Genomic DNA, 55,264 nt, shown 5'->3' on the forward strand with positions numbered 1-55,264 from the left:
GGACACGGGCTGACCGCGTCGGTCGGGTTCGCCTGCGGCGAACCCGACATCCCGCCGTCGTCGCGGCCTCGAACCTGTTGGGTTCGCGTGCCGCGAACCCAACCTGCGAAATCCGGTACCTTTTCGCCTCTCCCGCCCCGCGGGAGGGGCCGGAGGCGCTCGGCACCTCCGGGGAAAGCCGGGACCTGGGGGTCAAGAGCTGATTTGATCGCCGCGGACAACGAACCGGACAATTGCGGTCCGATAGGCCACCGCGCCGGCCGAAGACCGGCGTCGGCGGGCCGCATCTCACATCGGCGGCATCTTCTCGAATTGCGGCAGGGACTCGTCGATGCGGTCCCAGGCGTGGCCGCGGATGCGGTAGGTCACCACCTGCGGCCTGAACCGGGCCGGATCGTCGAGGCTGGCGGCGTGCACGGTGAAGACGTCGGGCTTGGCCGCGGAGGTCAGGTAGACCGGCGATCCGCAGACGGGGCAGAAGGCGTGGCTCTTCACGTTGCCGTTGTCGGCGACGATGGCCCAGCGCGTGGCCTCGCCCTGGAGCTTCTTCACCCCCGCGCTCGGGAAGGTCAGGTAGGAGCCGTGGCCGGTGCCGCTCCGCTGCTGGCAGTCGCGGCACTGGCAGTCGTTCATGAACACCGGCTCGGCCGTGATCTCATAGCGGATCGCGCCGCAGGCACATCCGCCGGTCCAGGGTTCGCTCATTCCTTCTCTCCTCGTGCGGTCAGCCTCAGCCAGGGCGCCGCGTGAAAGACGCTCATCAGCAGGTACATCGGCACCATCCCGCCCAGCGGCGACAGGCCCGCGGCCGAGCAGAGGACATCCGCCTCGCCGCCGGACAGGCCCGTGACCAGTGCCATGAAGGCGAAGGTCGGTGTGGCCGCGAGGTGCAGCCAGCCGGCTGCGCCGGGCGGGCGGCGGGGCATCGCGAGGTCAGCCATCGTTCCACTCTCCATTGGTGTCCGGTGGGTTAGACTGGCGCCGGAGGCCGGGCGTCGGGGAGTGACAAGTGTGACGGGATTCCGATGGACTCGCTGATCACGGCGGCGGGGCGGGCGTTGGCGGCGGGTGATCCGCTCGGCGCCTTGAACCGGGTGGCGCTGCGCGACGACGCCCCGGCGCTGGCGCTGCGCGGCATCGCCATGGCGCAGCTGGGCGACTTCGCCCGGGCCAAGACCCTGCTGCGCCGCGCGGCCCGCGCCTTCGGGGCGAAGGAGGCCGTGTCCCGCGCCCGCTGCATCGTCGCCGAGGCCGAGGTCGCACTGGCCTCGCGCGACCTGGGCTGGCCGCCCAAGGCGCTCGACGCGGCGCGCGCGACGCTGGAAGCGCATGGCGACCGGCTGAACGCCGCCCATGCGCGCACCCTGGCGATCCGCCGCCTGGTGCTGATCGGGCGGCTCGACGAGGCCGAGCAGGCGTTGTCCGCGCTGGATCCCGCGCCCTTCCCGCCGGCCTGGCGGACCGCGCATGAGCTGGGGGTCGCCGGGATCGCGATGCGGCGCCTGCGGACCGCGCCGGCGCGTGCCGCGCTGGCCCGGGCCGGGCACGCCGTGCGCCTGGCCCGGATCCCGGCGCTGGCGGCGGAGGTCGAGGCCGCGTCCCGCATGCTGGAGACGCCGGCGGCGCGCCTGATCGCGCGCGGCGAGGAACGCCTGCTGCGGCTGGCGGAGGTCGAGACGCTGCTCGCGTCGCCGGCCCTGGTCGTGGATGCCTGCCGCCATGTCGTGCGCGACCCGGGCACAGCGGTGCCGCTGGCCCGGCGCCCCGTGCTGTTCGCGCTGGCCCGCGCGCTGGGCGAGGCCTGGCCCGGCGACGTGCCGCGGGGCACGCTGCTGCAGCGGGCCTTCGGGGCGAAGTTCGCCGACGAGTCGCACCGGGCGCGGCTGCGGGTGGAGATCGGGCGGCTGCGCGCGGCGCTGCGGCCGCTGGCGGGCGGGACCGCGACGGCGCGCGGCTTCGCCCTGGTGCCGCGGCCCGGCCGCGCGGTCGTGGTGCTGGCCCGGCCGGTGGAGGAGCGGCACGCGGCGGGGCTGGCCTTCCTCGCCGACGGCGAATCCTGGGCCAGCTCGGCCCTGGCGCTGGCGCTCGGCGCCAGCCAGCGCACCGTGCAGCGCGCGCTCGACGCGCTGGCGGAGGCGGGCAAGGTGCAGGCGTTCGGCCGGGGCCGGGCGCGCCGCTGGGCGACCCCGCCCCTGCCTGGTTTCACGACGGCCTTGTTACTCCCGGCTCCGCTGCCCGACGGCTAGGCTGGCCCCTATGAAACGATCGAGGAAACGATCCATGGCCGACATCATCCGCGAATACGGGCCCTTCCCGGGCGTCGACGAGGTGGCCGGCGTCACCTATGACGGCGAGCACGTCTGGTTCGCCTCCGGCGACAGGCTCAACGCCCTCGACCCGAAGAGCGGGAAGACGGTGCGCTCGCTCGACGTGGCGGCGCATGCGGGGACGGCCTTCGACGGCCGGCACCTGTTCCAGATCGCCGAGAGCCGCATCCAGAAGATCGACCCGGAGACCGGGCGCGTGCTGGCCACCATCCCGGCGCCCGGCGGCGGCGGTGACTCCGGCCTGGCCTGGGGCGAAGGCACGCTCTGGGTCGGGCAGTACCGGGAGCGCAAGATCCACCAGATCGATCCGGAGACCGGCAAGGTGCTGCGCACCATCGAGTCCAACCGCCACGTCACCGGCGTCAGCTGGGTCGACGGCGAGCTGTGGCACGCCACCTGGGAGGCGGACGAGAGCGAGCTGCGGCGGATCGATCCGCAGTCGGGCGAGGTCCTGGAAAGCGTCGAGATGCCGGCCGGGGTGAACGTCTCAGGCCTCGAATCCGACGGCGGCGACCGGTTCGTCTGCGGCAGCGGCAAGAGCGGGCTGGTGAGGGCCGTCCGCCGGCCCGGCCGGAAGCGCCGCGGCTGCGGCCGGTCAGGGGGCTCAGGGGATCTCGTAGAGCGTCAGCTCGTTGGCGATGCCGCGCAGCGTGTGGCGCTGCGCGACCGGTTCGATGCCGCTGCTCTGCAGCAGCCTCGCGGCGTCGGAATTCCTCACCACCGCCTCCGTCGCGAAGATGGCGCGTGAGTTCACCAGGGTCTGCACGCGGGAGGCGATGTTGACGGTCTGGCCGAAATAGTCCTGGCGCTCGTTCAGCGTGACCGCGAGGCACGGCCCCTCGTGGATCCCGATCTTGAGCACCAGGTCCTCGCTGGCATGCGCGTCGTTCAGGCGGCCCATGGCGTCGCGCATGCGCAGCGCCGCGGCCACGGCACGGTCGGGCGTGGGGAAGGTGGCCATCACGGCGTCGCCGATGGTCTTGACCACGGCGCCCGCCTCGGCCGCGACGATCTCGTGCAGCACGCGGAAATGGGCCCGCACCAGGTCGAAGGCGGCAAGGTCGCCGACCCGCTCGTATAGCGCCGTCGACCCTTTGAGATCGGTGAACAGGAACGTCATGCTCGTGATCTTGAGCCGCTGGTCGATGTCGAGCGTGTCGGTCCGGTAGATGTCGCGGAAGGTCTGGTTGGTGAGCAGGCGCTTGGCGGTCAGGAACGGCTTGCGCCGGCCCAGCAGCTCGTGCAGCGCGTGCCCCGCGATCCAGACCCCGGCCAGCACCCGCCGACGGGTGCGGTTCTCGACCGAAAGGCGCAGAGGGCCGGGCCGCAGCGGGATGGTCTCGTTCGGCCGGTGCACCGGATCGATGATGAAGGACAGCGTCTGGCGGTCGCGCGTGGGCTCGCCCTTCACGTCGAGGAACTGCGTCGCATGGCTGACGGGATCGAAGACGATCAGGAACTCCGCCGGCAGTTGCAGCGACAGGATCGCCTTCTCGCCCGCCGGCAGCTCGACGAAGTCGAGGGTGATGTCCTCGATCAGCCGCTCGAAATCCGGCGGCAGGTCGACGCCGGTGCCCCAGAACACCTGGCGGCAATACTCCACCGGCGGCAGCGTGTCGGGGTCGTGCGCCCCGATCCGGCGCACCCGCGGACTGACGGTGAAGGCCACCTCCACCATCTCGTCGAGCGTGGGCTCGTAGCCCGCGGCGCACAGGGCGCAATGGTATTCGTCGCGGTCCAGCGACCTCAGCGTGGTGCCGGCGTCCAGGACGCCGCCGCAGCCGGGGCAGAGCACGTTCCAGGACAGCTCGAACAGGCCAAGGCGCGCGGCGTGCAGGAACACCGCGATGGCGCGCTCGGCGTCGATCCCGGCCTGGGCCGCGAAGTCGAAGACGTTGACGCGGCAGAGCGCGCGGTCCGGCCCGTCCTGCACCAGCCGCTCCACCGCTGCCGCAGCCTCCCCGTCGGCAGACTGCCGCAGGGCCGCGAACAGGGCCTGGATTTCGCTCATGGCGCGATTTTACGCCGAATTCGAGGAAACGCCAGACGCGGTGCCGGAGCCTCGGCTCAGCCTCCACTTCCGGCGGCGCCGTACTGGTCGTCGGACACATGCTCCAGCCAGTCGACGCTCTTGCCGTCGACCGCCTCCGCGACGGCGACATGGGTCATGGCCGAGGTCGCGGTCGCGCCGTGCCAGTGCTTCTCGCCCGGCGGGATCCAGACCACGTCGCCGGGGCGGATTTCCTCGACCGGGCCGCCCTCGCGCTGCACCCAGCCCTGGCCGGAGGTGACGATCAGCGTCTGGCCCAGCGGATGGGTGTGCCAGGCGGTGCGGGCGCCGGGCTCGAAGCTGACGATGGCGCCGCCGACCCGCGCCGGATCGGCCCGCTGGAAGCGCGAGGCGATCCGGACCGTGCCAGTGAAGTATTCCGCCGGGCCGGGCTGGGCCGGCGTCGAGCCGTGGCGAACGATATCCAATGTCGTGCTCCCTTGCGTCTCGGGGCCGGCGGTCTCGCCCGGCGGCAGCCCGCGCGCCTCGAACACCGATCTGGCGACCGGGACCGCGGACATCGCCCTGGGCCAGCCGGCGTAGAAGGCGAGATGGGTGATGACCTCAGACAACTGGGCCCGGGTCAAGCCGTTGTCGATCCCCCGGCATCGTTCCGCTGCGATGACGGGGTTCGCTCGTCTGGCCCGCTCTACCGCATCCCCCCTGCGATGCGGTCGGCGAGCTCGCCCAGGGCGTCGCTCATGGCCCGAGCCTGGGCGGCGGCGGTGTCGTCCCCCGGGCGGCGGGTGATGCGGGCGGTCTCGGTCCGGGCCCGGCCGCCGGCCTTGCGCCGCACCCGCCACTGCGCCTCCAGCACCACCGTGCCGTCGGGATCCGGGTCGAAGCGGCTGAGCGCCAGCTCGATCGTCATGGCCTCGTCGCCGGACAATGTCCGGCTGGTGGTGACGACCGAGCCGGCCGGCAGGCGCGCCGCCAGGTCGTCGGCCAGCACCCGCTGCACCATGTTGGCCAGCGGCTCGCCCCAGCGCTCGAACTCCTCGACGCCGAGCTCGACCGCGCCGGAGCGGCGGACGATCTGCGGCCGGTCGAGATATTTCGGGATGTCGACCAGCGCCACCGACGCCGTGGTCGGCCGGCCGCCGGCCGCCGCGCCCGGCACCGTCGTCAGGGTGTAGACCTTGGGCGGCGGCGAGGAGCAGGCGGCGAGCGCCGACCCGGCGAGCAGGGCGGCGAGCGCGGCGCGGCGGGACAGGATCATCAGTTCAGCCCCTGTGTCTTGCCCCGGATCAGCGCCTCGGGGTGCTGCTCGAGATAGTCGGTGAGGACGCGGACCGAGCGCAACGTGTCGTCGACCTGGCTCATCAGCCGGGTCAGGTCGCGCTTGAAGGTCGAATCCGCGCCATAGCCCTGGTTGATCGAACCGAGCGTGCCGCTCAGCCGCTGCACTGCCTGCTGCGCCGTGGTGAGGAGCGGCGGCAGCTTCTGCATCACCGGGCCGAGATCGGTGTTGGCCTGGCCCAGCAATTGCTGGGTCGAGGAGAGGGCGCCGGACAGCGAGCGCAGCGAGTCCGTGATCTCCGGCGCGGCCGCGAGGCTTTCGAAGGACTTCAGCGTGGCGTTGGCCTGCTCGATCAGCCGGTCGAGCGGCAGCGCCGAGACCTTGTCCAGGATGCCGTTGATCGAGCGCATGGCGCTGTCGAGCTGCCCCGGCACGCTCGGGATCACCGGATAGCGGTCGCCCGTGCCCAACTCCGCCGGCGGCGCGTCGGGGTCCATGTCGAACGTCACCACCATCGCGCCGGTCAGCAGGTTGCCGGTCTTCAGCTGCGCCCGCAGCCCGCGCCGGACCAGCGCCGCCACATTGGCGCCGCTGCCGAAATTCGGGTCGGCGCCGACCAGCTCGATCCGCTGCGGCTCCACCTCGATCGTGACCGGGATCCGCGCCAGGCCCGCGGCGACATCGTATTGCAGCCGGACATCGGTGACCTGGCCGATCTTGATGCCGTGCCATTCGACCGGCGCGCCCGGCGCCAGGCCGCCGACCGAGCCGTCGAAATACACCAGATAGGGCAGTCGGATGGTGTAGTCCGCGTCCTGGCTGCTGGTGGCGTCCTTGTACAGGGTGAAGACGGTGTCGGTCTTGGCCGGTTCGCCGATGCGGGCGGTGGCCGGGGGGGCGAAGGCGACACCGCCGGCCAGCACCGCCGCCAGGGATTCCAGCTCGAGCTTGAAGCCTTGCGGACCGGTGGTCAGCGAGATGCCGGCGGCGTTCCAGAACCGGGTGCCGTCATGGACGTACCGGTCATACGGCGCCCGCACGAAGGCGTGGATGGTGACCCCGGCTTCGAGATCGCTCGAATCGTAGCCGGTGATCTCGCCGACCTGCACGCCGCGGAAATAGACCGGGGAGCCGGCCCCCACCGAGCCGATCCGCTCCGCCTTCAGCAGATAGGACGTGCCCGGCACCCCGGCCCGCACCACCGGCGGGTCCTCCAGCCCGGTGAAGCTGCGCTCCTCGGCACCCTGGCCGGGGTCGAGCTCGATATAGGAGCCGGAGACGATGGTGGAGAAGCCGGTCAGCCCGCCCGAGGCCGACAGGCGCGGCCGCACCACCCAGAACCGCGTGCCGGCGCGCAGATGCGGCGCCGCCTCCCTGGTCATCTCGGCGGTGACCTCGACATGGCTGAGGGCCTCGGTCAGGGCGATGGTCTTGACCGTGCCGAACACCACCTCCTTGTGCTTGATCAGGGTCTTGCCGGCCTCCAGCCCGTCCGCGGTCTGGAAGCTGATGGTGATGGTCGGCCCCTTCTCGGAGAAGGTGATCCAGGCGAGGTAGAGTCCCACCAGCGCCGCCACGATCGGCAGCAGCCAGATCGGCGACAGACGGCGCTTGCGGTCGATGCGGGGCGTGGGTGCCGCAGGCGGCACCGGCGCGGTCGTGTCGCGCAGCACTTCAGCTTCGCTCATGGTTCTCTCCCGCCGCGTCCCACATCAGGCGCGGATCGAACGTCATCGCCGCGATCATGGTGATGATCACCACGGCGGCGAAGGACACGGCGCCGATTCCGGGCTCGATCGTCGCCAGCTGGCCGAGCTGGACCAGCGCCACCAGGATCGAGATCATGAAGATGTCGATCATCGACCAGCGGCCGACCGCCTCGACGATCCGGTAGATCACGGTGCGGTTGCGCAGCTGCCCCGCCTTGCCGCGCTGGGTCGTGACCAGCAGATAGATCAGCCCGGCCAGCTTCAGCACCGGCACGGTGATCGAGGCGAAGAACACCAGCAGCGCCAGCGGCCACATGCCGGCATCGGCCAGCTCGATCACCCCGCTCATGATCGTGTCCGGCGCGCCGCTGCCCAGCGAGATCACGGTCATCACCGGGAACAGGTTGGCCGGGATGTAGAGGATGATCGCGGTCACCACCAGCGCCCAGGTGCGGGTCAGGCTCTCCGGCCGCCGCCGGTGCAGCGCAGCGCCGCAGCGCGGGCAGTCGCCATGGCTGCCGGGCGGCAGGTTCGAGACCAGGCCGCAGCCATGGCACAGGCAGGTCGGGCGGCGCGGATCGGCCGGCGGCGGGGTCGGCACCAGGCCGCGGCGCTCGAACTCCCGCCACACCGTCTCGGTGTCCAGGCTGGTGCCGGCGGCGATGATCGCCAGCATCAGCCCGCCGACGGAGTAGAGGCCGGGCCCGACCACGATGGTGGCGAGGTCGATCAGCTTCACATAGGCGACGAAGACGCCGAGCATGTAGACCTCGACCATCGCCCAGGGCCCCAGCAGGTCGGCCCAGCGATAGAGCCGGGGCAGCCAGCGCGGCGGCCGCCGGAGGCGCAGGCCCCCCAGCACCACGAACAGCGTGCCCAGCCGCAGCGCCGGCGCGACGAGCATGGTCAAGGCCACCACCGCCGCCAGCTCCCACAGCCCCTGCCGGTAGAGGGCGAAGATACCGGTCACGAGGCTGGCGGCCTGCACCCGGCCGGAGATCTCCAGCGAGATGAAGGGCAGGACATTCGCCATCAGCAGCAGCACCAGCCCGGCGCAGGTATAGGCGAAGGCATGGTCCAGCGAACTGGCGCGAAAGCGGTGCAGGGTGGCGCCGCAGCGGATGCATCGGGCCGCGGTGCCGTCCGGCAGCACCGGCACGGCGTGGTCCAGGCCGCATTCGTGGCATTCCATCAGGCGCGCGGCGCCCGATCGTCCCGCGGCGCTTAGCTCAGATCCACTCGGCGTCAAGCATCTGTCCCGGAAGAAGTCCCCGACTCACCATGCCTGTCCCTTCTTTCAATGTCATCAATGCGTTGCCAAGGGACACTGCGACGAGAACCGGATTTTACCAGAATGAGCTCGACGCTGTTCCGGAATAATTTCCGACCTCATAGTATAATATGAAGAGCTCCGCCGAGCGCGACCTTAAAATTCGTTGAACATCATATATTTTTCTGTCCAGAATGGACGGATCGCAAGTCTTTTTTGAATTTTCAGGCTGAGGGGTGCGCCCCGCCGAGAATTCAGAACACGATATTGAGAGGGGGAAGCAGTTATGGCACTCGGTTCCTTCAGGGCTCATCGCCGGATCGTCCTCGCTGCCGCTCTTCTGGCGCTGGCGGCCTGCGCAAAGCAGGGCGGCGGCGGCACCGGCACCGCCACCGAAACGGTCAAGAACCAGACGCCGTCCGGCACCGTCGAGATGCACCAGATCCAGGCCGCCTTCATCGGCAGCGGCGATACCGGCAGCGGCACCCTCCGGTTCCAGGGAAAATCCTATCCGTTCAACGTCTCGGGGCTGGGAGTCGGCGGCATCGGCGTGTCGACGGTCGAGGCCACCGGCGAAGTCTACGACCTAGCGAAGGTCGACGACTTCGAGGGCGCCTATGTCCAGGGCCGCTACGGCTTCGCCGTCGGCGAGGAGAGCGGCGGCGCCCTCTGGCTGAAGAACGACAAGGGCGTGGTGATGCGCCTCAAGACCAAGCGTACCGGCCTGATGCTGAGCCTCGGCGGCGACGCGGTGGTGATCACCCTCAAATAGATCCCGGACACCGGGCCGGACGGCGGCCATGCCTTAAGGTCGGCGCCCGGCCCCGGCTTGCACCAGCAGCCACTGGCGGAATGCCCGCATCGAGGCGCTTTCCTCGCGCGATTTCAGCCGCGTCAGCCAATAGCCGCCGGCCTGCACCGTCGTGTCGAAGGGCTGGACGATCCGGCCCGCCTCGATCTCCCGCCGGAACATCGCGACCGGGACCAGCGCGACGCCCGCGCCCTGCTCCGCCGCCTGCACGAGCGCCAGCGACGAATCGAACATCCAGCCCCGGAGAGCCGGCGGCTCGAGGCCGGCCGCCCTGAACCAGAGGGACCACTCATCCCTGCGGTAGGACCGCAGCAGCTCCTCCCCCGCCAGATCCGCCGGGGTGCGCAGCCGCCGGGCGACCGCCGGCGCGCAGACCGGGGACAGGGGCGCGTCCATCAGGTGAATGGCGTCCGTCCCGTGCCAGGCGCCGTCGCCGAACCGGATGAACAGGTCCAGGCCGTCGAGCAGGATGTCCGACCGGTTGTTGTTGGTCTTCAGGCGCAGATCGACATGCGGATGCTGGTCCCGGAACGGCGCCAGGCGCGGCAGCAGCCAGCCGATGGCGAAGGTGCCGACCACGCCGATGGTGAGGATCTCGCGGAAATTCCCTTCCTCGAACTGGCTGAGCGCGGTGCTCATCCGGCGGAACGCGTCGGTGAGCACCGGCAGCAGCACATGGCCTTCGTCGGTCAGGGCCAGGCCGCGCGACAGGCGCTTGAACAGGGTGACGCCCAGCACCTCCTCGAGCGCCTTGACCTGATGGCTGATGGCCGTCTGCGTCACCCGCAGCTCCAGCCCCGCCCGGGTGAAGCTGCAATGCCGCGCCGAAGCCTCGAAGGCCCGCAGGGCGTTCAGCGGCAGCTGCGAGATGTCCATGGCCGCGGATGCGCGTCAGGCGTGATGCGCGTAGAGCACGGCGGACTGGTCCAGGTGGCGGACCATCGCCGCCTCGGCCGCATCCGGGTCGTGCCGACGGATGTGCTTCCGTCGGACGATGGGCTCGACCGAATCCCGCACCAGATGACCTCCCGCCCGGCCGCTCCATGCCGCGACCACGATGGCACGATCATCATACCATCATGGCCGGCCGGCATCACCGTCGGCTATGGAGCGGACGGCCGCCAGAAGCCGTCATGGACCCGGGCGGAGTCCTCCGCCAGCAACGGGCCGACCACCTCGATCCGCCGCTGGCCTGCGGCCAGGACCTCGCGGCAGGGCAGATCCATCGTCAGGTTCTCCGGATCGGGGCCGATCAGCGCCTTGAGCGCCCGCTCGCCGAGGCCGTAGACCACCCGGCCGACCCCGGCCCAGTAGACCGAGCCGGCGCACATCGCGCAGGGCTCCGCGCTGGAATACAGGGTGCAGCCGGCGAGGAAGGCGGTGTCGTACCGGGCCGACGCCTCGGTCATCAGGTTGCGCTCGGCATGGCCGGTGCGGTCGCCGCGCGTGCCGCAGGTGTTCATCGCCTCCAGCAGGATATTGCCGTCGGCATCGGCCAGCAGCGCGCCGAAGGGATGGTCGCCGCGCGCCCGCGCCTGTTCGGCCAGCCGGATCGTCCGGCGCAGCAGCTCGACGTCGCGATCCGGGGAGATCGCCATGGCCCCCTCCTCTTCTCTGCTCCCCGCAGTCCTAGCCGGCCCCAGGCGTTGCCACAAGGATCGGGATGAGCAGTCTTCGGGCAAGCGCGGATCTGACCATTGTTTGGGCAGGTTGCCCGAATCCGGATCGCCCCTCGCCTGCAGGAGCACGGGAACCATCGCCGTTTCAGCGGCCTCCGGACTGGCATGCTTCCTGCATCATTCGGAGTGACGAGTAGAAGCGGTCAGGGCCGAGGCCCGGGACATTGCTCGGCAGGATCGACGCTTGGGGCGATGCCATGCCGACTTCTCCGTTCAGCGACACGACAGGCGCAGCACCCGGCCGGCCCGGCATCGGGCGGGAGGACCACGTCTGCGCCGCGAACCAAGGGGGCTTTCCGTGCACGGAACACTCGCGAGGCTGCTCGGCGGGGTCTTCGCCCTGGCCGCTTCCATCCCGGCCGCGCAGGCGGCGGACAAGGTCGTCTACCAGCTGGACTGGCTGCCGGGTGGCGACAAGGCGCCGATCTATGTCTGCGTGCAGAAGGGCTTCTGCGCCGAAGCCGGGCTGGACGTCGCGATCGAGAGCGGGCGCGGCTCGTCCGAGGCGATCACCAAGATCGCGACCGGCAATTCCGACATCGGTTCCGCCGGGCTCGGCGCGCTGATGGAGGCGCGGGCGATCGAGAAGGGGCCGGTCACCGCCGTGATGTCGCTGTTCAACCAGGGCCCGCACGCCTTCTACGCCCTGGCCGGCAGCGGCATCGCCAAGGTGGCGGACGTGAAGGGCAGGTCCGTCGCCACCTCGCCCTTCACCGAGTCCAACATCTATCTGCCGCTGGTGCTGGGCGACGCCGGCCTGTCCGAGGCCGACATCACCCTGACCAAGGCCGATCCCGGCGCACTGGGACCCATGCTGATGACCGGCCGGACCGACGTCATCATCGCCTGGCTGACCGACGTCGCCCGCTACACCGGACAGGCGCGGGAGGCGGGCAAGGAGCTGGTCATCCTGCCCTGGGCGGCGGCGGGGCTGGACCTCTACTCCGCCTCGCTGATCGCCTCGGACCGGTTCCTGAAGGAGCGGCCGGAGGCGGCCCGGCGCTTCGTCGCCGCCTACAGGAAGTCGCTCGAGTTCACCAAGGCACATCCGAAGGAGGCGGCGGAGGCGGTCGCGGCCATGGTGCCGGAGCTGTCGGCAGAGGATGTCGAGGGCTCGGTCAAGGACGCGCTGGTCCTCGCCTTCAACGAGGTGACGGAGAAGGACGGCCTGGGCGTGTTCGAGCCGAGCCGGCTGAAGGCAACCTGGGAGCGGGTGGCCAAGGCGGAGAAGCTGGACCCGGCGGCGCTGAACCCGGAATCCGTCGTCGACCGCAGCTTCCTGCCGGGGATGTGAGAGCATGACGGCCCCGCCCGCCATCCGCTTTTCCGGCGTCGAGCAGGCCTTCCCCACCGAGGCCGGCACGATCCGCGCCCTCGCCGGCGTCGACATGGCGACCGGCCGGCACGAATTCGTCGCCGTCCTCGGCCCGTCGGGCTGCGGCAAGTCGACCCTGCTGCGGCTGGCCGCCGGCCTGCTGCGCCCGACCGCCGGCACGGTCGAAGTGTTCGGCAGGCCGGTGACCGAGCCGCGCGACGACATCGGCATCGTGTTCCAGAAGCCGACGCTGCTGCCCTGGGCAACCGTCGAGGACAATGTCGTCTTCCCGGCCCGGCACAAGACCGGCCGGGTCGGCCCCGGCGACCGGGAGCGCGCCCGCGCCCTGCTGGCCCGGGTCGGCCTGGCCGGCTTCGAGAAGCGGCTGCCGGCGGAGCTGTCGGGCGGCATGCAGCAGCGCGTCGGCATCGCCCGGGCGCTGTTCATGGACCCGGACATCCTCCTGATGGACGAGCCCTTCTCCGCCCTCGACGCCCTGACCCGCGAGGAGATGGGCTTCGAGCTGCTGCGGATCTGGGAGACGCAGCCGAAGACGGTGCTGTTCATCACCCATTCGATCGGCGAGGCGGTGCTGCTGGCCGACCGGGTGGTGGTGCTGAGCGAGCGGCCCGGCCGCGTCGTCGAGGACTTGGCCGTCGGCCTGCCCCGGCCGCGCGGCATCGACACCAGCAACCACAAGGCCCTGCACGACCATGTCGGACATCTCCGCGCCCTCCTCCTCAAGCGTGCGGCCTGAACGCGATGCCGCCGCAGGGCGGCCGCGGGTCGTGCGGCTGGCCCGCATGCCCGGCCTGCTGCCGGCCGCGACCTTCGCGCTGATCCTGGTCGCCTGGGAGGCGTCCTGCCGCCTGCTCGACATCCCCAGCTTCCTGCTGCCGGCGCCGAGCCGGATCCTCGGCGGCTTCGAGGCCGTCGAGACCACGCGCTGGCTGGAGCATGTCTGGGCGACGCTTCGGGTGGCGCTGATCGGCTATTTCGCATCGATCGCGATCTCGCTGCCGATCGCGGTCGGGCTGGCGCGGTCGGAGCTGCTGTCGCGGGCGCTGTACCCGATCCTCGTCGTCGTGCAGTCGGTCCCGGTGGTGGCGGTGGCGCCGATCATCATTGTCGGGCTCGGCTCCGGCGACGCGCCGCGCGTCGTCATCACCGGCCTGATCACCTTCTTCCCGCTGGTGGTCTCGATCACCACCGGGCTGATGGCGACCCCGCCCGAACTGATCGAGCTGTCGCGCAGCCTGCGCGCGCCGGCGATCCGCGAGATCACCCAGATCCGCCTGCCCTTCGCCGTGCCCTATATCTTCTCGGCGCTGAAGATCTCGATCACCCTCGCCGTGATCGGCGCGGTGGTGGCGGAGTTCGTCGCCGCCGAGAAGGGCCTCGGCTACTTCATCCAGTTCTCGACCTCGATGTTCAAGGTGCAGCAGGCCTGGGCCGGGCTGGTCGTGCTGGTGCTGCTGTCGCTGGCGCTGTTCCACCTGGTCACCGCGGCGCAGCGCTTGTGGTTCCCCTGGAGCCTGCCGCGGGGCCGCGCATGACCGACTTCGTGATCACGGGCGCCGTCGGCATCCTGACCGGCCTGCCGGGCGCCGCGGCAAGGGCGTCGGGCGGCATCCGGGTGCGCGGCGGCGTCATCGCCGAGATCGGCGCGCTGCGGCCGGAGCCGGGCGAGCGGGTGGTCGACGCCACTGATGCGGTCGTCACCCCCGGCTTGGTCAACACCCATCACCACCTGTTCCAGAGCGTGCTGAAGGCGGTGCCGGAGGGAATGAACGAGCCGCTGGCCGCCTGGCTGCGCCTCGTCCCCTATGCCTATTGGGACCGGCTGGACGAGGAGGCGATGCGCGTCGCCGCCACGATCGGCCTGGCCGAGCTGGCGCTGTCCGGCGCGACGACGGTCGCCGATCATCATTATGTCTACTCGGAGCGCTACGATTTCGATCCGGACGCAATTCTGTTCGAGATGGCAGAGCGGTTCGGTCTGCGCTTCGTCCTGGCCCGCGGTGGCGCCACCAAGGGCCGCGCCTTCGATTCCGGCCGCAGCGCGCCGCTGCCGACCGAACCGCTGGACCGCATGATCGCCGCGGTGGAGGCCACGGCCCGGCGCTGGCACGACCCCTCCCCCGCCGCGATGCGCCGGGTCGCCTTCGCCCCGACCACGCCGACCTTCTCGCTGGAGCAAGGGGAGCTGCGCGAGGTCGTCGCCGCGGCCCGGGCCATGGGCCTCAGGCTGCATTCGCATCTGTCGGAGACGATCGACTACGTCACCTACACCATGGCGCGCTACGCCCAGCGGCCGGTGGAGTGGCTGGCCGGACATGGCTGGCTGGGGCCCGACGTCTGGTTCGCCCATCTGGTCGAATGCGACGAGGCCGAACTGCGGCTTCTGGCCGAGACCGGCACCGCCATGGCGCATTGCCCGCAGGCCAATGCCAGGCTGGGATCCGGCATCGCGCCGGCCGACCGGCTGCATGCCCTCGGCGGGACGGTGTCGCTGGCGGTCGACGGGGCGGCGGCGAACGAGGCCGCCGACATGGCCTCGGCGCTCTACGCCGCCTTCTCGCTGCACCGGGCGCAGAAGGGCGCGGCCGCGACCACCGCGGAGACCGTGCTGCGCTGGGCCACGGCCGGCGGCGCCCGCGCCCTGGGCTTCGACGCGATTGGCACGATCGAGCCGGGCAGGCAGGCCGATCTCGCGATCTTCGACCTCGGCGCGCCGCGCTATCTCGGCCAGCACGACCGGGCGCTGGGTCCGATCATCTCGGGCGGCGGGGCGCGGGTCCGGCACAGCTTCGTCGGCGGCCGGCCGGTGGTGGAGGACGGACGGCTGCCCTGGCTCGACCTCAGCCAACTGGCCGCCGACGCCGGACGGGTCGTGGCCCGGATCGCCGGAACCTGAGGACCGCATGTCACGGAAGGAGAGTTCGATGACCGACAGCACGCTGGCGGAGCTGCGCCGGGAGGCGACCTATGGCGGCGAAGGGCGGGAGAAGCCGCGCGAGGTGCCGCGCATCGACATGAGCCGCTACGAGGCGCGGAAGGCGGAGATCGCCGACGCGCTTTGGACGGCGGCGACGGAGATCGGCTTCTTCCAGCTGGTCGACCACGGCATCGCGCCGGAGCTGGTGGACGAGGTCTTCGCCATGGCGGAACGCTTCTTCGCCCTGCCGCAGGAGATCAAGGCCAAGTATCCGCTGGTCGGCGGCAGCAATGCGGGCTGGGAGTACAAGACCCAGGTGCGGCCCTCGACTGGCACCGCCGACCAGAAGGAATCCTACCAGATCACCCTGCCGCGCATGGCGCCGCTGTGGCCGGACGGCGAGGAACTGCCGGGCTTCAAGGCGACGATGCTGGCCTTCGAGCGGGCGAACTGGGCGCTCGGCATGAAGGTGCTCGAGTGCTTCCGGCTGAAGCTCGGCTTCCCGCCCGACTTCTTCACCGCGGCGCACGACCCGCAATCGCCGGAATATCAAAGCACGCTGCGCCTGCTGCACTACCTGCCGATGAAGGATGCGCGGCCGGAGGACTTCACCTTCTGGCGGGCCGGGGCGCACACGGATTTCGACTGCCTGACGCTGCTGCATCAGCGGCCCGGCCAGGGCGGGCTGCAGCTGTGCCCCGGCAAGGAGGCCGAGGCGCTGGAATGGACCGATGTCGAGCCGCTGCCCGGCGTCGTCACCTGCAACATCGGCGACATGCTGATGCGCTGGAGCGACGACCGGCTGTTGTCGACCCTGCACCGCGTCCGCATGCCGAAGCCGCAGGAGCCGCAGGGGTCGCGCTACTCCATGGCGTTCTTCTGCCAGGCCAACCGGGACGCGGTGATCCAGGGTCCGGAGCGCCGCTACGACCCTATCACGGCGCATGACTACCTCCAGCAGCGGATCGCGGCCAATTTCGCGAAGGGCTGACATCACCGGCCTTCGAGATCGACCCTCCATCCCCATTCCGTCATCGCGAGGCGCGGCACGCCCCTTTTTAGTTCAGAAGAGGGCCATCCCAGGGGCCGGTGCCGCTGGATGGCCGCGCCCCTTCGGGGCTCGCCATGGTTCGGGGGCATGGGCCTGCTCTCTGGATCAAGTCGGGATCCCAATCGGTCCGGCCGTCGGCATAACTGCGGGCACCGGCCTACACGCGCAGCTCCGTGTCCAGGGTGGCGACGATCTCCTCGCCCCACAATACCCGCGCAGAGAAGACGTAGTGCGACAGGGTGCGCGAGGCCGAAAGGCAGTCGGCGTGGAAGGATAGCGACACGGCGGCGGGGACAAGCCTGAGCGCCGCGACGTCGGTCCGGACCACGGAGTAGTCGACTTCCTTGCCCAGGATGTGGTGCAGGAGGCGGCTCACCACCTGGGCGATGGTCTCGGCGATGATCGCGACCGGCCAGGCCGGATAGCCGGGAAAGTGGCCGGCGCACCGGGCCGGCGCCAGCGGCTGGCTGCGCGCCGTCAGCGACAGCGCCTGCGGCTCGTCGAATTCCAGCGGGATCGGCTCCCGGTAGGGAGACCCTTCCGCGAGAGGGGTCTCTTCGGTCCGGTAGTCCTGGAACAGCCGCTGGAACACCCGTTCCGGCAGGGCCTGATAGTCGCAATGCAGATGGGCGAAAGGCCTGCCGTCCGACACGATCGCCTGCGCTTTCAAGGAACGCCGGTCGTGGCTCACCGTCTCGGCGGTCGCCTCGAAGATCCGCCCTGGCTCCCTCGGCTGGGCGCCATCGAGGGTGCTGAAGCGCGCCCTGGTCGCGAGATAGTAGATTCGTTCCGTCGCCCGGCCGGCCACGGCGGCGCAGGAGCCGAGAATGGCGAGATGCCGCCCGACCTCGGCCGAAGCGACCGGCCCGCGTTCGTAGCCGGTCGTCTGCTCCGAAGCGAAGACGCCTCGGACGGCACCATCCGGAAGGCCCTGCAGCTCGCCGAAGGCGAAATAGGGAGCCTGCACGGCAATGCGATCACAGATCGTCGAGATATCCAACCGCGGCATCAAATCGCCTCCATGGTGAAACCATCGCACAGCCTCGGCCGGGAGCATCGCGGTTACCGATGCCACGGCGATTGGCGATCACCGGCGCGAGCGCCAGTAGTTTTTAGATACATTTTTCCTTTTCATTATCGTTCAGATCGTAATTCATGCATCTCCGGCACATCAATATTTCAGTGTATAGAAAATAAGAATAAAATCTGCACTTATATTGCGACCATCACCTCGCTCGCAAATAGGCCGAAGCACGCTTGCCGCCGGTCGCCACAGCGCTGGCCGGAATGCGTTCATTGGCGCAAGGATGAGACTGTCCACAGCCCTGGAGAGTCGCCCGTGCGTGAATACGCCATCGCAGCCATCCCCGCCGACGGCATCGGCCCCGAGGTGATCGCCGCCGGCATCACGGTGCTGGAGGCGCTGCAGCAGCGGCTCGGCGACGTCCGGTTCGAGGTGACGACCTTCGACTGGGGATCGGACCACTACAAGCGCCACGGCGCCATGATGCCGGCGGACGGGCTGGAGATCCTGAAGCCGTTCGACGCGATCTATTTCGGCGCGGTCGGCGCGCCGGACGTGCCGGACCACATCACCCTTTGGGGCCTGCGGCTGCCGATCTGCCAGGGCTTCGACCAGTACGCCAATGTCCGGCCGACGCGGATCCTGCCCGGCATCACCTCGCCGCTGCGCCATGCCGGCCCCGGCGACCTGGACTGGGTGATCGTGCGCGAGAACTCCGAAGGCGAGTATTCCGGCCATGGCGGCCGGGCCCATCGCGGCCTGCCCGAGGAAGTCGGCACCGAGGTCGCGATCTTCACCCGGGTCGGCGTCACCCGGATCATGCGCTATGCCTTCCGGCTGGCGCAGGCGCGCCCGCGCAAGCTGCTGACCGTGGTCACCAAGTCGAACGCCCAGCGCCACGGCATGGTGATGTGGGACGAGATCGCGGCCGAGGTCGCGGGGGAATTCCCCGATGTCACCTGGGACAAGATGCTGGTCGATGCCATGACGGTGCGGATGACGCTGAAGCCGCGGAGCCTCGACACCATCGTCGCGACCAACCTGCATGCCGACATCCTGTCCGACCTGGCCGGCGCGCTGGCCGGCAGCCTGGGCGTGGCGCCGACCGCCAACATCGATCCGGAGCGGCGCTTCCCGTCGATGTTCGAGCCGATCCACGGCTCGGCCTTCGACATCACCGGCAAGGGCATCGCCAACCCGGTCGCCAGCTTCTGGACCGCGGCCCAGATGCTGGAGCATCTCGGCGAGCGCGAGGCGGCCGAGCGGCTGATGCGCGCGGTCGAGCGGGTGACCGCGGCCGGGATCCTGACCCCGGATGTCGGCGGCACCGCGACGACCAAGGAGGTCACCGACGCTGTGGTCGACGCGATCTACAGCTCGAACGTCTGACCGTTGGCCGAGCCGGCGCGGATCGCTCCGGGCGACCGGCCGATCACCCGCTTGAAGGCCCGGCTGAACGCGGCCTGCGAGCCGTAGCCGAGGCGGTGGGCCGCGGCCTCGATCGGCATCCGGTCGCGGCCGATCCACTGCGCGGCCAGGCGCATCCGCAGGTCGGCGACGTAGCGCAGCGGGGTCAGGCCGGTGACGGCCAGGAAGCGCTCGGCGAAGACCGAGCGCGAGGCGCCCATCTCCGCCGCCAGCTCGGCCACCGTCCAGTCGCGGCCGGGGTCGCGGTGCATGGCGGCGATGACGCGGCCGAGGCGCGGGTCGCGCAGCGCCTCGATCCAGCCCTTGGCCTCGCCGCAGCCGCATTCGACCCAGCCGCGGACGATGGAGGCGGAGACGACATCGGCCAGCCGTGCCAGGATCGCGGCGAAGCCGGCGCGCTCGTCGCAGGCCTCGCGTGCCATGGCTTCGAGCATCGGCAGGATCTCGGGGTAGCGGTTCAGCAGCGTGCCGACCAGCATCACCTCCGGCATCAGCGCCACCAGCGGGTGCATGCCGCCGAGGTCGAACTCCATGCAGCCGCTGAAGATCAGCATGCCCGAGCCCGGGTCGCAGCCCTCCGGACAGGCGCGGATGATGCGGACGCTCTGGCACAGCGTCTCGCCCTCGAAGCTGGAGATGTCGCGGCTGACCTGGTCGGGTGCGGACAGGATCTCGTGCGGCCCGCCGCGCGGCAGCAGCACGGCGTCGCCCGAGTTCAGCGTGTGCGGCGTCCCATCGGCGGTGCGCAGCACCACCGGGCCGCGGGCGACGAAGTGGAACTGGGCCCGGCCGGCGATGGTGCCGAAGCCGATGCCGAAGGGCGGCGCGATCGCGATCCGGCGGTAGTGCACCCCGAACAGGCGCATGCCCAGCAGCAGCTCGCTGACCAAGTCGCCGGCGGGCCGCGGCGGAGGCTGGCGGGGTGTCGGCTGCTCGGATCGCGATTCGGACGGACGATCAAACATTCCGGAGTATCTGACATGGATCGTCCGGAGAGTCCATCCTACCTTCTGCTGCACTGCATCAAAACCTCTCTTTGAAGGATGGTCCCCATGATCGAGGGAGCACAGCGGACGGGCGCGGCGCCGGCGCGGGAGGAGCCGGCCTGGGGCGCGGTGTTTTCGATGACGCTCGGCGTGTTCGGGCTGGTGACGGCGGAGTTCCTGCCGGCCAGCCTGCTGACGCCGATGGCGGCGGATCTCGGCGTCACCGAGGGCCTGGCCGGCCAGGCGGTGACGGCGACTGCGGTGGTGGCGCTGGTGACCAGCCTGCTGGTCTCGGCCGCGACCCGGCGGCTCGACCGGCGCTACGTGCTGCTGGCCTTCTCGATCCTGCTGACGGTGTCGAACCTGCTGGTCGCCTTCGCCCCCGGACTGCCCGCCCTGCTGCTGGCGCGGGTGCTGCTGGGCGTCGCGCTGGGCGGCTTCTGGACCATGGCGGCGGCGACGGTGATGCGGCTGGTGCCCGACGCGCTGATCCCCCGCGCCCTGTCGCTGCTGTTCAGCGGCGTCTCCGCCGCCACGGTCGCCGCCGCCCCGCTGGGCAGCTATTTCGGCGACATCATCGGCTGGCGCGGCGTGTTCCTGATTGCGGCGGCGCTGGGGCTGCTGGCGCTGGCCGTGCAGTTCGCTACGCTGCCGCGCATGGCGCCGAACACGCGGACCAGCCTGCGCACCCTGGTCGAGGTGCTGGCCCGGCCGCAGGTCGGCTTCGGCATGCTGGCCGTGCTGCTGGTGTTCACCGGCCATTTCGCCTTCTTCACCTATATCCGGCCGTTCCTGGAGACCGTGACCGGCGTCGGCATCACCGGCGTCTCGGGCATCCTGCTGGGCTTCGGCATCGCCAATTTCCTGGGCACCTTCCTGGGCGGCTTCCTGCTGGAGCGCAGCATGCGGCTGACCATGATGCTGATGCCGCTGACCATGGGCATCCTGGGCCTCGGCCTGGTGGCGGTGGGCGGCGGCGCGCCGGTGGCGAACACGGCGATGGTGGCGCTGTGGGGCGTGGCCTTCGGCGCGGTGCCGGTGGCTTGGTCGACCTGGCTGACCCGCACCGTGCCCGACGAGGCGGAGAGCGCCGGCGGCCTGCTGGTGGCGGCGGTGCAGCTGGCGATCGCCACCGGCGCCGCGGCCGGCGGCGCCATCTTCGACGTCAGCGGCGCGCTCGGCGTGTTCACCGCCGCCGGCTTCGTGCTGCTGGTGGCCGCGGTCATGATCCTGCTCGGCATCCGGCCGCGGACGGCGGCGGCGGCCGCCTGACGGAAGCTCAGCGGGGCTGATCGGCTACCATCAGGTCGGCCATGCCGATCAGCCCGGCATCGTGACCCAGGGCGGCCGGGCGCAGCGGCAGGCGGAACTGCCGTGGCTCGGCCGCCAGCGCAAGCTCAACCCGGCTGAGGAACCCGTCGGCCAGGCCGACGCCGCCGCCAATCACGGCGAGGTCGAGATCCAGCGCCGCCTTCAGATCGGCCAGCAGCCGGGCGATGGCGGCGGCGGCGCGGTCGATCAGCGCCGAGGCCGTCGGGTCCGTCTCCGCCCGCCGGAACAGGCTCGGCGTGTCCACCTCTTCTCCGAAAGCCTCCGTCGCCGCGGCGGCGAGAGCCCTGCCGGAAGCCACGGCCTCGACGCAGCCGCGCCTTCCGCAGCCGCAGAGCGGCCCGTCCGGCACCGCCACGACATGGCCGAGATGCCCGGCCAAGCCGCCCGGCCCGACCCGCAGCCGCCCGTCCAGCACCAGCCCGCCGCCGACGCCGGTCGAGACGGTCAGGAACACCGTCGAGCCGACGCCCTGCGCGGCACCGTCGCGGAACTCCCCCCAGGCTGCGGCCTGGGCGTCATTCACCGCCCGCACCGTCACCCCGAGCCGGTCCTGCAGCGCCGCGACCAGAGGCGAGTCCGGCGGCACCGGCAGGGTGCCGGGGTTGGTGGCGGAGAGTCGGCCGTCACGCACCAGGCCGGTGGTGGCGACACCGACCGGCCCGTCGGCCCAGCCGGCCACCAGGGCGGCGACGGCCTCGACCAGACTTTCGAACCTTCCGTCGCGCGGCGTCGGCGCTTGGCGCCGCTCCAGCACTTTGGCGCCGGCCACCCGGGCGGCGGCGATCTTGGTCCCGCCGAGATCGACGACGGTGGTCATCGGGGTCCTTCAGCTCCCAGGCAAACCCCTTCCAAACTCCCCTCCCCTTGCGGGAGGGGGTGGAGAGAGGGTTTGCCCGGGGACGAATCCCCGCCTTCTGCTCCAACGGCACGAGCCCCTCCCTTCCCCTCCCGCAAGGGAGGGGGAGAGTAAGAAGGAAGCGTCGGTGCGAAACCGGCTATCCCCATCTCAATACCCACGATCGGCCACGCTCTGCGCGGTGCGGCGGATGGCGTCGCGGGCGCCGGGATCGCGGTCGGCGATGGTCTCGAACAGCATGTCGACGATCACCAGTTGGCTGATCTTCGAGGCCAGCGCCCCGCCGGTCAGCGGCGTCTCCGGCGCCGAGGCCAGCAGCACCACATCGGCCAGGCCGGTCAGCGGGCTCTTGGTGCGGTTGGTGATCGCCGCCAGGAAAGCGCCCGCCTCCTTCGCCAGCGTCGCGGCGCGGACCACGTCGAGGGTGGAGCCGGAGCTGGAGACCGCCAGCGCCACATCACCCTGCCCCAGCGCCGCGGTCGCCATCGCCGCCATATGCGGATCGTCATGCGCCACCGCCTGCAGCCCGATCCGGGCCAGCTTGTACTGGGCGTAGCGCGCGGTGATGGCCGAGGCGCCGACGCCGAACACCAGCACGCGACGCGCGGCCCTGAGGCGGTCGGCCACCGCCTCCACAGCCGCCGGGTCCAGCAGGGCCTCGGTCTGGCGCAGCGCGTCGACGGCCCGGTCGACGATGCGGAACAGTGCGTGCCGCCCCGCCTCTTCCGCCCGCGCCGGCTGGGCTGAGGCCAGTTCCGTCGCCAGCGCCAGCTTGAAGCCCTGGAAGCTGGGGAAGCCCTGCTCGCGGCAGAAGCGGATCACCGAGGCCTCGGAGGAGCCGGAGGCCTCGGCCAGCTCGGTCACGGTCTGCGACAGCACCCGCTCCGGTCCGTCCAGCACGTAGTCGCCGATCCGGCCCAGCGCCGGCGACAGGCCGGGATTGGCCGCCCGCAGGCTGGCCAGCACCTTGCGGCCGATGGTCGGGATCTCGCTCATCGCTACAGTCTACCCCTTTACCGCGCCGGCCAGCATCGCCCGGCCGAGATAACGGTAGCTGACGAGGCCGAGCAAGAGCGGCGGCAGCACGCTGAGCATCATCGCCGCCGCTGTGGCGCCCCATTTCACGCCCCAGGAGGTGATGAAGAAGGTGGCGCCGACCGTCACCGGCACGGCGCTGCGGGTGGTCAGGATCAGGCCGAACAGGAACTCGTTCCAGCTGTAGATGAAGCTGAGAATGGCGACCGCCACCAGCACCGGCCGGGCCAGCGGCAGCACGATGTGGCGCAGCACGGCGAAGGTGGAGGCGCCGTCGACCCGGGCCGCCTCCTCGATTTCCTGCGGCAGGTCCTGCAGGAATCCCACCAGCAGGATCAGCGCCAGCGGCAGGTTGATGATGCAGGAGATCAGGGCGAGGCCGAGGCGGGTGTCGAGCAGGCCCAGCGCCTGGTACAGCAGGTAGAAGGGGATGGCGAAGATCACCAGCGGCAGCGCCCGCAGGTTGGTGACCACCGGCAGGATCGTCTTCGTCCCCTTCCCCAGCTTCGCCATGGCATAGGCGGCCGGCACGCCGAGGCCGAGCGCCAGCACCGTGCCGCCGAGAGCGATGACGGTCGAGTTCAGGAGATAGTGCGGGAAGTCCAGCGCCGGGTTGGTCAGCACCGTGGCGTAGTGCTCCAGCGTCGGCGCGAACAGCCAGACCGGCGGGTAGGCATTGATGTCGAGCGTCGTCTTCAGCGAGGTCAGCAGCGTGACGATCACCGGAATGTTGAGGACGATTACCGCCAGCAGGAACACGGCCCAGCGCAGCCCGGCGACGAGGCAGGTCATCGCCGCGATCCCTTCAGCATCTGCGCCATCAGCAGGCGCAGCAGCACCACCGAGGCCAGAAGCAGCAGCATCGACGCGGCGACCGCGGAGCCGATCCGCTCCTGCTGGAAGAAGGTGCGGTAGATGTAGATCGACAGGCTCTGGGTCAGCGTGCCCGGGCCGCCGCCGGTCAGCACATAGATGTGGTCGAACACCCGGAAGCTGTCGATGAAGCGGATGAAGCCGGTGATCGCCAGCGCCGGCACCATCAGCGGCAGGGTGATGCGGCGGAACACCGACCAGGACCCGGCGCCGTCGATCCGCGCGGCCTCCACCAGCTCGCCCGGGATCGCCTGGTAGGCGGTCAGCAGCGCCAGGACCGCGAAGGGCGTCCATTGCAGCACCTCGATCACCGCGACGGTGGTGAAGGCCCAGTCGACGCCCAGCAGATTGTCCGAGAACCCGACCATCTGCAGGTATTGCGGGATCACCCCGACGAAGTCGTTCAGCATCAGCCGGTACATCACGCCGAGCAGCGCCGGTGACACCATCATCGGCAGCAGCAGGAAGGCCATCAGCCAGCGCCGCCTCGCGATCAGCGGGTCGAGCGCCACCACCAGGGCGAAGCCGAGCAGCAGCTGCGCCGCGGTGACCACGACAGCGAAGCGGGCGGAGAAGCCGACCGCGCCCCAGAAGGCCGGGTCGGCCAGCACCGCGCGGTAGTTATCGAGCCCGACCCAGCGCGGCGACCACAGGCCGGTGAAGCGCACCTCGCTGAGGCTGTAGACCAGGTTGGCGACGGCCGGGAAGCCGAGCAGCGCCGCCAGGAAGAGGAGCAGCGGCCCGAGCAGCCACAGCCCATCCCAGCGCCCCTCATAGGGCCGGCGCCCGGCCCCTGCCGTCGAGGCCATCAGCCCTTGATCCGCTCGGCCATGCCCTCGGCCGCCTGCTTCAGCGCGGTGTCGAGGTCGATCTGCCCGGCCCAGAAGGCGGAGAACTTCTCGGCCAGCACCTCGTAGACCGGCACGGCATAGGCGGCGGTGCCGCCGGTGACGACGAAGCCGGTCCGGTCGACGAAATCGCCGACCAGCGGGAACTCCGGCCGCGCCGACGCCATCGCCTTCAGGATCTCCGGCACCGGCGGTGTGCCGCCGGCCTGGGCGTAGACGGTCAACGCGTCCTTGCCGGCCAGCCAGGCCAGGAATTTACCGGCGTCTTCCTTGTTCTTCGAGGCCTTGTTCAGGCCGATGCCGAGGGAATGGACATGGCTCTTGTGCCCGGCGCTGCCGGCCGGCAGCGGGGCCAGGCCGATCTTGCCGGCGACGGCGGGCGACTTCGTCGGGTCGTTCAGCTCGTTATAGGCCGCGTTCCACTGCAGCATGGTGGCGGCCTGGCCGGCCTGGAAGGCGGCGTTGGCCTCCGGATACTCGTAGCTGATCGACCCCGGCGGCGTCGCCTTGGCGTCGATCAGGGTCTTGTAGACCTGCAGGCCGGTGCGGGCGGCCGGGCCGTCGATCGCCGGCTTGCCGTCGGCCAGCCAGTCACCGCCATTCGACACCAGGGCCGCCTGCCACAGCATGATGTTGAAGATCAGGTTCTTCATCTGCAGCACGGTGCCGAAGCGGGTCGGGCTGTCCGAATTCTCGGCGGCGCTGAAGAACAGGGCGGCGGCGATCCAGTCGTCCCAGGTCCAGTCGTCCGGTGCCTTGGGCGCCATCTCCTTTCCGAGCTTCTCCCTGGCGATCTCGGCGTAGCGCTTCTGCCATTCGGCGTCGGACAGCAGGCGGTCGACCAGGTCCTTGCGATAGTAGAGGAAATGCACCGAGATGTCGGTCGGCACGCCGTACAGCTTGCCGTCCAGGGTCAGGGACTGCAGCGCCACCGGCGCGAAGGCTGTCTTGGCCCCGGCCGGCACCTGGTCATCGATCGTTTCGAGATAGGGCGCGTAGCGGCCGAGCGTGTAGGTGGTGACCAGCGCCAGGTCGAACTCGCTCGAACCCGCCGCGAGATCCGCCTGCTCCTTCTCGAAATAGCCCTGGCGGCTGAACAGCAGCTGCTTGACGGTGATGCCGTCGGACCTGCCCGGCCCGGCATTGTAGGCGTCGAGCACCTTCTGCATCGCCTCGCTCTCCGGCCCCGGCCAGAACAGCAGCGTCACCTCGCCCGCCATGGCGACGGAGGACAGGAACGGCAAGGCCAGCCCGGCCAGAAGGGTCTTGCACAGAATGGTCGTCATCGTTTGCCCCCTGTTTGTCTTGATTGAAGGATGCCCTCAGCCCGCGCCGAGGGCCTCGAGGAACCAGCGCGTCACATGTTCCGGCCGGGTGATGGCCGAGCCGGCGACCACCGCATGCGCCCCCGCGGCCAGGGCCGAGGCGGCATGCTCCGGCGTCCGCACATTGCCCTCGGCAATCACGGTGAAGCCATCGGCGGCGAGATCGGCGACCAGGGCCAGGTCCGGCTCGGTCGGCTCCGGCCCCACGACATAGCCGGCGAGGGTCGAGGCGACGATGTCGGCCCCGGCCGCCGCGGCCGCCCGGCCTTCGGCCCGGGTCGAGACATCGGCCATGGCGATGCGGCCATGGCCGTGGATGCGCGCCACCAGATCGGCCACCGCGACCGGCCGGACGCGGTCGGTGGCGTCAAAGGCGATGATCTCGGCCCCCGCTTCGGCCAGCGCGTCGACATCGGCGAGGTGCGGCGTGATCCGCACCAGGCTGCCGGCCAGGTCGGTCTTGACGATGCCGATCACCGGCACGCCCGCGATGCGGCAGACCGCGGCGACACGCTCCACCCCCTCGATCCGCAGGCCGGCGGCGCCGGCGCCGACCACGGCCCGGGCCAGCGCTACCACGAATTCGGTGCGGTCGAGCGGCCCGCCCACCACCGGCTGACAGGACACGATCAGCCGGCCGCGCAGGCGGCCGAGGACGGCGGAGACGAAGGCGGCGTCGATCATGCCTCTATCCTGGCCGGGATGGAGATTTTTATCAATATGAATTCTAAGATGAAAATTTCCTCCATAACCTCCTGCAATATCATCTTCTCGTGGCCACCGCTCCTCCGACCGCGAGGTGCAACAGCGACTGATCCGCGGAAGCCTGGGGTTCAGGCACAAGCCTGGCCGGCTGGAAAATCAATCTTTGGTGTGTATCCGCCTCAGCCGCGCCGATTGTCATGATACATAATCAACGCATGCGCCACGAAAGGTTCTGAATTTTTACTTCTTCTATCACAACATTAAAATAAAATTGATTGCACTAATTGAGAGAACTTTGAGTTTTACTCCCGATCTCTCAAGAACATAAATAGACAAAGAAAGACGAATCGCGAATTTCAATTATATTCAACGAAGTAGACACTCGAATGGCCGTCGAGCCGTCCGTGCAAAAGTCGACACGCCTGCCGGACGCACATGGCAAAGAACTTGCTATCCGGCCGCCTCGCACCGTCGATCGGCAGACGCGGCGTCAGGCTTTCGCCACCGATGTTCACCGAAGGAGCTGCAATATGGATACGCTTGCCGAGACAACCACCATCAGGAACGTCTCCACGTCCGTCGAAGATCAATGCAATGCCGCGCTCACGATCGGCTTCGCGACATGCCCTCTCCTTCGATTCATCTATCCCGAGCCCGAGCGCTATCTGGAGCATTTCAAGGGTTTCGTTAAGGCCTATTGTGGGGAGCCTTACCGGTACGGCAGCGGCGCCTATATCCCCGATGGCGTCAAGGGCACGATCCTGTGGCAGACGCCGGATGAACATGGCGACCACGACGAACTGGTCGACTTTCTCGTGAAGACGACGCTGCCGGCACATCGAGACGATGTTCGCCGATTGTTTGACCGGTTCTACCAGCATCATCCGAAGGAGCCGTATTTCTACGTCTCCGTCATCGCGGTCGACCCGTATTTCCAGAGACAGGGGCTCGGGACCGCACTGTTCCGCCACATGCTCCAGCTCCCCGACCGGGCCGGGAATGTCTCTTACCTGGAGGCGACGACGGTCGGATCGGCGCGTCTGTACGGGACCCTGGGGTGGAAGGTCGTGGACGAGGTCCAGGTGGGGAATTCGCCCGTCTACTATCCCATGATCCGGGAACCACAGGACCGCTAGGGTTGCGGATCGGCGGCGGCGGAGGCGGCCGCCCGTCGGGCACAGGAATGCCGCGGCGGCAGGCCGGCCGCATCCGCCCCTCTTGACAAAGCTCCCGCACCGGCGCCTCATTTCATGACAGGGAATAATTTTTCCTGACAATAAATGAGCGGAAACAGAACCGCCGGATCGGGGAGGTCCGCCACAGGGAGGTCCCATGCCGAATCCAGATCCTCGGATCGACGCCATGTTCCGCGCCGATCGGCGCGGCGCCACCGGGTTCGTGGTCCTGCTCTGGGCCACCATGCTGTTCACCTTCATCGCCATGTGGCCCCTGGTCGACGGCCCGGTCCGGCTGGTGCTGGCCATGGCCGGCGGCGCGGTGCTGATCCTCAACACCGCCTCGATCCGCGCGCTGGTCAAGCACTATGCCGAGGACAAGGAGGCCATCTACGGCCTCGATCTCCGTCATCTCGACGCGGCCCGCGGACGCGATCCGGACCGCTTTTCCGGGAGCGAAGCCCATGTCCCGCCGACCGTACCGACCGCCTGAGCAGAGCCGGGCCGGCCAGGTCATCGACGTCGTCGTCATCCTGGCGCTGGTGTTCGGCGCGCTGTGGGCCCCCGCCTTCCTGCGCCTGACCGGCGCCGGCACCCTGACCCGGGAGATGGCGGACCCGACCTGGCAGAGCCTGGGCCAGACGCCGGCGATGCAGCAGGCCTGGGAGAAGCTCGGCATGACGCCGGAGACGGCGGCGCCGGCGATCCTGACCCGCTTCGACTATTCGATCGACCCGGCGGCCTTCGGACTGACCGCCTTCCTGGTGGTCGCCTATTTCGTCTTCGTCATCCGCTATTCCGGCCGCGAGTACCGCGACGTGATCGCCGAGCGCTTCGGCGAGGACGAAGGGGAGGCGCGGCGATGAGCCTTTGGGTTCTGGCGGAATACGCCGCCTGGGCGGTGTCGGCCGCGATCCTGCTGTGGATGCTGGCCGACATGCTGCGGGTCGACCGCAGCTACGACGAAGAGCTTCTGACCTCGTCCCGGGAAGGCGAGATCGAATGACCGGCCGCAGCCGAGGGGGATGCCGATGACCAGCCTGCCGGAGACCGCCGCCGACACCCGCAAGATCAGCCTGCTGCGCGTGCTCGGCCCCGGCCATGTCTGGGCGCTCGGCGTCGGCATCGTGCTGGTCGGCGAGTTCATGGGCTGGAACTTCGCCGTCGGCAAGGGCGGTGCGGTCGGAGCGCTGATCGCCTGCTGGGTGATCGGCATACTCTACACTTGCGTCGCCATGATCGATTCCGAGGTCACCTCGACCGTCGCGGCGGCGGGCGGGCAATACGCCCAGGCCAAGCACATCATCGGCCCGCTGATGGCGTTCAATGTCGGCCTCTATCTGGTGATGGCCTACACCATGCTGGAGGCCGGCGACGCGCTGGTGGTCGGCGACCTCTTGGCCAGCGTCGCGGCCCAGACCGGCCATGTCCTGCAGCGAGAGCCCTTCGTGCTGCTGACCGTCGCGATCCTGGCCTGGCTGAACTATCGCGGCGTGTTCATGACCCTGACGGTGAACTTCGTCATCACCGCCGTGGCCTTCCTGTCGATCCTGGTGTTCTTCTTCGCTTCCGCGCCATGGCAGTCCGGCGGCATGCTGCAGCACCAGGCGCTGCTGACCGACCTGCCCTATGGCTGGCTCGGCGTGCTGGCGGCGATGCATTTCGGCATCTGGTTCTATCTCGGCATCGAGGGCACCTGCCAGGCGGCGGAGGAGGTGCGGTCCCCGGCCCGGTCCCTGCCCTACGGCACGATGAGCGGCATGATCACGCTGCTGATCGCCGCGACCCTGACCTGGTATGTCTGCACCGGCCTCCTGCCCTGGGAGTATCTCGGCCGGGCGATCACGCCGCTCTACGACGCGGCGATGGTGACCGGCAACGCCTGGCTCGAGGTGATGCTGTTCGTTGGCACCCTGTTCGCCGCCGTCGCCTCGGCCAATGGCTGCATCAACGACGCCTCGCGCGCCTGGTTCTCGATGGGCCGCGACCGCTACCTGCCCTCCTGGTTCGGCGCGGTCCATCCGCGTTACCGCACGCCTTACCGCTCGATCCTGTTCCTGGTGCCGATCGCGGTCGCCTTCGCCTATGTCGTGCCGCTCGACCAGGTCGTCACCTTCTCGATCCTGTCCGGGCTGCTCGGCTACACCTTCATGCCGGTCAACATGATCCTGTTCCGGAAGAAATGGCCGCTGGGCAGCATCAGCCGCGGCTACGTCCACCCGTTCCACCCGCTGCCGGCCCTGCTGCTGCTGGCGCTGTGCGCCATGACCTATGTCGCGATCTTCCTCGGCTACGGCACGCAGCTGGCGGCGATGCTGGTGTTCTACATCGTCGCCTCGGCTTGGTTCGCCTTCCACCGTTACAAATTCGTCCGCCGCGGCGACCAGTTCACCATGCCCTGGCCGCGGCCGAAGGGTTACTGACACCCGATGGAGCTCGCCCCGCTCGCCGTCGCCCTGCTCGGCCTGCTGGCGCTCGGCCAGGTCTGGCGGCGCGATCAGGAAGCGGCGCGCCGGCGGCGCGACCGCTTCCTCGACGATTGCCGACCGCTGTTCGAACGCGGCGTCATCACCCGCGGCGCCACGGCCTATCCGACGCTGCGCGGGCGCCATCGCGGCCGGGTGGTGACGCTGCTGCCCTTCGTCGAGGCGCTGATGCCGCGCAAGCTGCCGTCGCTGTGGCTGGCGATGCGGCTGAATGGGCCGACCGGCGCCCGCGGCATGTTCGACGTGCTGATGCGGCCGGTCGGCGTCGAATTCTATTCGCCCTCCGCCGGGCTGCCGCATCGGATCGATCCGCCGCCGGGCTGGCCCGAGGGCGCCGTGGTGAAATGCGACGATCCGGACGCGCTGCCGGGCGGCCCGGCGCTGGAGGCGATCGGCGCGCTGTTGCGCGACCCGCGCCTCAAGGAGGTGCTGGTCACCCCGGGCTTCCTCCGCCTGGTGTGGCAGGCGGATGAGGGCGACCGCGGCGGCTATCTGCTGTTCCGCCAAGCCCGCTTCGCCGCCGACCATCTCGACCCCGGCAGGCTCGAGGGCTGGCTGGGCCGGCTGCACGCGCTGGACGAGGCACTGCGGCCCGAGGTGCCTGAACAGCGGGCGCTGCGGGCATGAGGCGGCCGGGCGAGTACCGCAGCCCGGCCCCCGGCGAGGCGCTGCCGCATCCCTGGCTGGTGCTCGCCGTCGCCGCGACGCTGCCGGGCGTCGGCCATCTGCTGCTGCGGATGCCGCAGCGGGCGCTGACCTTCGCCTTCTTCGTGCTGGTGTTCGGGTGGATCAGCCTCCATCTGGCGCCGCCAGCCGCCTCGCCCGTCGGCCGCATCGCCGGCGGCCTGTTCGTGCAGTCGCTGGCGGTGCTCGACGCCTATCGCTGGGCCCGGCTGCGCTGGGAGGAACGACGGCGTCGGGCCCCGGCCGCGTGACGCGGCTCAGCAATCCAGCGTGTTGGTTCGCTCCCAGTCCGTCAGGTGGCGGCTGTACTCGTTCCACTCCCTGGTCCGCAGCTTGACGTAGGAGTCGACCAGCGCGTCGCCCAGGCCGGCGCGCAGCACCTTCGACCGGTCCAGCCCGCGCAGGGCATCGAGCAGGTTCAGCGGCAGGCGCTTGGCGGTCTTCGGCGCCTTGTGGCCGTCCCGGTACATGTCGATGTCGAGCGGCTTGCCCGGGTCGCGCCCCGCCGCGATGCCGTCGAGCCCGGCGGCCAGCAACGCGGCCGGCATCAGATAGGGATTGGCGGCGCCGTCGGCGAGGCGGAACTCGAACCGCCCGCCCTCCGGCACCCGGATCAGATGGGTGCGGTTGTTGCCGGCATAGGTGACGGTGTTCGGCGACCAGGTGGCGCCGGAGACAGTGACCGGGGCGTTGATCCGCTTGTAGGAGTTCACGGTCGGGTTGGTGATGGCGCACAGCGCCTCGGCCGAATGGATCACGCCGCCGATGAACTGGTAGGCGATCCTGGAGATGCCGAGCCCGTCCGTCGCATCCTCGAACAGGTTGCGGCCATCCTTCCACAGCGAGACATGGGCGTGGCAGCCGCTGCCGGTCAGGTTCAGGAACGGCTTCGGCATGAAGGTGGCGCGCAGCCCGTGCTTCTCGGCGATGGTCCGGACCATGTATTTGAAGAAGGCGTGCCGGTCGGCCGTGACCAGGACGTCGTCATAGCTCCAGTTCATCTCGAACTGGCCGTTCCCGTCCTCATGGTCGTTCTGGTAGGGCAGCCAGCCCAGCTCCAGCATGCCGTCGCAGATCTCGGTGATGACCTCGTAGCGCCGCATCAAAGCGAGCTGGTCGTAGCAGGGCTTGGCTGCGGTGTCGGCGCCGTCGCCGACCGCCGCGCCGTCCGGCGCCAGCAGGAAGAATTCGCATTCGACGCCGGTCTTCATCGCGTAGCCCTGCCCGGCCGCGGCGGCGACCACGCGCTGCAGCACCCGGCGCGGCGCCTGCTCCAGCGGCTTGCCGTGCAGGAAGAGGTCCGCCGCCAGCCAGCCGACCTCCTTCTTCCAGGGCATCTGGATCAGGCTCTTCGGATCGGGGACGGCGAAGACGTCCGGATCGGCCGGGGTGAGGTCGAGCCAGCTGGCGAAACCAGCGAAGCCGGCGCCGTTCCTGGCCATCGCCGTGATCGCCTCGGCCGGCACCAGCTTGGCGCGCATGACGCCGAACAGGTCGACATAGGAGATCAGGAAGTAGCGGATGCCGCGCTGCCGCGCCTCGGCCAGCAGGTCGACCGCTGGCCCCGCCTCCTCCGCCTTGCGCCGACCGCGCCGGGGCCGCGCCCCGCCGCCCTCCGTCCCGTCACCCTGACGCGCCTCCAGAACCAGGTCCGACATGCTGCTGCTCCCAGTTGGTGCCCCCCGGCCGGCCGGGCCGGTCTTGCGGGGAATCGATATCGTTCCTCCCTGTCCCGCGCCGCCGTGCCGGGCCTCAGCCGCTGCCGGGGATCCAGCTGGTGCCCGCCAGCGGCACCTGCGCCATCGCCGCCGCCTCGACCGTCAGCGCGACCAGGTCCTCGGGCTCCAGATTGTGCAGATGCGACTTGCCGCAGGCCCGGGCGATGGTCTGGGCCTCGAGCGTCAGCACCGACAGGTAGTTGGCCAGGCGCCGCCCGCCCAGCACCGGGTCGAAGCGCTTCGCCAGCTCCGGGTCCTGGGTGGTGATGCCGGCCGGGTCGCGCCCGTCCTGCCAGTCGTCATAGCAGCCGGGCACCGTGCCCAGCGCCGCATAGTCCGCGGCGAAGGCCGGGTCGTTGTCGCCCAGCGCGATCAGGGCGGCGGTGCCGATGGCGACCGCGTCGGCGCCCAGCGCCAGGGCCTTGGCGACGTCGGCGCCGTTGCGGATGCCGCCGGAGACGATCAGCTGCACCTTGCGGTGCAGGCCGAGATCCTGCAGCGCCTTCACCGCCGGCCGGATCGCCGCCAGGATCGGCAGTCCGACATTCTCGATGAACACCTCCTGCGTCGCCGCGGTCCCGCCCTGCATGCCGTCCAGCACCACGACGTCGGCCCCGGCCTTCACCGCCAGCGTCGTGTCATAATAGGGGCGCGAGGCGCCAACCTTGACGTAGATCGGCTTCTGCCAGTCGGTGATCTCGCGGATCTCCTCGATCTTGATCTCCAGGTCGTCCGGCCCGGTCCAGTCCGGGTGCCGGCAGGCGGAGCGCTGGTCGATCCCGGCCGGCAGGGTGCGCATGCCGGCGACGCGCTCGGAGATCTTCTGGCCCAGGAGCATGCCGCCGCCGCCTGGCTTGGCGCCCTGGCCGATCACGATCTCGACCGCGTCCGCCGCCCGCAGATCGTCCGGGTTCATGCCGTAGCGCGACGGCAGCAGCTGGTACACCAGGGTCTCGGAATGGCCCCGCTCCTCCTGCGTCATGCCGCCGTCGCCGGTGGTGGTGGAGGTGCCCATGGCGGAGGCGCCGCGCCCCAGCGCCTCCTTGGCCGGGCCGGACAGGGCGCCGAAGCTCATCCCGGCGATGGTCACCGGGATCTTCAGATGGATCGGCTTCCGCGCATGGCGGGTGCCGAGCCAGACATCGGTGCCGCATTTCTCGCGGTAGCCTTCGAGCGGGTAGCGGCTGATCGAGGCGCCGAGGAACAGCAGGTCGTCGAAATGCGGCAGCCGCCGCTTCGCGCCGAAGCCGCGGATGTCGTAGATCCCGGTCGCGGCGGCGCGGCGGATCTCCGACAGGGTGTAGTCGTCGAAGGTCGCCGACGGCCGCGGCACGGTGCGGGGCCGGTGCTGATCCATCAATAGGCCCCCGCATTGTCGGTGTGGAAATGGTAGAGCTGCCGGGCCGAGCCGTAGCGCCGGAACTCGGACGGGTCGACCTCGCCGTCGAAGCCGGCCCGGCGCAGCAGGTCGTGCAGCTGCTGCCGGTGGCGGTCCTCGACCGGCTTCTCGACGCAGTCGGCGCCCAGGCTCTTCACGCTGCCGCGGACATAGAGCCTGGCCTCGTAGATCGAATCCCCGAGAGCCTCGCCGGCGTCGCCGAACACCACCAGCGTGCCGGCCTGGGCCATGAACGCGCTCATGTGGCCGACCGATCCGCCGACCACGATGTCGACGCCCTTCATCGAGATGCCGCAGCGGGCCGAGGCGTTGCCGTCGATGCGCAGCAGGCCGCCGCGGCCGGTGGCGCCGGCCGACTGGCTGGCGTCGCCGCGCACATGCACCAGTCCGGACATGATGTTCTCGGCCACGCCGGTGCCGGCATTGCCGTGCACCACCACCGTCGCCTGCTTGTTCATGCCGGCGCAGTAATAGCCGACCGGCCCCTGCACCTCGACCGTCACCGGCGCATCCAGGCCGACGGCGACGGCGTGCCGGCCGTCCGGGTTGGTCACCGTCCAATGGGTCTCGTTGGTGTCGGGCGGCAGCCGGTGCAGGGCGGCGTTCAGCTCGCGCAGCGGCGTGGCCCGGAGATCGACGACGGGCATCAGCGCTCCCAGAAATAGACGGTGGCGGGTTCCGGCTCCCACAGCCTCGCGGCGCCGATGCCGGGCAGGTCGGCCAACGCCCGGTATTCCGAGCCGAAGGCGACGTAGCGGTCGGTCTCGGCCATGATCGCCGGCTTGCAGGCGATGCCGTCGCGCAGCACGCCGAAGCCGGTCTCGGTGCCGACCACGAAGGTGTAGAAGCCGTCGAGGTCCTTGAGGCTGGCCTGCAGCGCGTCGCCCAGCGACATGCCGGTGCGCATCCGCCAGGTCAGGTAGCCGGCGGCGACCTCGGTGTCGTTCTCGGTCTCGAAGCCGATGCCCTCGCGCCGCAGGTTGCGGCGGACGCCGTTGTGGTTGGACAGTGAGCCGTTGTGCACCAGGCACTGGTCGGCGCCGGTCGAATAGGGATGGGCGCCGTCGGTGGTCACCGCCGATTCCGTGGCCATGCGGGTGTGGCCGATGGCGTGGCTGCCGCGCATCGCGGAAAGGCCGAAGCGCTCCGCCACCGTCTCCGGCCAGCCGACCTCCTTGTACAGCTCCATGCGCCGGCCGCGGCCGACCAGGTCGATCTCCGGCGTCTCGCGGCCCAGCCAGGCGACCGCGGTCTCCGCCTGTCCCGCCTCGACGCCGACGACGGCATGGGTGTCGCGGATCTCGACCGCGGCACCGCCCGGGACGGCGTCGGCGAGCCGTCGGCCGAGCGCCGCGAAATCGGTGCCGGCCGGCCCGCGCAGGGTCAGCTTGATCCGCCCCGGCGCCGCGTCGCCGTAGACGGCGAAGCCGGCGCTGTCCGGGCCGCGGTCGCACATCGTGGCGAGCATGCCGGCGGTCAGCTCGCCCAAAGCGGGCTCCAGCGTCCGGTCCTTCAGGAACAGTCCGACGATGCCGCACATGGGCCGCGCCCTTCATCCGTCATGTCCGATGAACGGATGCTACGGCCCCGGCCTCCTGGCCGTCAACCAAGAAGAAATCAATTTTCCTGTCAGGAAACTCACTCCCGCGGATAGATGATGATCGAGAGATAGGTCATCGGCCGCTCGATCAGCTCCTCCGGCCCGTGCGGCGCGGCGGCGTCGAAGAACAGGGCGTCGCCCGGCCCCATCGGATAGACCTTGTCGGCGTGCCGGTAGGTCAGCCGGCCGGTGAGCATGTAGATGAACTCGATGCCCTCGTGCTGGAACATCGAATAGGGCTCGGCCGTCTCCGACAGGGTGATCAGATAGGGCTCGCAGACGATGTCGCCCGACAGCGAATGGCCCAGCAGCTCGTAGCGATGCCCGGCCTTGGTGCCGCGGCGTTCGATCGCCGCCCCCTGCCCGGCGCGGACATAGGAGCAGTCCCGCCGCTCCTCGAAATCGGCGAAGAAGCTGGTCAGCGGGGCGTTCAGCGCCCGCGCCAGCGCCTGCAGCGTCGACAGCGAGGGCGAGATGCCTCCGTTCTCGATCTTCGACAGCATGCCCGGCGACAGCCCGGCCTCGGCGGCGAGCTCGGCGGCGGTGATCTGCAGCCGCTGGCGCAGCGTGCGGATCTTGCGCCCGATCGCGGCTTCGAGCGACAGCGGCTGCGTCGCCGGCGCGTTCGAGCCGGTGGTCAGCGGCGCCTCCTCGGCCGGCACTGTCGCCTCGGAAACGGCGGCGGGCTTCCCGTCCGCCCTGGTCCGCGTCGCTGTCTTCGCCATGCTCGCTCTCTCTGCGCGGGACCGCGGCCCGCCATGGCGTTACAGCATCGCAAGCAGGCCGCGCCGCGTCCAGAGCGGCGGGCAGACCTTAGCCGGCCCCGACCGCGCAGCCGAACTCCGCCGCGGAGGCGTCGAGCCAGCGCCAGAGGCTGCCGGCGAAGCTGCGGTAGACCGCGATCTCGTATGTCGGCCGGTCGTCGAGCTGCCAGAGCTGGGCACCGATATGGGCGATCACGGTCACCGCCGCGTCGCTCGGGGCGAAGGCGCGGGGATGCAGGTCGAGGCCGACCCCCTTGATCAGCGTGTCGCGGACACGCGGGCCGGAGACGTGCAATACGGCGAGGCCGTTGCTCTGGTCGCTCACGGCCGCGAAGCTGCCGATGGCTTCCGAAAGCTCGCGGGCGAGGTCGCGGCCGTCCTCGGCGGCGGTCAGCCATTGGCCGGGGCCGGACCAGATAAAAGCGAGCCCGCCCTGCGCCACCCGCTTCGGCGCGGTCGGCAGATCCAGGCCATACCGGGAGCGGATCGTGGAGGCGAGATCGCCGGCCCGGCCCTTGCGGGCGATCACTCTCGCCAAGGAGAGATCGTCGCGCGGCCGGACGGTGACGCCGGGATCGCCCTCGGCGCGGCCATGCCGACCCGGCGTCAGGAGGCCGGCGAAGGCGGATCGGGGGGCGAGGTCAGGCACGGAGACGCTTCCCTTCCGGGTCGTGGAACACGGGCGACACCACCTCGACCGCCACCTCCTCGCCGCGCACCGGGTCGCAGGCGCGGATGGTCTCGCCGATCCGCGCCGGGCCGCCGGAGAGCAGGCCGAGGCCGATCCAGTGGCCCAGCCCCGGCGAGAATGCGACCGAGGTCATGTGGCCCTGGTCGTTGGCCGCGGTGGCGGCGGCGCCCTGCGGGATGAAATGCGCCCCGGCCCGGAGGCGGCGCGACCGGTCGACCGGCCTGAGGCCGACCAGGGCCGGCCGCGCCGGGTCGGCCAGCCCCGGCCGCCCGGCCAGGACCCGGCCGATATAATCCTTCTTCGTCGACATCATGCGGCCGAGGCCGAGATCGGCGGCGGTGGTCTGACCGTTCAGCTCGTTGCCGGCGGCATGGCCCTTTTCGATCCGCATCACGCCCAGCGCCTCGGTGCCGTAGGGGACGACGCCGAGGTCGGATCCAGCCTGCATCAGCCGGCGCACCAGCGCGTCGCCATAGCGGGCCGGCACCGCGACCTCATAGGCGAGCTCGCCGGAGAAGGAGATGCGGAACAGCCGCGCGGCCGCGCCGCCGCAGACCGTCAGCTCCGCCGCGGCGAGATAGGGGAAGGCCTCGTTGCCGATGTCGAAGGGGGCGTCGACGATCCGGGCCATCAGCGCGCGCGCCTTCGGCCCGGCCACGGAGAACTGCGCCCACTGGTCGCTGACCGAGGTGAACTGCACGTCGAGCTCCGGCCACAGGCACTGGTGGCAGAACTCCATGTGCTGCATCACCTTGGCGGCGTTGGCCGTGGTGGTGGTGACCAGGAACCGGTCCTCGCCCAGCCGCGAGGTGGTGCCGTCATCCATGACGACGCCGTCCTCGCGCAGCATCAGCCCGTAGCGCGCGCGGCCGACCGGCAGCGTGTCCCAGGTGTTGATGTACAGCCGGTTCAGGAACTCCGCCGCGTCGGCGCCCTGCAGGTCGATCTTGCCGAGGGTCGAGACGTCGCAGATCCCGACCGCGGAGCGGACCTGCCTTACCTCGCGGCTGACCGTCTCCAGCCAGTCTTTTTCGCCGGGGCGCGGGAAGTACTGGGCGCGCAGCCAGGCCCCCGCTTCGACGAACACCGCCCCCTGCTCCACCGCCCAGTCATGCGACGGGGTCAGGCGGGTCGGGCGGAAGTCGCGGCCGCGAGCATGGCCGGCGAAGGCGCCCAGCGTCACCGGCGTATAGGGCGGGCGGAAGCGGGTGGTGCCGACCGCCTCGACGTCGCGTGCCGTGATCTCGGCCATGATGCCGATGGCGTTGACGTTCGAGGTCTTGCCCTGGTCGGTCGCCATGCCGAGGGTGGTGTAGCGCTTCAGATGCTCGACCGCGCGGAAGCCTTCGCGTTCGGCCAGCTCGATGTCCTTGTCGGTGACGTCGTTCTGGAAATCGACGAAGCGCTTGCCGCCGCCTCCCTTCACCCGCCAGAGCGGGCTGACGCCGGTGGGCTCCGGCGCCGTCTCCGGCGGCTCGAAATGCCCGCCGTCGAAGCCGCACTCCCGTGCGGCCTCGGCCCCGGCCCGACCGCCGCCGGCGAGGCAGCCGGCCAGGTCGAACTCTCCGGCGGCACTGCCGGCCACGGTCATGCCCACCGGCAGGTCGCCCGGCACGAAGGCGGCCAGCGTTGCGTTCCAGGCGGGGCGGCCGCCGAGATGCGAGGTCAGGTGGACGTTCGGGCTGAAGCCCCCGGACATGGCCAGCAGGTCGCAGGGCAGCGTCGCCGTCCGGTCCGACGCGTCGCGGATCTCGACCGCGTGCAGCCCGCGCGCGCCGCCGATGGCGCGGGTCACCACGGCGCCGGCCAGGAGCCGCGTGCCGGCCTGCCGCAGCGTCGATCCCGGCCGGGCGTCGACGATCGCTTCCACCGCCACCCCGGCGGCGGCGAGGTCGGCGGCCACGGCGCCGGCCGCATCGTTGTTGGTGAACACCATGGCGCGCCGCCCCGGCGCCACGGCATAGCGGTTGAGATAGGTCCGGACGGCGCCGGCCAGCATCACGCCCGGCCGATCGTTGTCGCCGAACACCAGCGGCCGCTCCAGGCTGCCGGCCGCCAGCACGCAGCGCTTCGCCACGATGCGCCACAGCCGCTGGCGCGGCGCGTGCGGCTCGGGCACCGGAAGATGGTCGCCGACCCGTTCGATCGCGCCATAAGTGCCGTGGTCGAACACGCCGAACACGGTGGTGCGGCGCAGGATCCGGACCTCCGGCAGGCTCTCCAGCTTCGCCTCCGCCGCTTCCGCCCAATCTGGTGCCGGCTGGTCATCCACCGTGCGGCGTTCGGACAGCAGGCTGCCGCCGAGCCGGGCGCCTTCGTCGCACAGGATCACCCGCGCCCCGGAGCGGCCGGCGGCCAGCGCCGCCGCCAGCCCGGCCGGGCCGCCGCCGATTACCAGCACGTCGCAGTGGATCGTCGCCTTCTCGTAATGATCCGGGTCCGGCGCTGTCGCGGCCCGGCCGAGGCCTGCGGCGCGGCGGATCAGCGGCTCGTAGACCCGCTCCCAGAACCGGGCCGGCCACATGAAGGTCTTGTAGTAGAAGCCGGCGGCGAAGATGGGGGACAGCCACCCGTTCACCGCCATCAGGTCGAAGCCAAGGGAAGGCCAGCGGTTCTGGCTTTGCGCCTCCAGCCCGTCGAACAGCTCGACCATGGTGGCGCGGCTGTTCGGTTCCCGCCGGGCGCCGCGGCGCAGCTCGACCAGCGCGTTCGGCTCCTCCGCCCCGGCCGAGAGGATGCCGCGCGGCCGGTGATACTTGAACGACCGTCCGGTCAATCCGACGCCGTTGGCCAGGAGGGCCGAGGCCAGGGTGTCGCCGGGATGGCCCGTGAGCTCGCGGCCGTCGAAGCGGAAGCGCAGCGTCGCCGAGCGGTCGATCAGCCCGCCGGTCGGAAGGCGGAAGGGCTGGCTCATCCCTGCCCTCCCCGGCCGCGGGCGTCGACGGCGCCGAGGATGCGGTGGTCGCGGGTATCGCGCGTCACCACCAGCCAGGAGCGGCAGCCGCCGCCGTGATACCAGTATTCCTGCAGCGCCCCGGCCGGGTTGTCGCGGCGATAGGCGTAGTCGACGAAGGCGTCGATGCCGGCATCCGGCGCCGGACGCCGGACGGTGGCGTCGCCGAGATAGCTGAACTCCTCCGCCGCGCGCTCGCCGCAATGGGGACAGGGGATCCGCATGGTCGCGTCCTCAGTGCAGGTTCGGCTGGGCGCCGACGCCCTTTTCGTCGATCAGGTGGCCGGTGGCGAAGCGGTCCAGGCGATAGGCCGCGTTCAGCGCATGCGGCGCGTCATGGGCGATGGTGTGGGCGAAGCACCAGCCCGAGGCCGGCGTCGCCTTGAACCCGCCATAGCACCAGCCGGCGTTGAGGTAGAGGCCGCGGACCGGCGTGCGGTCGATGATCGGGCTGCCGTCCATCGACATGTCCATCAGCCCGCCCCATTGCCGCAGCAGGCGCAGCCGGCCGAGCGCCGGCAGGATCGCGAGGCCGCCCTCGACCACATCCTCGACCACCGGCAGGTTGCCGCGCTGGGCGTAGGAGTTGTAGCCGTCGATGTCGCCGCCGAAGACCAGCCCGCCCTTGTCGGACTGGCTGACGTAGAAATGGCCGGCGCCGAAGGTGATGACGCCGTCGATCAGCGGCTTCAGCCCCTCCGACACGAAGGCCTGCAGCACATGGCTCTCGATCGGCAGCGTCAGCCCCGCCAGCGCCGCGACGCGGGAGGAGTTGCCGGCGCAGGCCAGGCCGACCTTGCCGGCGCGGATGGGGCCGCGCGTGGTCTCGACCCCGACCACGGCGCCGTCCTCGATCGCGATGCCGGTGACCTCGCAGTTCTGCACGATGTCGACGCCCCGGCTGTCGGCGGCGCGGGCATAGCCCCAGGCCACGGCGTCGTGCCGCACCGTGCCGCCGCGGCGCTGCAGCAGGCCGCCCTGGATCGGGAAGCGGGCGTTGTCGAAATCGAGCAGCGGCGCCAGCGCCCGCACCTGCTCGCGGTCCAGCAGCTCGGCATCGACGCCGTGCAGCCGCATGGCGTTGCCGCGCCGGGCATAGGCGTCGCGCTGGGCGTCGGAGTGATAGAGGTTCAGCACGCCGCGCTGGCTGACCATGGCGTTGTAGTTCAGGTCCTGCTCCAGCCCCTCCCACAGCTTCATCGACCATTCGTAGAAGGGGATGTTGCCGGGCAGCAGGTAGTTGGAGCGGATGATGGTGGTGTTGCGGCCGACATTGCCGCCGCCGATCCATCCCTTCTCCAGCACCGCGACGCGGGTGATGCCGTGCTCCTTGGCCAGATAATGCGCGGTGGCCAGGCCGTGCCCGCCGCCCCCGACGATGACCACGTCATAGTCCGGCTTCGGCGTCGCGTCGCGCCAGGCCGGCGTCCAGCCCGTCTGGCCCCTGAGGGCCTGGCCCAGCACCGAGAAGATCGAATAGCGCACGCCGCCTCCGCCCCTGCATCGCCTGCAGTATCGGAGAGACAGAGGTCGCGATTTGCCTCAGAACGTCATCCGCATGTCCTCTCGGGACAAGCCGTTCAGCCCTCGCGCTCCCGCGCCGGGGGATGGCCGAAACGGGTGCGGTAGCTGCGCGAGAAATGGCTGGCGCTGACGAAGCCGCAGGCCAGCGCCACCTCGGTCACCGACAGCGTGGTCTGGCGCAGATGCCGCCGGGCCGCGCGCAGCCGCAGATCGAGATAGTGCTCGGCCAGGCTGCGGCCGAGCCGGGCGCGGAACAGCCGTTCCAGCTGGCGCAGCGACAGGCCGGCGACCTCGGCCAGCTCCTGGCGCGACAGCGGCTCCTCGATCCGCTGCTCCATCGTCGCCAGCGCGGCCAGCAGGCCGGGATGGCTGACGCCGAAGCGCCGGCGCGGATCGAGGCGCTGCGGGTCGTCGCCATGCCGCAGCTGGGTGTGCATGAACCAGTCGGCGACCTGCGCCGCCAGCGCCGCGCCGTCGCGCTGGCCGATCAGGGCATGCATCAGGTCGAGCGCCGCGATGCCGCCGGAGCAGGTGAGCCGGCCGCGGTCGATCTCGAACAGATGGCCGCTGGGCTCCAGATCCGGGAAGCTCTCGGCGAACGCGGCGTGATGGTCCCAGTGCAGGGTGAAGCGGTGCCCGTCCAGAACCCCGGCCCGGGCCAGCAGATAAGGGCCGCCGGAGACGGCGCCCAGCGCAGTGCCGTGCCGCGCCAGGTCGCGCAGCCGGGCCAAGGTCGGCGGATGGTCGAATCCCTCGACCCCGGTGCCGGCACAGACCACCAGCAGGTCCGCCTCGCCCATCGCCTCCGGCGGCCGGTCAGGCGCGATGGCGATGCCGTTGGAGGCGCGCACCGGCCGGCCGTCCGGGCTGAAATGCAGCCAGCGGTAGCGGTCCCGCCCGCCCAGCAGGTTGGCAGCGCGCAGCGGCTCGATCGCCGCGGCATAGGGCATCAGCGGGAAGTTCGGGATCAGCAGGAAGCCGACCGTGTATGCCCCCTCCATCCGCATCTCCCCTCTCATGCCGATCAGCCGGGCGAAAGGGACGCGATCGGGCAGGCCGGGTCAAGCCTCGGGCAGCGGCGACGCTTGCACACTTCTTGCTAGGTGGACCGCGCCGTCTCACTCTCCGACAGCGGGACGTCCCGTGGTCCAGCCGAGGCAGGAGCGCCCGTGTCCATCGTTGCCGCCCTTCACCACGTCACCCGCTACCGCTACGACCGCCCGGTGGCGCTCGGGCCGCAGGTCGTCCGGCTGCGGCCGGCGCCGCATTCCCGCACCCGGATCCCGAGCTATGCGCTGAAGGTCACGCCGGCCAAGCATTTCGTGAACTGGCAGCAGGATCCGCACGGCAACTGGCTGGCGCGGCTGGTGTTTCCGGAGAAGGCGACGGAGTTCGCGATCGAAGTCGACCTGACGGCCGAGATGACCGTCATCAACCCGTTCGACTTCTTCATCGAGCCCTATGCCGAGACCGTCCCCTTCGCCTATCCAGCGGCGCTGCGGGCCGAGCTGGCGCCGTATCTGGAGGCGGAGCCGGCGGGCCCGCGCCTTGCCGCTTTCGTGGCGGGGCTGCCTCAGGAAGAGGCACGCACCGTCGACTTCCTGGTGGACCTCAACGCCCGGCTGCAGCGCGACATCCGCTACCTGGTCCGGATGGAGCCCGGCGTGCAGGAGCCGGAGGAGACGCTGGCGCTCGCCTCCGGCTCCTGCCGCGATTCGGGCTGGCTGCTGGTGCAGATCCTGCGCCGGCTCGGCCTGGCCGCGCGTTTCGTCTCCGGCTACCTGATCCAGCTGAAGGCCGACATCGACCCGCTGGACGGGCCGAAAGGCACCGACAAGGACTTCACCGACCTGCACGCCTGGGCCGAGGTCTACATCCCCGGCGCGGGCTGGATCGGCCTCGACCCGACCTCCGGCCTCCTGTGCGGCGAGGGCCACATCCCGCTGGCGGCGACGCCGCACTACCGCTCCGCCGCGCCGATCAGCGGCATGGTCGAGCCGGCGGAGGTCGAGTTCGACTTCGCCATGGATGTCTCGCGCATCATCGAGCCGATCCGCATCACCAAGCCGTTCTCGGACGAGGCCTGGCAGGCGCTGGACCGGCTGGGCGAGCAGGTCGATGCCGACCTCGCGGCGCAGGATGTCCGTCTGACCATGGGCGGCGAGCCGACCTTCGTCTCGACCGACGACTTCCAGTCGGCGGAGTGGAACACCGCCGCGGTCGGCCCGGCCAAGCGCGGCTTCGCCGACGCGCTGATCCGGCGGCTGCGGACCCGCTTCGCCCCGGGCGGCATGCTGCATTACGGCCAGGGCAAATGGTATCCGGGCGAGAGCCTGCCGCGCTGGGCCTTCGCCCTCTATTGGCGGCGCGACGGCAAGCCGGTCTGGCGCGACCCGGGCCTGATCGCGACCGAAGCCGCGCGCGCCGAGGCCGCCGGCGCCGCCGAGGCGGAGCGGCTGGCCGAGGGCGTCGCCGCGCGGCTCGGCCTCGCCGGCTATGTCGTGCCGGCCTATGAGGACCCGGCGCATTGGCTGCTGAAGGAAGGCGAGCTGCCGGCCAATGTCGACGCGCTGGACCCGAAGATCGCGGATCCGGAGGAGCGCGCCCGCATGGTCCGCACCTTCGAGCGCGGCCTCGCCGCCCCCTCCGGCTATGTCCTGCCGGTGCAGCGCTGGAACGCGCGCGACGGCGGGCGCTGGATCAGCGAGCGCTGGGCCCTGCGCCGCGGCCGGCTGTTCCTGGTGCCGGGCGATTCCCCTGTCGGGTTCCGCCTGCCGCTGAACTCCCTGCCCTGGGTGCCGCAATCGGTCTACCCCTTCATCGTGCCGCAGGACCCGTTCGAGGAGCGCGCGCCGCTGCCCGATTTCCACCAGCGCCGCATCCCGGCGGCCGCGGACAGCGATGCGCCGCCGCCGAACACCGTCCCCCAGCACGAGACGGCGGTCGAAGGCGTGGTCCGCACCGCGCTGAGCGTCGAGCCGCGGGACGGGGTGCTGTGCGTGTTCATGCCGCCGGTCGAGCGGCTCGAGGACTATCTCGAGCTGCTGGCCGAGGTCGAGGCCGCAGCCGAGGCGGCGGGCCTGCCGGTCCATATCGAGGGCTATCCGCCGCCGCACGACCCGCGGCTGCAGGTGATCAAGGTGACGCCCGACCCGGGCGTGATCGAGGTCAACGTCCACCCCGCCGGGTCCTGGCGCGACGCGGTGGCGATCACCACCGGCCTGTACGAGGAGGCGCGGCAGGTCCGCCTCGGCGCCGACCGGTTCATGACCGACGGCCGCCATATCGGCACCGGCGGCGGCAACCACGTCGTCCTCGGCGGCCCGACGCCCGCGGATTCGCCCTTCCTGCGGCGCCCGGACCTGCTGAAGAGCCTGGTGCTGTACTGGCAGCGTCACCCGGCCCTGTCCTACCTGTTCTCCGGCCTGTTCATCGGCCCGACCAGCCAGGCGCCGCGGCTGGACGAGGCGCGGCACGATTCCCTGTACGAGCTGGAGATCGCGTTGGCCCAGGTGCCGCAACCCGGTGCCGGCCCCCTGCCCCTGTGGCTGGTCGACCGGCTGTTCCGCAACCTGCTGGTCGACGTCACGGGCAACACCCACCGCGCCGAGATCTGCATCGACAAGCTGTACTCGCCGGACGGGCCGACCGGCCGCCTGGGCCTGGTCGAGTTCCGCTCCTTCGAGATGCCGCCCGACGCCCGGATGAGCCTGGCGCAGCAGCTGCTGCTGCGGGCCCTGATCGCCTGGTTCTGGCGCGAGCCGCAGCAGGGCGGGCTGGTGCGCTGGGGCACCGCGCTGCACGACCGCTTCATGCTGCCGCACTTCGTCTGGCAGGACATGCTCGACGTGCTGGCCGATCTGGGCCGGGCGGGGTACGCCATGGATCCCGCCTGGTTCGAGGCCCAGCGCCAGTTCCGCTTCCCGCTGCTGGGCCGGGTCGAGCATGGCGGCGTGGCGCTGGAGCTGCGCCAGGCACTGGAGCCCTGGCACGTGCTGGGCGAGGAGGGTACGATCGGCGGCACCGTGCGCTATGTCGACAGCTCTGTCGAACGGCTGCAGGTGCGGGCCGAGGGGCTGGTCCCCGGCCGCCATATCATCGCCTGCAACGGCCGCCGCCTGCCGCTGACCGGGACCGGCACCTCGGGCGAGGCGGTGGCGGGCGTCCGCTTCAAGGCCTGGCAGCCGGCCAGCGGCCTGCACCCGACGATCCCGGTCCACACCCCGCTGACCTTCGACGTGATCGATGCCTGGAACGGCCGGTCGCTGGGCGGCTGCGTCTATCACGCCGCCCATCCCGGAGGGCGCAACTACGACACCTTCCCGATCAATTCGTACGAAGCGGAATCGCGACGCCTCGCGCGGTTCCAGGATCACGGGCATACTCCGGGGCCGACGGGCCTGCCGCCCGAAGAGCGAACGAGCGAGTTTCCGTTGACCCTTGATCTCAGGACGCCGATTGGCCGGTGAAGCTTCGCTGCGCGCCGGGGAGGATGCGATGACGGCCCGGACCGCCGCCCGGCGCCTGCAGGACTGGATCGCCGGCTACACGCCCCTGCCCGGCGTGCCGGACGAGCTGGTCGGCCCGGACGGCAAACCGCGCGCCTATTGGCGGGACTTCCTCGACGTCATGTCCAGGCTGGCGCCGGCGGAGGCCGAACGCCGCTTCGCCGCGGCCGACCGGCACATCCGCGACACCGGCGTGTCCTATCGCGTGCATGGCGAGAGCGGCGAGCGATCCTGGCCGCTGAGCCGCGTGCCGCTCCTGGTCTCGGCGGCGGAGTGGCGCGAGATCGAGGCCGGCGTCATCCAGCGGGCCGAGCTGCTGGAGACCGTGCTGCGCGACCTCTACGGCGACGGAAGGCTGGTGGCGGACGGGGCGCTGCCCGCCGCGGCGGTCGCCGGCAGCCCGGACTTCCTGCGCCCGCTGCACGACGTGACACCGCCCGGCGGCCGGTTCCTGCACCTCTACGCCGCCGATCTCGGCCGCGGCCCGGACGGGCGCTGGTGGGTGCTGAGCGACCGCACCCAGGCGCCGTCCGGCGCCGGCTATGCGCTGGAGAACCGGCTGATCCTGTCCCGCGCCCTGCCGGCGCTGTACCATGAGATGAATGTCGAGCGGCTGGCCCCGTTCTTCGGCGCGCTGCGCGCCGGGCTGGCGGCGGTGGCCGACCGGTCCGATCCCCGCATCTGCCTGCTCAGCTCCGGCCGCTACAGCGAGACCTATTTCGAGCAGGCGCATCTGGCCCGCTATCTCGGCCTGATGCTGGTCGAGGGCGACGACCTGGTGCTGCATGACGGCCGGATCCATGTCCGCACCATCGCCGGGCTGAAGCGGGCCGACGTGCTGTGGCGCCGGGTGGACGCCGATTTCTGCGACCCGCTGGAGCTGAACACATCCTCGCGGCTGGGCGTGCCGGGCCTCCTGGAGGCGATCCGCGGCGGCCAGGTGGTGGTGGCCAACATGCCCGGCGCCGGGCTGGCCGAGGCCCGGGTGCTGCTGAGCTTCCTGCCGGCCTTGTGCCGCCGCCTGCGGGGCGAGGACCTGAAGCTGCCGAACGTCGCCACCTGGTGGTGCGGCCAGCCGCAGGAGCGCGAGACGGTGCTGGCCGCGCTGCCCGATCTGGCGATCGCGGCCGCATTCCGCGCCACCGTCCCCGGCTTCCCCGGGCAGCCCTCGGTGCTCGGCGCCGAGACGCCGCAGCGGGCGCGGCTGGAGGCGGCGATCCGGACCCGCCCGGTCGATTATGTCGGGCAGGAGGTGGCGCGGCTGTCGACCACCCCGGCCTGGCAGGACGGCAAGCTGGTGCCGCGGCCCTTCGTGCTGCGCGTCTTCGCCGCCGCGACGCCGGAGGGCTGGAAGGTGATGCCGGGCGGCTTCTGCCGCATCTCCGACCAACCGGATGCACGCGCCGTGTCGATGGGCCAGGGCGTGCAGACGGCCGATGTCTGGATCCTGGCCGACCGCCCGGTCGAGCCGACCTCGCTGCTGCCGCGGCAGGACCGTGTGCCCATACGCCGGATCGCCGGCAACCTGCCGAGCCATGCCGCCGACAACCTGTTCTGGTTCGGCCGCTACCTCGAACGCGCCGAGGCGACGCTGCGGCTGGTGCGGCGGCTGTGCTCCAGTCTGATCGAGGCCGACCCCGCCGCCCAGGGCGGCGGCCGTACCCTGGACCGTCTGCAGAGGCTGCTGGTCGCCTGGGGCGCCGTGCCGCGGCCGCAGCCGGGTGACAGCGCCACCGCCGTCGCCGCCTCGGCCCTGAACCAGGCCGAGAATTACGGCGCCGCGATCTCGCTGGTGCGCTCCGCCCGCCGCGCCTCCTCCGGCATCCGCGAGCGGCTGTCCGCCGATTCCTGGCCGCTCCTGGCCGAGCTGGAGGAGCGGCTGGGCGAACCCGGCGAGGCACCGCTGTCGGAGGGCGAGACCTTCCACCGCGCCGACCGTGCGCTGCATGTGATCGCCGCCCTGTCCGGCCTGGCGCAGGAGAACATGAACCAGGTCGCCGGCTGGCGCTTCCTCGACATGGGTCGGCGGATCGAGCGCGGCATCAACACCTGCCGCTTCGCCCGATGCCTGGCCGAGACCGACACCACCATCGACGACCTCGACGCGTTGCTGGATCTGGTGGATTCCCAGATCAGCTACCGGTCGCGCTACGTCATCGGGCCGGCCCCGGCGCCGGTGCGCGACATGGTGGTGCTGGACCCGTACAATCCGCGGGCCGTGGCCTTCCAGGCGGAACGGCTGCTGGAGCATCTGCGCGCCCTGCCGTCGCTGCGCGAGGACGGCATGCCGGAGGCGCCGCTGCGGCTGGCAGCCATCATCGCCAGCACCCTGTCGGCGGCCCAGGCCGAATCCCTGGACAACGGCCAGATCCTCGGTTTCGAGCAGAAGCTGATGCAGCTGTCGGAGGCGGTCGCCGACCGCTACTTCCTGCAGGGCCGCCACGCCGCGCGGCCTGAGAAGCTGACGGGGCTGTATTGATGCTGGCGGGCGAAGAGGACGAACGGTTCCGTTCCTATCGTTTCCTGTCATTGCCGGGCTTGACCCGGCAATCCAGGGGCCATCCAGAGTGGCATCGGCAGCCCCTGGATGCCCGGGTCAAGCCCGGGCATGACAATGGGAGGGGACGAGCGGATCGGTCTCGGAACTCTCCGCCATGATCTACGACATCCGCCACCTCTCGACCTATGCCTATGAGACGCCGGTCAGCTTCGCCCGCTGCGTGCTGCGCCTGCTGCCCAGCGACCGGGCGGAGCAGCGCGTGCTGTCGCGGTCGATCGAGGTCAGGCCGGTGCCGGCCGCCTCCGCCGCGCGCCGCAGCTTCTTCGGCAACGACGTCGTCACCGTCACCATCGAGGCCACCCATCGCGAGCTCAAGGTCGACGCCCGGTCGCGGGTCGAGGTGACGCGCGACACCGGCGACCTGCTGCGCCGGGCCAGCCGGCCCTGGGAGGAGGTGCGGGAGCGCGCCTTCGCCGCCGCGACACTCGCCCCTGCCTCCCCCGCCCATCACCTGTATCCGAGCCGGCTGGTGCCGATCCTGGGGCCGCTGTCGGCCTATGCCCATGTCAGCTTCCCGCCGGGGCGCCCGATCCTGGAGGCTGCGACCGAGCTGATGCAGCGGATCAAGGCCGACTTCACCTACGACCCGAAGGCGACGGCGGTCTCGACCCCGCTGATCGAGGCCTTCGAGAGCCGCCGCGGCGTGTGCCAGGATTTCGCCCACATTATGATCGGCTGCCTGCGCGGCGTCGGCCTGCCCGCCGCCTATGTCAGCGGCTATCTGCGCACCCTGCCGCCGCCCGGCAAGCCGCGCCTCGAAGGGGCGGACGCCACCCATGCCTGGGTCTCTGCCTGGTGCGGGGAGGAGTTCGGCTGGCTGGGCTTCGACCCGACCAACGCCGTGCTGGTCGAGAACGACCATATCATCCTGGCCAACGGCCGGGACTATGCCGACGTCTCGCCGATCGACGGCGTCATCCTCGGCGCCGGGTCGCAGGCGTTGAGCGTGGAGGTGGACGTCGTCCCGGTGCGCTGAGGTCCCGCGTTCTTACGGGCGCTCGGAGGTCTTGGTGAGATAGGGCGCGAGGTTGGCTGGCTCGGGGATCACCGCGAGAGTCTTCAGCCGGGCGACGGCGCGGCGTTCCGCCGCCTGCAGATGCGTCTCCAGCACCGCCGCCGCGGCCGGCCAGGCCTCCTGCGCCAGCAGCTCCAGCACCAGCCGGTGTTCGGTCAGGATCGGCTGGTCGTCGGCGATGCCGAGCGAGCGGGTGAAGGCGTGGGTGGCCAGGAGAGGCAGCTGGTTGTGACGCAGCGCGTCGGCCAGCCGGGCGTTCGGCGTCGCCAGCACGCAGCGGACATGCAGATCCTCCTCGATCGCGTCCATGGTCTCGGGCAGCGGCCCCGCCGCCTCTGCCCGGCGCAGCCGGTCCAGCATCGCCTCGATGTCGCCGCTCGGCAGCGACGGCGCGGCGCTGACCAGGGCCGGCGGCTCCAGCAGCCGCCGCATCTCGTAGAGGTCGCGGATCGCCCGGGCGGTCAGCGGTCCCGCGATCCAGTGCGAGCTGGCGTTCTTCTCGATCAGCCCGCGCTCCTGTAGCCGGCCCAGCACGTCGCGCACCACGGTGCGGCTGACGCCGAAATGGTCCGCCATCTCGGCCTCGACGATACGGTAGCGGCCAAACACCAGGCAGGAGGCGATCTGGCGCTCGGCAGTGGCATAGATCCGCTCCCACGAGGCGCGGGACTGCTGCGCCTCGTCGATCTCCTCCGCCGCCTCCAGGCCGAAGCCGCGGATGTCGGCGCGCAGCGGCGCCGCGCCGGCCGCTTCCGGCCCCACCAGATAGCCGCGGCCCTCGAAGCGGTGGATCAGCCCGTCCGCCTCCAGCCGCGCCAGCGCCCGCTGCACCGGGGCGCGGCTGGTCTGGAAAATCTCGGCGATCGGCCCCTCCAGCAGCACCAGCCCGGCCGGCAGCCGCCCGGCGCCGATCGACGCCCGCAGCGCGCGCTCGACGATCTCGTAGAGCCGCGGCGGGGGCGCGTTCGTCGCCGTGTCCGTCATGTCCTGCAGTAGCGCCGTCCCGGTGATCCTGGTCCTCTGATGGCCCCCGCGGCGCCCTGGCGCAAGACCCCGCTGCCCGTCGCGTGGGCGACGGCGCCACAAAAATGACTACCGCATACCCAGAACGACGCTCTCTCTCGCCACGCCTGCCCAGAAGTTGGAAAGAAGGGCTTATCAGGGCAGATAGGAACCAGATCGCACGGCATGGCGAAGCTTTCGACCACAACAAAAAGACTATTGCATACTAAAGTCATTTTTGACAGGCTTCCCGTGCTCCTCATCGACATCCGCGCAGCGGCGGCGCCGAACGACGCGGACGGGATGGCGGGCTCAGGGCACGGCTTGGGAGATTCGGGGACGCATGACTCTGCTCCTGGAACTGAGCGGCATCGCCAAGGCCTATAGCGGCGCGCCGGCGCTGAGCGACCTGTCGCTGGCGGTCGGCGCGGGCGAGTACCTGTCCATCCTCGGCCCCAGCGGCTCGGGCAAGTCGACCATGCTGCGGGTCGTCGCCGGCTTCGAGGCGCCGGATCAGGGCGACGTGCGGCTGGAGGGCCGGTCGATCCTGTCGATCCCGGCGCATGAGCGCGGCATCGGCTTCGTGTTCCAGGGCTTCGCCCTGTTCCCGCACATGACCGTCTTCGACAACATCGCCTACGGCCTGCGCCACCGCAGCCGCGATCCGGTCACCGACGAAGCACAGGTCCGGCGCCGGGTCGGCGAGGCACTGGAGCTGCTGGGCCTGACCGGCCTGGGCGCCCGCGCCGTCGGCCAGATCTCCGGCGGCCAGAAGCAGCGCGTCGCCCTGGCCCGCACCCTGGTCACGGACCCGAAGATCGTGCTGCTGGACGAGCCCCTGGGTGCGCTCGACGCCAATCTGCGCGAGCGGACGATGATCGAGCTGAAGCGCATCCAGGCGCAGCTCGGCGGCACCTTCCTGCATGTCACCGGCAACGAGCAGGAGGCGCTGGCCATGGGCCACCGCACCGCCGTGCTGGACCGCGGCCGGATCGCCGAGATCAGCCCGCCGCAGACGCTGTACAACCGGCCGGGGTCGGTCCGCGTCGCCCGCTTTCTCAACTGCTACAACATCTTCGAGGGCATGGTCGGCGACGGCGCCTTCCGCTTCGCCGACGCCACCCTGCCGCTGCCAAGCGACGCCGCCGCGGGGGCGGCCGCCTATTGCATCCGCGCCGACAAGGTGACGGTGGCCGAGGAGGCGGATCCGGCGGCGCCGGGCGAGGCAGCCCTGCCGGGCCGCTTCATCGCCAGCGAGTATTCCGGCGCCCGGGTGACCTACCTGTTCGACGTCGTCGGCAGCCGGCCGGTCGAGGTCGAATACCATCTAAGCCACCGCCGACCGAAGAGCTTCGACGCCGGGCGCCGCTACGCGCTGCGCTGGCCGGCGGCCGACGCCCTCGTGTTCCGCGGCTGAGGCGGGGGCATCGATGAGTGTCGGAGCGGAGATCATGACCGAGACGGCGCCGGCCCCGGCCGCGCGGCGGCGCACCGGACGGCGGGTTACGGCGCTGCTGGTTGCGCCGGGGGCCCTGTGGATGACCGCCTTCCTGGTCGTCCCGATCGCGATGATGGTCTATGTCAGCTTCTGGACCCAGAAGACCTTCACCATCGAGCCGACGCTGACCCTCAAGAACTGGGTCACCTTCTTCGGCACCTCGACCTATCTGTCGGCGCTATGGACCACGGTCCGGATCTGGCTGATCGTGCTGGCGACGACGCTGGCGCTGGGCTATCCGGTCGCGCTCTATATCGGCCTGTTCGTCCGCAACAAAACGGTCCAGACCATCTTGCTGGTGGTCTGCGTCGTGCCGTTCTGGACCTCGTTCCTGATCCGGGTGCTGGCCTGGCGCCCGATGCTGGGCACCGAGGGCGCGGTCAACATCCTCTTGATGAAGCTGGGCGTGGTGTCGGAGCCGGTGGCCGGCCTCCTGTTCACCGAGCTCAGCGTCGTCATCGGCATGACCCAGATCTACGTCGTGTTCATGGTCGGGCCGATCGCCTTCATGCTGTCGCGGATCGAGCCGAGCCTGATCGAGGCCGCGCGGGATCTCGGCGCCGGCACCGGCCGCATCTTCCGCACCGTGATCCTGCCGCTGAGCCTCCCCGGCGTGATCGTCGGTGCGATCTTCGTCTCGGTCATGGTGCTGGGCGAGTTCGCCACCGCCGCCGCCCTGTCCGGCCGCAAGGTCAACATGCTGGGCAACATCATCGTCACCCAGGTCGGGTCGCTGAAATGGGCCTTCGCCGCCGTGGTCGGCGTGATCCTGACCGTGGTGATGGGCATCGTCGTCGCCGGGCTGCTGCGCCTGGTCGACCTGCGGAAGGAGCTGTAGGCCATGCAGGGGCAGCCGCTTCTCCGCACCGCGCTGATGGCCTTCACGGCGCTGTTCATCGTCTTCCTGTACGGTCCGCTGGCGGTGCTGGCGACGCTGAGCTTCCAGGCCGGGCCCGAGGGCGGGCCGCAATTCCCGATCATCGAATGGTCGACCTACTGGTACCAGCACCTGTTCGGCTGGGCCCCGCCGTCCCGCGTGGCGCCGCTGCCGATCGGCGACGCGCTGGTGCGGTCCCTGACCCTCGCCTTCATGACCATGGTGGTGGCGACGGTGCTGGGCACCCTGTCGGCCCAGGCCTTCCGGTCGCGCTTCCGCGGCTCCGGCATCGTCTTCTACCTGATCGTGCTGGGCATGATGGTGCCGGGGGTGCTGGTCGGGCTGGGCGTCGCGTTGGTGGCAAACGAGCTGGGCATCCCGCGGGCCTGGTGGGGGACATCCTTCGTCACCCATGTGGTCTACACCTTCCCCTTCGCCTTCCTGGTCATGCTGGCAATCTTCAACCGCTTCGACCGGTCGATCGAGGAGGCGTCCTGGAGCCTGGGCGTCAGCCCCGCCCGCACCTTCCGCAAGGTCACCTTCCCGCTGATCTTCCCGGGCGTGCTGAGCGCGATGCTGTTCGCCTTCACCCTGAGCTACGACGAGTTCCCGCGCACGCTGTTCACCGCCGGCGGCGGCCAGACCCTGCCGCTGACGATCTACGGCACCTTCTCGGTCGAGATCCATCCGAACATCTTCGCCTTCGGGGTGCTGACCACGCTGTTCTCCTTCGCCCTCCTCGCCGTCTACGGCGTCTTGATGGCCCTGTCGGTCCGTCGGGCCAAGCGCATGGCGATCCAGGAGGAGGTGCGATGAGGGCGCTGGCCGACCACGTCGCCATCGTCACCGGCGCCGCCAGCGGCATCGGCAGGGCGATCGCGGAGCGGCTGGCGAATGCGGGCGCCGCGGTGCTGATCGCCGACCTGCACGCCGACCGGGCCGAGGCGGTGGCCGCCACGCTGCGCGCCGCCGGCGGCCGGGCCGAGGCGGTCGGCGCCGATGTCTCGGACGCCCATGCGGTGGAACGGATCTTCGCGGCCGGACGAGAGGCGTTCGGCGACTGCACCCTCCTGGTCAACAATGCCGGCCATGTCCACCAGTCGCCCTTCGAGGCGCTGGCGGTGGCCGACTGGGACCGGATGATCGCGGTGCATCTGCGCGGCACCTTCCTGTGCTGCCGCGCCGCCCTGCCGGCGATGCTGGCGGCCGGCGACGGGGTGATCGTCAACATCGCCTCGCAGTTGGGCCAGATCGGCGGCGTCGACCTGGTCCACTACAGCGCCGCCAAGGCCGGGATCATCGGCCTGACCAAGGCGCTGGCGCGCGAGGTCAGCGCCCGCGGCGTGCGGGTCAATGCGGTGGCGCCCGGGCCGATCGAGACCGAGCTGGTGCGTGCCCTGTCCGAGGAGTGGCGGGCGGCGAAGAGGGCGCAGCTGCCGCTCGGCCGCTTCGGCGCGCCGGAGGACGTGGCCGAGACGGTGGCCTTCCTCGCCTCCCCCGCCGCCGGGATCTATGTCGGCCAGACGCTGGGGCCTAATTCCGGCGACGTGATGCTGTAGGAGGAATGATGACCCGGAAGGTTGCCCTGATCACGGGAGCGGGCATCGGCATCGGCCGGGCCACGGCGCTGGCCTTCGCCGGCGCCGGCCATCACGTAGTCGTGACCGACGTGCTGGAGGCCGAGGGCCGCGCCACCGCCAAGGCGATCGGCGACGCCGGCGGCAGCGGCGAGTTCCAGCCCCTCGACGTCACCGACACCGAGCGGGTCAACGCCGTGGTCGCCGATGTCGAGGCGCGGCACGGCGCCCTGGACGCGCTGGTGGCCAATGCCGGCATCGCCCATCGCGTGCCGCTGTCGCAGATGACCGACGCCAAATGGGACCACACCTTCGACGTCGACCTGAAGGGCATCTTCCGCGTCGTCCGCGCCGCCCTGCCCGGCATGCGCACCCGCGGCCAGGGCGCCATCGTCGCCCTGTCCTCGATCATGGGCGTCGCCTATGGCTGG

At 70.6% G+C, this 55,264-nt stretch carries 53 protein-coding genes and 2 pseudogenes (1 of these 55 cut by a window edge); 25 read left to right on the plus strand and 30 right to left on the minus strand.

All coding sequences use genetic code 11. The features are described 5' to 3' along the window. Positions 1 to 288: 288 nt before the first annotated feature. Both LG391_RS20060 and LG391_RS20065 read right to left on the minus strand, forming a co-directional pair. Positions 289 to 705 (minus strand): GFA family protein, encoded by a 417-nt coding sequence (locus LG391_RS20060; RefSeq protein ID WP_225769821.1) that lies wholly within the window; start codon positions 703 to 705, stop codon positions 289 to 291. Next, on the minus strand, positions 702 to 941 hold the full coding sequence (locus LG391_RS20065) for a hypothetical protein (protein ID WP_225769822.1): 240 nt from the start codon (positions 939 to 941) through the stop codon (positions 702 to 704). The genes LG391_RS20060 and LG391_RS20065 overlap by 4 nt, the downstream gene beginning before the upstream one ends. Positions 942 to 1,025: 84 nt before the next feature. Here LG391_RS20065 and LG391_RS20070 point away from each other — a divergent pair, with 84 nt between their 5' ends. Next, positions 1,026 to 2,246 (plus strand): helix-turn-helix domain-containing protein, encoded by a 1,221-nt coding sequence (locus LG391_RS20070; RefSeq protein ID WP_225769823.1) that lies wholly within the window; start codon positions 1,026 to 1,028, stop codon positions 2,244 to 2,246. A 34-nt stretch (positions 2,247 to 2,280) separates the two neighbouring features. Next, positions 2,281 to 3,075, plus strand: a complete 795-nt coding sequence (locus tag LG391_RS35065; RefSeq protein WP_374200756.1) for a DUF5074 domain-containing protein — start codon at positions 2,281 to 2,283, stop codon at positions 3,073 to 3,075. A gap of 24 nt (positions 3,076 to 3,099) precedes the next feature. Here the strand turns inward: LG391_RS35065 and LG391_RS20075 are convergent. The 6 genes and pseudogenes from LG391_RS20075 to LG391_RS20100 all read right to left on the minus strand — a co-directional run. Then, positions 3,100 to 4,338, minus strand: a pseudogene (locus tag LG391_RS20075) (adenylate/guanylate cyclase domain-containing protein); the annotation flags it as partial. A gap of 56 nt (positions 4,339 to 4,394) precedes the next feature. After that, the gene (locus LG391_RS20080; RefSeq protein WP_225770204.1) at positions 4,395 to 4,805 is read right to left on the minus strand and encodes a cupin domain-containing protein; all 411 of its coding nucleotides are present in this window, start codon (positions 4,803 to 4,805) and stop codon (positions 4,395 to 4,397) included. Positions 4,806 to 4,886: 81 nt separating this feature from the next. Continuing rightward, a pseudogene (locus tag LG391_RS20085) lies at positions 4,887 to 4,964 on the minus strand (carboxymuconolactone decarboxylase family protein); the annotation flags it as partial. 62 nt (positions 4,965 to 5,026) lie between these two features. After that, entirely contained in the window at positions 5,027 to 5,596 is a 570-nt protein-coding gene (locus LG391_RS20090) for a membrane integrity-associated transporter subunit PqiC (protein WP_225769825.1), read from the minus strand. Continuing rightward, positions 5,596 to 7,305, minus strand: coding sequence for an intermembrane transport protein PqiB (locus LG391_RS20095; protein ID WP_225769826.1), 1,710 nt, complete (start codon positions 7,303 to 7,305; stop codon positions 5,596 to 5,598). Before LG391_RS20095 ends, LG391_RS20090 begins: the two co-directional genes overlap by 1 nt. Continuing rightward, a complete protein-coding gene (locus LG391_RS20100; protein WP_255646759.1) occupies positions 7,292 to 8,575 on the minus strand; it encodes a paraquat-inducible protein A in 1,284 nt (427 codons plus the stop codon). Before LG391_RS20100 ends, LG391_RS20095 begins: the two co-directional genes overlap by 14 nt. A gap of 307 nt (positions 8,576 to 8,882) precedes the next feature. Between LG391_RS20100 and LG391_RS20105 the strand changes: the two genes are divergently transcribed. Further along, positions 8,883 to 9,368, plus strand: coding sequence for a hypothetical protein (locus tag LG391_RS20105; RefSeq protein ID WP_225769828.1), 486 nt, complete (start codon positions 8,883 to 8,885; stop codon positions 9,366 to 9,368). A 33-nt stretch (positions 9,369 to 9,401) separates the two neighbouring features. Here LG391_RS20105 and LG391_RS20110 read toward each other — a convergent pair whose 3' ends face one another. From LG391_RS20110 to LG391_RS20120, 3 genes are read right to left on the minus strand one after another with little or no spacing between them, the layout of a single operon-like run. Then, positions 9,402 to 10,283, minus strand: coding sequence for a LysR family transcriptional regulator (locus LG391_RS20110; RefSeq protein WP_225769829.1), 882 nt, complete (start codon positions 10,281 to 10,283; stop codon positions 9,402 to 9,404). Between the two features lie 15 nt (positions 10,284 to 10,298). Continuing rightward, positions 10,299 to 10,463 (minus strand): hypothetical protein, encoded by a 165-nt coding sequence (locus LG391_RS20115; protein ID WP_225769830.1) that lies wholly within the window; start codon positions 10,461 to 10,463, stop codon positions 10,299 to 10,301. Positions 10,464 to 10,510: 47 nt separating this feature from the next. After that, entirely contained in the window at positions 10,511 to 11,005 is a 495-nt protein-coding gene (locus tag LG391_RS20120; RefSeq protein WP_225769831.1) for a nucleoside deaminase, read from the minus strand. A 379-nt stretch (positions 11,006 to 11,384) separates the two neighbouring features. On the opposite strand from LG391_RS20120, the gene LG391_RS20125 reads away from it, so the two are divergent. Genes LG391_RS20125 through LG391_RS20145 form a run of 5 tightly spaced genes read left to right on the plus strand, consistent with a single transcriptional unit; the run spans position 11,385 to position 16,330 of the window. Next, positions 11,385 to 12,380: an ABC transporter substrate-binding protein gene (locus LG391_RS20125; RefSeq protein ID WP_225769832.1), complete on the plus strand. Its 996-nt coding sequence runs from the start codon at positions 11,385 to 11,387 to the stop codon at positions 12,378 to 12,380. A 4-nt stretch (positions 12,381 to 12,384) separates the two neighbouring features. After that, a complete protein-coding gene (locus tag LG391_RS20130) occupies positions 12,385 to 13,158 on the plus strand; it encodes an ABC transporter ATP-binding protein (RefSeq protein WP_225769833.1) in 774 nt (257 codons plus the stop codon). 46 nt (positions 13,159 to 13,204) lie between these two features. After that, positions 13,205 to 13,957 (plus strand): ABC transporter permease, encoded by a 753-nt coding sequence (locus LG391_RS20135; RefSeq protein WP_225769834.1) that lies wholly within the window; start codon positions 13,205 to 13,207, stop codon positions 13,955 to 13,957. Then, positions 13,954 to 15,318, plus strand: a complete 1,365-nt coding sequence (locus LG391_RS20140; protein ID WP_225769835.1) for an amidohydrolase family protein — start codon at positions 13,954 to 13,956, stop codon at positions 15,316 to 15,318. The genes LG391_RS20135 and LG391_RS20140 overlap by 4 nt, the downstream gene beginning before the upstream one ends. A gap of 28 nt (positions 15,319 to 15,346) precedes the next feature. Further along, positions 15,347 to 16,330, plus strand: coding sequence for an isopenicillin N synthase family oxygenase (locus tag LG391_RS20145; RefSeq protein ID WP_225769836.1), 984 nt, complete (start codon positions 15,347 to 15,349; stop codon positions 16,328 to 16,330). A 217-nt stretch (positions 16,331 to 16,547) separates the two neighbouring features. Here the strand turns inward: LG391_RS20145 and LG391_RS20150 are convergent, their stop codons facing one another. Next, entirely contained in the window at positions 16,548 to 17,447 is a 900-nt protein-coding gene (locus LG391_RS20150; protein WP_225769837.1) for a hypothetical protein, read from the minus strand. A 282-nt stretch (positions 17,448 to 17,729) separates the two neighbouring features. Between LG391_RS20150 and LG391_RS20155 the strand changes: the two genes are divergently transcribed. Beyond that, positions 17,730 to 18,803 (plus strand): tartrate dehydrogenase, encoded by a 1,074-nt coding sequence (locus tag LG391_RS20155; protein WP_225769838.1) that lies wholly within the window; start codon positions 17,730 to 17,732, stop codon positions 18,801 to 18,803. On the opposite strand, the gene LG391_RS20160 is transcribed toward LG391_RS20155, so the two are convergent. Next, positions 18,785 to 19,732, minus strand: coding sequence for an AraC family transcriptional regulator (locus tag LG391_RS20160; RefSeq protein ID WP_225769839.1), 948 nt, complete (start codon positions 19,730 to 19,732; stop codon positions 18,785 to 18,787). The two genes, LG391_RS20155 and LG391_RS20160, sit on opposite strands and share 19 nt — an antisense overlap. Positions 19,733 to 19,894: 162 nt before the next feature. On the opposite strand from LG391_RS20160, the gene LG391_RS20165 reads away from it, so the two are divergent. Further along, positions 19,895 to 21,100 (plus strand): MFS transporter, encoded by a 1,206-nt coding sequence (locus LG391_RS20165; protein ID WP_225769840.1) that lies wholly within the window; start codon positions 19,895 to 19,897, stop codon positions 21,098 to 21,100. A 7-nt stretch (positions 21,101 to 21,107) separates the two neighbouring features. Here LG391_RS20165 and LG391_RS20170 read toward each other — a convergent pair whose 3' ends face one another. The 6 genes from LG391_RS20170 to LG391_RS20195 form a co-directional block, all read right to left on the minus strand. Continuing rightward, a complete protein-coding gene (locus LG391_RS20170) occupies positions 21,108 to 21,977 on the minus strand; it encodes an N-acetylmannosamine kinase (protein ID WP_225769841.1) in 870 nt (289 codons plus the stop codon). Between the two features lie 189 nt (positions 21,978 to 22,166). Then, positions 22,167 to 23,012 carry a MurR/RpiR family transcriptional regulator gene (locus LG391_RS20175; protein WP_225769842.1) on the minus strand — a complete coding sequence of 282 codons (846 nt, stop codon included), beginning with the start codon at positions 23,010 to 23,012 and terminating at the stop codon, positions 22,167 to 22,169. A 9-nt stretch (positions 23,013 to 23,021) separates the two neighbouring features. Beyond that, on the minus strand, positions 23,022 to 23,843 hold the full coding sequence (locus LG391_RS20180; protein ID WP_225769843.1) for a carbohydrate ABC transporter permease: 822 nt from the start codon (positions 23,841 to 23,843) through the stop codon (positions 23,022 to 23,024). Beyond that, positions 23,840 to 24,733, minus strand: coding sequence for a carbohydrate ABC transporter permease (locus tag LG391_RS20185; protein WP_225769844.1), 894 nt, complete (start codon positions 24,731 to 24,733; stop codon positions 23,840 to 23,842). The genes LG391_RS20180 and LG391_RS20185 overlap by 4 nt, the downstream gene beginning before the upstream one ends. Next, positions 24,733 to 26,058, minus strand: coding sequence for a sugar ABC transporter substrate-binding protein (locus LG391_RS20190; RefSeq protein ID WP_225769845.1), 1,326 nt, complete (start codon positions 26,056 to 26,058; stop codon positions 24,733 to 24,735). Before LG391_RS20190 ends, LG391_RS20185 begins: the two co-directional genes overlap by 1 nt. A gap of 36 nt (positions 26,059 to 26,094) precedes the next feature. Continuing rightward, entirely contained in the window at positions 26,095 to 26,781 is a 687-nt protein-coding gene (locus tag LG391_RS20195) for an N-acetylmannosamine-6-phosphate 2-epimerase (RefSeq protein ID WP_225769846.1), read from the minus strand. Positions 26,782 to 27,188: 407 nt separating this feature from the next. On the opposite strand from LG391_RS20195, the gene LG391_RS20200 reads away from it, so the two are divergent. From LG391_RS20200 to LG391_RS20230, 7 genes are all read left to right on the plus strand, one after another. Next, on the plus strand, positions 27,189 to 27,938 hold the full coding sequence (locus LG391_RS20200) for a GNAT family N-acetyltransferase (protein ID WP_225769847.1): 750 nt from the start codon (positions 27,189 to 27,191) through the stop codon (positions 27,936 to 27,938). Positions 27,939 to 28,134: 196 nt separating this feature from the next. Beyond that, positions 28,135 to 28,470 (plus strand): hypothetical protein, encoded by a 336-nt coding sequence (locus LG391_RS20205; RefSeq protein ID WP_225769848.1) that lies wholly within the window; start codon positions 28,135 to 28,137, stop codon positions 28,468 to 28,470. Then, complete coding sequence (locus LG391_RS20210) at positions 28,442 to 28,843, plus strand: hypothetical protein (protein WP_225769849.1); 402 nt, start codon at positions 28,442 to 28,444, stop codon at positions 28,841 to 28,843. The genes LG391_RS20205 and LG391_RS20210 overlap by 29 nt, the downstream gene beginning before the upstream one ends. Further along, positions 28,840 to 28,983: a hypothetical protein gene (locus LG391_RS20215; RefSeq protein ID WP_225769850.1), complete on the plus strand. Its 144-nt coding sequence runs from the start codon at positions 28,840 to 28,842 to the stop codon at positions 28,981 to 28,983. Before LG391_RS20210 ends, LG391_RS20215 begins: the two co-directional genes overlap by 4 nt. Before the next feature lie 25 nt (positions 28,984 to 29,008). Continuing rightward, entirely contained in the window at positions 29,009 to 30,400 is a 1,392-nt protein-coding gene (locus LG391_RS20220) for an APC family permease (RefSeq protein ID WP_225769851.1), read from the plus strand. Positions 30,401 to 30,406: 6 nt separating this feature from the next. After that, positions 30,407 to 31,090 (plus strand): hypothetical protein, encoded by a 684-nt coding sequence (locus LG391_RS20225; RefSeq protein ID WP_225769852.1) that lies wholly within the window; start codon positions 30,407 to 30,409, stop codon positions 31,088 to 31,090. Next, the gene (locus LG391_RS20230; RefSeq protein WP_225769853.1) at positions 31,087 to 31,398 is read left to right on the plus strand and encodes a hypothetical protein; all 312 of its coding nucleotides are present in this window, start codon (positions 31,087 to 31,089) and stop codon (positions 31,396 to 31,398) included. Before LG391_RS20225 ends, LG391_RS20230 begins: the two co-directional genes overlap by 4 nt. A 6-nt stretch (positions 31,399 to 31,404) precedes the next feature. Here the strand turns inward: LG391_RS20230 and glnT are convergent, their stop codons facing one another. The 10 genes from glnT to LG391_RS20280 form a co-directional block, all read right to left on the minus strand. Further along, positions 31,405 to 32,805: a type III glutamate--ammonia ligase gene (gene glnT, locus LG391_RS20235; protein WP_225769854.1), complete on the minus strand. Its 1,401-nt coding sequence runs from the start codon at positions 32,803 to 32,805 to the stop codon at positions 31,405 to 31,407. 94 nt (positions 32,806 to 32,899) lie between these two features. Next, positions 32,900 to 34,222 (minus strand): FMN-binding glutamate synthase family protein, encoded by a 1,323-nt coding sequence (locus LG391_RS20240; protein WP_225769855.1) that lies wholly within the window; start codon positions 34,220 to 34,222, stop codon positions 32,900 to 32,902. After that, a complete protein-coding gene (locus tag LG391_RS20245; RefSeq protein WP_225769856.1) occupies positions 34,222 to 34,911 on the minus strand; it encodes a protein glxC in 690 nt (229 codons plus the stop codon). Before LG391_RS20245 ends, LG391_RS20240 begins: the two co-directional genes overlap by 1 nt. Further along, the gene (locus LG391_RS20250) at positions 34,911 to 35,804 is read right to left on the minus strand and encodes a glutamine amidotransferase family protein (protein ID WP_225769857.1); all 894 of its coding nucleotides are present in this window, start codon (positions 35,802 to 35,804) and stop codon (positions 34,911 to 34,913) included. The genes LG391_RS20245 and LG391_RS20250 overlap by 1 nt, the downstream gene beginning before the upstream one ends. 98 nt (positions 35,805 to 35,902) lie before the next feature. After that, complete coding sequence (locus LG391_RS20255; RefSeq protein WP_225769858.1) at positions 35,903 to 36,589, minus strand: XRE family transcriptional regulator; 687 nt, start codon at positions 36,587 to 36,589, stop codon at positions 35,903 to 35,905. Positions 36,590 to 36,677: 88 nt separating this feature from the next. Then, positions 36,678 to 37,277, minus strand: a complete 600-nt coding sequence (locus LG391_RS20260) for a sarcosine oxidase subunit gamma (RefSeq protein WP_225769859.1) — start codon at positions 37,275 to 37,277, stop codon at positions 36,678 to 36,680. After that, positions 37,270 to 40,233, minus strand: a complete 2,964-nt coding sequence (locus LG391_RS20265) for a sarcosine oxidase subunit alpha family protein (RefSeq protein ID WP_225769860.1) — start codon at positions 40,231 to 40,233, stop codon at positions 37,270 to 37,272. The genes LG391_RS20260 and LG391_RS20265 overlap by 8 nt, the downstream gene beginning before the upstream one ends. Beyond that, entirely contained in the window at positions 40,230 to 40,496 is a 267-nt protein-coding gene (locus LG391_RS20270) for a sarcosine oxidase subunit delta (protein WP_225769861.1), read from the minus strand. Before LG391_RS20270 ends, LG391_RS20265 begins: the two co-directional genes overlap by 4 nt. A 10-nt stretch (positions 40,497 to 40,506) precedes the next feature. Next, positions 40,507 to 41,757, minus strand: a complete 1,251-nt coding sequence (locus LG391_RS20275; RefSeq protein ID WP_225769862.1) for a sarcosine oxidase subunit beta family protein — start codon at positions 41,755 to 41,757, stop codon at positions 40,507 to 40,509. A gap of 95 nt (positions 41,758 to 41,852) precedes the next feature. Continuing rightward, on the minus strand, positions 41,853 to 42,797 hold the full coding sequence (locus tag LG391_RS20280; protein WP_225769863.1) for a GlxA family transcriptional regulator: 945 nt from the start codon (positions 42,795 to 42,797) through the stop codon (positions 41,853 to 41,855). Between the two features lie 168 nt (positions 42,798 to 42,965). Here LG391_RS20280 and LG391_RS20285 point away from each other — a divergent pair, with 168 nt between their 5' ends. From LG391_RS20285 to LG391_RS20295, 3 genes are all read left to right on the plus strand, one after another. Continuing rightward, a complete protein-coding gene (locus LG391_RS20285) occupies positions 42,966 to 46,265 on the plus strand; it encodes a DUF2126 domain-containing protein (protein WP_225769864.1) in 3,300 nt (1,099 codons plus the stop codon). 28 nt (positions 46,266 to 46,293) lie between these two features. Next, positions 46,294 to 48,783, plus strand: a complete 2,490-nt coding sequence (locus LG391_RS20290) for a circularly permuted type 2 ATP-grasp protein (protein WP_225769865.1) — start codon at positions 46,294 to 46,296, stop codon at positions 48,781 to 48,783. Positions 48,784 to 48,958: 175 nt separating this feature from the next. Further along, positions 48,959 to 49,840: a transglutaminase family protein gene (locus LG391_RS20295; protein WP_225769866.1), complete on the plus strand. Its 882-nt coding sequence runs from the start codon at positions 48,959 to 48,961 to the stop codon at positions 49,838 to 49,840. 12 nt (positions 49,841 to 49,852) lie between these two features. Here LG391_RS20295 and LG391_RS20300 read toward each other — a convergent pair whose 3' ends face one another. Next, complete coding sequence (locus LG391_RS20300) at positions 49,853 to 50,863, minus strand: GntR family transcriptional regulator (RefSeq protein WP_225769867.1); 1,011 nt, start codon at positions 50,861 to 50,863, stop codon at positions 49,853 to 49,855. Positions 50,864 to 51,224: 361 nt separating this feature from the next. Here LG391_RS20300 and LG391_RS20305 point away from each other — a divergent pair, with 361 nt between their 5' ends. The 5 genes in view from LG391_RS20305 to LG391_RS20325 are tightly spaced (at most 34 nt apart) and all read left to right on the plus strand, a layout consistent with a single transcriptional unit that may run on beyond the window. After that, complete coding sequence (locus tag LG391_RS20305) at positions 51,225 to 52,298, plus strand: ABC transporter ATP-binding protein (RefSeq protein ID WP_225769868.1); 1,074 nt, start codon at positions 51,225 to 51,227, stop codon at positions 52,296 to 52,298. A 34-nt stretch (positions 52,299 to 52,332) separates the two neighbouring features. After that, entirely contained in the window at positions 52,333 to 53,217 is an 885-nt protein-coding gene (locus LG391_RS20310; RefSeq protein WP_225769869.1) for an ABC transporter permease, read from the plus strand. Positions 53,218 to 53,220: 3 nt separating this feature from the next. Continuing rightward, complete coding sequence (locus LG391_RS20315) at positions 53,221 to 54,072, plus strand: ABC transporter permease (protein ID WP_225769870.1); 852 nt, start codon at positions 53,221 to 53,223, stop codon at positions 54,070 to 54,072. After that, the gene (locus LG391_RS20320) at positions 54,069 to 54,815 is read left to right on the plus strand and encodes an SDR family NAD(P)-dependent oxidoreductase (RefSeq protein WP_225769871.1); all 747 of its coding nucleotides are present in this window, start codon (positions 54,069 to 54,071) and stop codon (positions 54,813 to 54,815) included. The genes LG391_RS20315 and LG391_RS20320 overlap by 4 nt, the downstream gene beginning before the upstream one ends. A gap of 8 nt (positions 54,816 to 54,823) precedes the next feature. Further along, positions 54,824 to 55,264: the 5' portion of an SDR family NAD(P)-dependent oxidoreductase gene (locus LG391_RS20325; RefSeq protein WP_225769872.1), read on the plus strand. The gene runs 318 nt beyond the window's last position; the window shows 441 of its 759 coding nt (coding positions 1-441); its start codon is at positions 54,824 to 54,826; its stop codon lies beyond the right edge, outside the window.

Origin of the sequence: Inquilinus sp. Marseille-Q2685 (assembly GCF_916619195.1) — a bacterium.
GTDB lineage: Bacteria > Pseudomonadota > Alphaproteobacteria > DSM-16000 > Inquilinaceae > Inquilinus.

What these genes read in the sequence shown, in the direction of transcription:
- LG391_RS20060 (WP_225769821.1), bottom strand. Translation starts at nt 705, where the DNA reads ATGAGCGAACCCTGGACCGGCGGATGTGCCTGCGGCGCGATCCGCTAT.
- LG391_RS20065 (WP_225769822.1), bottom strand. Translation starts at nt 941, where the DNA reads ATGGCTGACCTCGCGATGCCCCGCCGCCCGCCCGGCGCAGCCGGCTGG.
- LG391_RS20070 (WP_225769823.1), top strand. Translation starts at nt 1,026, where the DNA reads ATGGACTCGCTGATCACGGCGGCGGGGCGGGCGTTGGCGGCGGGTGAT.
- LG391_RS35065 (WP_374200756.1), top strand. Translation starts at nt 2,281, where the DNA reads ATGGCCGACATCATCCGCGAATACGGGCCCTTCCCGGGCGTCGACGAG.
- LG391_RS20090 (WP_225769825.1), bottom strand. Translation starts at nt 5,596, where the DNA reads ATGATCCTGTCCCGCCGCGCCGCGCTCGCCGCCCTGCTCGCCGGGTCG.
- LG391_RS20095 (WP_225769826.1), bottom strand. Translation starts at nt 7,305, where the DNA reads ATGAGCGAAGCTGAAGTGCTGCGCGACACGACCGCGCCGGTGCCGCCT.
- LG391_RS20105 (WP_225769828.1), top strand. Translation starts at nt 8,883, where the DNA reads ATGGCACTCGGTTCCTTCAGGGCTCATCGCCGGATCGTCCTCGCTGCC.
- LG391_RS20110 (WP_225769829.1), bottom strand. Translation starts at nt 10,283, where the DNA reads ATGGACATCTCGCAGCTGCCGCTGAACGCCCTGCGGGCCTTCGAGGCT.
- LG391_RS20120 (WP_225769831.1), bottom strand. Translation starts at nt 11,005, where the DNA reads ATGGCGATCTCCCCGGATCGCGACGTCGAGCTGCTGCGCCGGACGATC.
- LG391_RS20130 (WP_225769833.1), top strand. Translation starts at nt 12,385, where the DNA reads ATGACGGCCCCGCCCGCCATCCGCTTTTCCGGCGTCGAGCAGGCCTTC.
- LG391_RS20135 (WP_225769834.1), top strand. Translation starts at nt 13,205, where the DNA reads ATGCCCGGCCTGCTGCCGGCCGCGACCTTCGCGCTGATCCTGGTCGCC.
- LG391_RS20140 (WP_225769835.1), top strand. Translation starts at nt 13,954, where the DNA reads ATGACCGACTTCGTGATCACGGGCGCCGTCGGCATCCTGACCGGCCTG.
- LG391_RS20145 (WP_225769836.1), top strand. Translation starts at nt 15,347, where the DNA reads ATGACCGACAGCACGCTGGCGGAGCTGCGCCGGGAGGCGACCTATGGC.
- LG391_RS20150 (WP_225769837.1), bottom strand. Translation starts at nt 17,447, where the DNA reads ATGCTCCCGGCCGAGGCTGTGCGATGGTTTCACCATGGAGGCGATTTG.
- LG391_RS20165 (WP_225769840.1), top strand. Translation starts at nt 19,895, where the DNA reads ATGATCGAGGGAGCACAGCGGACGGGCGCGGCGCCGGCGCGGGAGGAG.
- LG391_RS20170 (WP_225769841.1), bottom strand. Translation starts at nt 21,977, where the DNA reads ATGACCACCGTCGTCGATCTCGGCGGGACCAAGATCGCCGCCGCCCGG.
- LG391_RS20175 (WP_225769842.1), bottom strand. Translation starts at nt 23,012, where the DNA reads ATGAGCGAGATCCCGACCATCGGCCGCAAGGTGCTGGCCAGCCTGCGG.
- LG391_RS20180 (WP_225769843.1), bottom strand. Translation starts at nt 23,843, where the DNA reads ATGACCTGCCTCGTCGCCGGGCTGCGCTGGGCCGTGTTCCTGCTGGCG.
- LG391_RS20185 (WP_225769844.1), bottom strand. Translation starts at nt 24,733, where the DNA reads ATGGCCTCGACGGCAGGGGCCGGGCGCCGGCCCTATGAGGGGCGCTGG.
- LG391_RS20190 (WP_225769845.1), bottom strand. Translation starts at nt 26,058, where the DNA reads ATGACGACCATTCTGTGCAAGACCCTTCTGGCCGGGCTGGCCTTGCCG.
- LG391_RS20195 (WP_225769846.1), bottom strand. Translation starts at nt 26,781, where the DNA reads ATGATCGACGCCGCCTTCGTCTCCGCCGTCCTCGGCCGCCTGCGCGGC.
- LG391_RS20200 (WP_225769847.1), top strand. Translation starts at nt 27,189, where the DNA reads ATGGCCGTCGAGCCGTCCGTGCAAAAGTCGACACGCCTGCCGGACGCA.
- LG391_RS20205 (WP_225769848.1), top strand. Translation starts at nt 28,135, where the DNA reads ATGCCGAATCCAGATCCTCGGATCGACGCCATGTTCCGCGCCGATCGG.
- LG391_RS20210 (WP_225769849.1), top strand. Translation starts at nt 28,442, where the DNA reads ATGTCCCGCCGACCGTACCGACCGCCTGAGCAGAGCCGGGCCGGCCAG.
- LG391_RS20215 (WP_225769850.1), top strand. Translation starts at nt 28,840, where the DNA reads ATGAGCCTTTGGGTTCTGGCGGAATACGCCGCCTGGGCGGTGTCGGCC.
- LG391_RS20220 (WP_225769851.1), top strand. Translation starts at nt 29,009, where the DNA reads ATGACCAGCCTGCCGGAGACCGCCGCCGACACCCGCAAGATCAGCCTG.
- LG391_RS20225 (WP_225769852.1), top strand. Translation starts at nt 30,407, where the DNA reads ATGGAGCTCGCCCCGCTCGCCGTCGCCCTGCTCGGCCTGCTGGCGCTC.
- LG391_RS20230 (WP_225769853.1), top strand. Translation starts at nt 31,087, where the DNA reads ATGAGGCGGCCGGGCGAGTACCGCAGCCCGGCCCCCGGCGAGGCGCTG.
- glnT (WP_225769854.1), bottom strand. Translation starts at nt 32,805, where the DNA reads ATGTCGGACCTGGTTCTGGAGGCGCGTCAGGGTGACGGGACGGAGGGC.
- LG391_RS20240 (WP_225769855.1), bottom strand. Translation starts at nt 34,222, where the DNA reads ATGGATCAGCACCGGCCCCGCACCGTGCCGCGGCCGTCGGCGACCTTC.
- LG391_RS20245 (WP_225769856.1), bottom strand. Translation starts at nt 34,911, where the DNA reads ATGCCCGTCGTCGATCTCCGGGCCACGCCGCTGCGCGAGCTGAACGCC.
- LG391_RS20250 (WP_225769857.1), bottom strand. Translation starts at nt 35,804, where the DNA reads ATGTGCGGCATCGTCGGACTGTTCCTGAAGGACCGGACGCTGGAGCCC.
- LG391_RS20255 (WP_225769858.1), bottom strand. Translation starts at nt 36,589, where the DNA reads ATGGCGAAGACAGCGACGCGGACCAGGGCGGACGGGAAGCCCGCCGCC.
- LG391_RS20265 (WP_225769860.1), bottom strand. Translation starts at nt 40,233, where the DNA reads ATGAGCCAGCCCTTCCGCCTTCCGACCGGCGGGCTGATCGACCGCTCG.
- LG391_RS20270 (WP_225769861.1), bottom strand. Translation starts at nt 40,496, where the DNA reads ATGCGGATCCCCTGTCCCCATTGCGGCGAGCGCGCGGCGGAGGAGTTC.
- LG391_RS20280 (WP_225769863.1), bottom strand. Translation starts at nt 42,797, where the DNA reads ATGGAGGGGGCATACACGGTCGGCTTCCTGCTGATCCCGAACTTCCCG.
- LG391_RS20290 (WP_225769865.1), top strand. Translation starts at nt 46,294, where the DNA reads ATGACGGCCCGGACCGCCGCCCGGCGCCTGCAGGACTGGATCGCCGGC.
- LG391_RS20295 (WP_225769866.1), top strand. Translation starts at nt 48,959, where the DNA reads ATGATCTACGACATCCGCCACCTCTCGACCTATGCCTATGAGACGCCG.
- LG391_RS20300 (WP_225769867.1), bottom strand. Translation starts at nt 50,863, where the DNA reads ATGACGGACACGGCGACGAACGCGCCCCCGCCGCGGCTCTACGAGATC.
- LG391_RS20305 (WP_225769868.1), top strand. Translation starts at nt 51,225, where the DNA reads ATGACTCTGCTCCTGGAACTGAGCGGCATCGCCAAGGCCTATAGCGGC.
- LG391_RS20310 (WP_225769869.1), top strand. Translation starts at nt 52,333, where the DNA reads ATGACCGAGACGGCGCCGGCCCCGGCCGCGCGGCGGCGCACCGGACGG.
- LG391_RS20315 (WP_225769870.1), top strand. Translation starts at nt 53,221, where the DNA reads ATGCAGGGGCAGCCGCTTCTCCGCACCGCGCTGATGGCCTTCACGGCG.
- LG391_RS20320 (WP_225769871.1), top strand. Translation starts at nt 54,069, where the DNA reads ATGAGGGCGCTGGCCGACCACGTCGCCATCGTCACCGGCGCCGCCAGC.